General features: G+C 68.4%; 48 protein-coding genes and 2 pseudogenes (1 of these 50 cut by a window edge). 19 read left to right on the top strand and 31 right to left on the bottom strand.

Going from position 1 to position 56,224, the window contains the following annotated elements:
* The 3 genes from ASG72_RS17345 to ASG72_RS17335 all read left to right on the top strand — a co-directional run.
* On the top strand, positions 1-643 hold the 3' portion of the coding sequence (locus ASG72_RS17345; RefSeq protein ID WP_056715061.1) for an ABC transporter ATP-binding protein. It extends 56 nt beyond the left edge of the window; the window shows 643 of its 699 coding nt (coding positions 57-699); the start codon falls outside the window, past its left edge; its stop codon occupies positions 641-643.
* Positions 644-659: 16 nt separating this feature from the next.
* Positions 660-1,130, top strand: a complete 471-nt coding sequence (locus ASG72_RS17340) for a cupin domain-containing protein (protein ID WP_056715059.1) — start codon at positions 660-662, stop codon at positions 1,128-1,130.
* 79 nt (positions 1,131-1,209) lie between these two features.
* On the top strand, positions 1,210-1,521 hold the full coding sequence (locus tag ASG72_RS17335) for a PilZ domain-containing protein (protein WP_056715056.1): 312 nt from the start codon (positions 1,210-1,212) through the stop codon (positions 1,519-1,521).
* A gap of 315 nt (positions 1,522-1,836) precedes the next feature.
* Here the strand turns inward: ASG72_RS17335 and ASG72_RS17330 are convergent, their stop codons facing one another.
* A complete protein-coding gene (locus tag ASG72_RS17330; protein WP_056715052.1) occupies positions 1,837-3,078 on the bottom strand; it encodes a flavin-dependent oxidoreductase in 1,242 nt (413 codons plus the stop codon).
* A 273-nt stretch (positions 3,079-3,351) separates the two neighbouring features.
* Here ASG72_RS17330 and ASG72_RS17325 point away from each other — a divergent pair, with 273 nt between their 5' ends.
* The 3 genes from ASG72_RS17325 to ASG72_RS17315 all read left to right on the top strand — a co-directional run bounded on the left by ASG72_RS17325 (position 3,352) and on the right by ASG72_RS17315 (position 5,531).
* Entirely contained in the window at positions 3,352-3,624 is a 273-nt protein-coding gene (locus tag ASG72_RS17325) for an HU family DNA-binding protein (protein WP_056715049.1), read from the top strand.
* A gap of 75 nt (positions 3,625-3,699) precedes the next feature.
* Positions 3,700-4,875, top strand: a complete 1,176-nt coding sequence (locus ASG72_RS17320) for a VWA domain-containing protein (RefSeq protein WP_056715047.1) — start codon at positions 3,700-3,702, stop codon at positions 4,873-4,875.
* A 59-nt stretch (positions 4,876-4,934) separates the two neighbouring features.
* Positions 4,935-5,531 carry a hypothetical protein gene (locus tag ASG72_RS17315; protein WP_056715044.1) on the top strand — a complete coding sequence of 199 codons (597 nt, stop codon included), beginning with the start codon at positions 4,935-4,937 and terminating at the stop codon, positions 5,529-5,531.
* A 31-nt stretch (positions 5,532-5,562) separates the two neighbouring features.
* Here the strand turns inward: ASG72_RS17315 and ASG72_RS17310 are convergent, their stop codons facing one another.
* Positions 5,563-5,985 carry a universal stress protein gene (locus ASG72_RS17310; RefSeq protein WP_056715040.1) on the bottom strand — a complete coding sequence of 141 codons (423 nt, stop codon included), beginning with the start codon at positions 5,983-5,985 and terminating at the stop codon, positions 5,563-5,565.
* Between the two features lie 209 nt (positions 5,986-6,194).
* On the opposite strand from ASG72_RS17310, the gene ASG72_RS17305 reads away from it, so the two are divergent.
* Complete coding sequence (locus tag ASG72_RS17305; RefSeq protein ID WP_056715035.1) at positions 6,195-7,430, top strand: MFS transporter; 1,236 nt, start codon at positions 6,195-6,197, stop codon at positions 7,428-7,430.
* 94 nt (positions 7,431-7,524) lie between these two features.
* Here the strand turns inward: ASG72_RS17305 and ASG72_RS17300 are convergent, their stop codons facing one another.
* Positions 7,525-7,845 (bottom strand): 2Fe-2S iron-sulfur cluster-binding protein, encoded by a 321-nt coding sequence (locus ASG72_RS17300; protein WP_056715032.1) that lies wholly within the window; start codon positions 7,843-7,845, stop codon positions 7,525-7,527.
* Between the two features lie 74 nt (positions 7,846-7,919).
* Positions 7,920-8,258 (bottom strand): Hpt domain-containing protein, encoded by a 339-nt coding sequence (locus ASG72_RS17295; RefSeq protein WP_056715029.1) that lies wholly within the window; start codon positions 8,256-8,258, stop codon positions 7,920-7,922.
* 261 nt (positions 8,259-8,519) lie between these two features.
* Between ASG72_RS17295 and ASG72_RS17290 the strand changes: the two genes are divergently transcribed.
* Complete coding sequence (locus ASG72_RS17290) at positions 8,520-14,225, top strand: hypothetical protein (protein ID WP_056715026.1); 5,706 nt, start codon at positions 8,520-8,522, stop codon at positions 14,223-14,225.
* Positions 14,226-14,370: 145 nt separating this feature from the next.
* Here ASG72_RS17290 and ASG72_RS17285 read toward each other — a convergent pair whose 3' ends face one another.
* Genes ASG72_RS17285 through ASG72_RS17265 form a run of 5 tightly spaced genes read right to left on the bottom strand, consistent with a single transcriptional unit; the run spans position 14,371 to position 19,381 of the window.
* Positions 14,371-14,973: an ABC-type transport auxiliary lipoprotein family protein gene (locus tag ASG72_RS17285; RefSeq protein ID WP_244488857.1), complete on the bottom strand. Its 603-nt coding sequence runs from the start codon at positions 14,971-14,973 to the stop codon at positions 14,371-14,373.
* 4 nt (positions 14,974-14,977) lie between these two features.
* Positions 14,978-16,120 carry an MlaD family protein gene (locus ASG72_RS17280; protein WP_056715023.1) on the bottom strand — a complete coding sequence of 381 codons (1,143 nt, stop codon included), beginning with the start codon at positions 16,118-16,120 and terminating at the stop codon, positions 14,978-14,980.
* A gap of 10 nt (positions 16,121-16,130) precedes the next feature.
* The gene (locus ASG72_RS17275) at positions 16,131-16,961 is read right to left on the bottom strand and encodes an ATP-binding cassette domain-containing protein (RefSeq protein WP_082540444.1); all 831 of its coding nucleotides are present in this window, start codon (positions 16,959-16,961) and stop codon (positions 16,131-16,133) included.
* Positions 16,962-16,977: 16 nt separating this feature from the next.
* Positions 16,978-18,120 (bottom strand): ABC transporter permease, encoded by a 1,143-nt coding sequence (locus ASG72_RS17270; protein WP_244488856.1) that lies wholly within the window; start codon positions 18,118-18,120, stop codon positions 16,978-16,980.
* Between the two features lie 4 nt (positions 18,121-18,124).
* A complete protein-coding gene (locus ASG72_RS17265) occupies positions 18,125-19,381 on the bottom strand; it encodes an MFS transporter (RefSeq protein WP_056715016.1) in 1,257 nt (418 codons plus the stop codon).
* A 126-nt stretch (positions 19,382-19,507) separates the two neighbouring features.
* Here ASG72_RS17265 and ASG72_RS17260 point away from each other — a divergent pair, with 126 nt between their 5' ends.
* Positions 19,508-20,470, top strand: a complete 963-nt coding sequence (locus ASG72_RS17260; protein WP_056715013.1) for a hypothetical protein — start codon at positions 19,508-19,510, stop codon at positions 20,468-20,470.
* On the opposite strand, the gene ASG72_RS17255 is transcribed toward ASG72_RS17260, so the two are convergent.
* From ASG72_RS17255 to ASG72_RS17240, 4 genes are all read right to left on the bottom strand, one after another.
* Positions 20,458-21,849: an FAD-binding oxidoreductase gene (locus tag ASG72_RS17255; RefSeq protein WP_082540443.1), complete on the bottom strand. Its 1,392-nt coding sequence runs from the start codon at positions 21,847-21,849 to the stop codon at positions 20,458-20,460. The genes ASG72_RS17260 and ASG72_RS17255 overlap by 13 nt on opposite strands.
* Position 21,850: 1 nt before the next feature.
* The gene (locus ASG72_RS17250) at positions 21,851-22,759 is read right to left on the bottom strand and encodes an ABC transporter permease (RefSeq protein ID WP_082540442.1); all 909 of its coding nucleotides are present in this window, start codon (positions 22,757-22,759) and stop codon (positions 21,851-21,853) included.
* Positions 22,756-23,571, bottom strand: a complete 816-nt coding sequence (locus tag ASG72_RS17245) for an ABC transporter ATP-binding protein (protein ID WP_056715012.1) — start codon at positions 23,569-23,571, stop codon at positions 22,756-22,758. Before ASG72_RS17245 ends, ASG72_RS17250 begins: the two co-directional genes overlap by 4 nt.
* Positions 23,572-23,660: 89 nt before the next feature.
* Positions 23,661-24,689: an ABC transporter substrate-binding protein gene (locus ASG72_RS17240; protein ID WP_056715008.1), complete on the bottom strand. Its 1,029-nt coding sequence runs from the start codon at positions 24,687-24,689 to the stop codon at positions 23,661-23,663.
* A 231-nt stretch (positions 24,690-24,920) separates the two neighbouring features.
* Between ASG72_RS17240 and ASG72_RS17235 the strand changes: the two genes are divergently transcribed.
* From ASG72_RS17235 to ASG72_RS17225, 4 genes and pseudogenes are all read left to right on the top strand, one after another.
* Positions 24,921-26,312 carry an FAD-binding oxidoreductase gene (locus ASG72_RS17235; RefSeq protein WP_056715006.1) on the top strand — a complete coding sequence of 464 codons (1,392 nt, stop codon included), beginning with the start codon at positions 24,921-24,923 and terminating at the stop codon, positions 26,310-26,312.
* Between the two features lie 47 nt (positions 26,313-26,359).
* Positions 26,360-26,945 (top strand): annotated as a pseudogene (locus tag ASG72_RS17230) (creatininase family protein); the annotation flags it as partial.
* 1 nt (position 26,946) lies between these two features.
* Positions 26,947-27,140: pseudogene (locus ASG72_RS21340) on the top strand (creatininase family protein); the annotation flags it as partial.
* A 269-nt stretch (positions 27,141-27,409) separates the two neighbouring features.
* A complete protein-coding gene (locus tag ASG72_RS17225) occupies positions 27,410-27,691 on the top strand; it encodes a BrnA antitoxin family protein (RefSeq protein WP_056715002.1) in 282 nt (93 codons plus the stop codon).
* A gap of 153 nt (positions 27,692-27,844) precedes the next feature.
* Here ASG72_RS17225 and ASG72_RS17220 read toward each other — a convergent pair whose 3' ends face one another.
* The 5 genes from ASG72_RS17220 to otnK all read right to left on the bottom strand — a co-directional run bounded on the left by ASG72_RS17220 (position 27,845) and on the right by otnK (position 32,933).
* Positions 27,845-28,126, bottom strand: a complete 282-nt coding sequence (locus ASG72_RS17220) for a BrnA antitoxin family protein (RefSeq protein WP_056715000.1) — start codon at positions 28,124-28,126, stop codon at positions 27,845-27,847.
* Positions 28,107-28,394, bottom strand: a complete 288-nt coding sequence (locus ASG72_RS17215) for a BrnT family toxin (RefSeq protein WP_056714998.1) — start codon at positions 28,392-28,394, stop codon at positions 28,107-28,109. Before ASG72_RS17215 ends, ASG72_RS17220 begins: the two co-directional genes overlap by 20 nt.
* A 126-nt stretch (positions 28,395-28,520) precedes the next feature.
* Entirely contained in the window at positions 28,521-30,065 is a 1,545-nt protein-coding gene (locus ASG72_RS17210) for a malonyl-CoA synthase (RefSeq protein ID WP_056714995.1), read from the bottom strand.
* A 151-nt stretch (positions 30,066-30,216) separates the two neighbouring features.
* The gene (locus ASG72_RS17205; RefSeq protein WP_056714992.1) at positions 30,217-31,548 is read right to left on the bottom strand and encodes a malonyl-CoA decarboxylase; all 1,332 of its coding nucleotides are present in this window, start codon (positions 31,546-31,548) and stop codon (positions 30,217-30,219) included.
* 119 nt (positions 31,549-31,667) lie between these two features.
* On the bottom strand, positions 31,668-32,933 hold the full coding sequence (gene otnK / locus ASG72_RS17200) for a 3-oxo-tetronate kinase (RefSeq protein ID WP_056714989.1): 1,266 nt from the start codon (positions 32,931-32,933) through the stop codon (positions 31,668-31,670).
* Between the two features lie 327 nt (positions 32,934-33,260).
* Between otnK and ASG72_RS17195 the strand changes: the two genes are divergently transcribed.
* From ASG72_RS17195 to ASG72_RS17175, 5 genes are all read left to right on the top strand, one after another.
* A complete protein-coding gene (locus ASG72_RS17195; RefSeq protein WP_056714986.1) occupies positions 33,261-34,766 on the top strand; it encodes an ABC transporter substrate-binding protein in 1,506 nt (501 codons plus the stop codon).
* A 46-nt stretch (positions 34,767-34,812) separates the two neighbouring features.
* Positions 34,813-35,757, top strand: a complete 945-nt coding sequence (locus ASG72_RS17190) for an ABC transporter permease (RefSeq protein WP_056714985.1) — start codon at positions 34,813-34,815, stop codon at positions 35,755-35,757.
* Positions 35,757-36,647, top strand: a complete 891-nt coding sequence (locus ASG72_RS17185; RefSeq protein ID WP_082540440.1) for an ABC transporter permease — start codon at positions 35,757-35,759, stop codon at positions 36,645-36,647. The genes ASG72_RS17190 and ASG72_RS17185 overlap by 1 nt, the downstream gene beginning before the upstream one ends.
* A 69-nt stretch (positions 36,648-36,716) precedes the next feature.
* The gene (locus tag ASG72_RS17180) at positions 36,717-38,516 is read left to right on the top strand and encodes a gamma-glutamyltransferase family protein (RefSeq protein ID WP_056714982.1); all 1,800 of its coding nucleotides are present in this window, start codon (positions 36,717-36,719) and stop codon (positions 38,514-38,516) included.
* Between the two features lie 63 nt (positions 38,517-38,579).
* Complete coding sequence (locus ASG72_RS17175) at positions 38,580-39,305, top strand: DUF1028 domain-containing protein (protein ID WP_056714981.1); 726 nt, start codon at positions 38,580-38,582, stop codon at positions 39,303-39,305.
* A gap of 51 nt (positions 39,306-39,356) precedes the next feature.
* Here the strand turns inward: ASG72_RS17175 and ASG72_RS17170 are convergent, their stop codons facing one another.
* From ASG72_RS17170 to ASG72_RS17110, 13 genes are all read right to left on the bottom strand, one after another.
* Positions 39,357-40,433, bottom strand: coding sequence for a D-TA family PLP-dependent enzyme (locus ASG72_RS17170; protein ID WP_056714978.1), 1,077 nt, complete (start codon positions 40,431-40,433; stop codon positions 39,357-39,359).
* Entirely contained in the window at positions 40,430-40,888 is a 459-nt protein-coding gene (locus ASG72_RS17165; RefSeq protein WP_056714975.1) for a RidA family protein, read from the bottom strand. The genes ASG72_RS17170 and ASG72_RS17165 overlap by 4 nt, the downstream gene beginning before the upstream one ends.
* A gap of 162 nt (positions 40,889-41,050) precedes the next feature.
* Positions 41,051-42,211 carry an amidohydrolase/deacetylase family metallohydrolase gene (locus ASG72_RS17160; protein ID WP_056714971.1) on the bottom strand — a complete coding sequence of 387 codons (1,161 nt, stop codon included), beginning with the start codon at positions 42,209-42,211 and terminating at the stop codon, positions 41,051-41,053.
* A 141-nt stretch (positions 42,212-42,352) separates the two neighbouring features.
* The gene (locus tag ASG72_RS17155) at positions 42,353-43,288 is read right to left on the bottom strand and encodes an N-carbamoyl-D-amino-acid hydrolase (protein WP_056714967.1); all 936 of its coding nucleotides are present in this window, start codon (positions 43,286-43,288) and stop codon (positions 42,353-42,355) included.
* Positions 43,285-44,418 carry a diaminopropionate ammonia-lyase gene (locus ASG72_RS17150; protein WP_056714964.1) on the bottom strand — a complete coding sequence of 378 codons (1,134 nt, stop codon included), beginning with the start codon at positions 44,416-44,418 and terminating at the stop codon, positions 43,285-43,287. Before ASG72_RS17150 ends, ASG72_RS17155 begins: the two co-directional genes overlap by 4 nt.
* A gap of 30 nt (positions 44,419-44,448) precedes the next feature.
* Positions 44,449-45,480, bottom strand: a complete 1,032-nt coding sequence (locus ASG72_RS17145; RefSeq protein WP_056715521.1) for a dipeptide ABC transporter ATP-binding protein — start codon at positions 45,478-45,480, stop codon at positions 44,449-44,451.
* Positions 45,481-45,527: 47 nt separating this feature from the next.
* A complete protein-coding gene (locus ASG72_RS17140) occupies positions 45,528-46,517 on the bottom strand; it encodes an ABC transporter ATP-binding protein (RefSeq protein ID WP_056714961.1) in 990 nt (329 codons plus the stop codon).
* A gap of 49 nt (positions 46,518-46,566) precedes the next feature.
* Positions 46,567-47,478: an ABC transporter permease gene (locus ASG72_RS17135; RefSeq protein WP_244488855.1), complete on the bottom strand. Its 912-nt coding sequence runs from the start codon at positions 47,476-47,478 to the stop codon at positions 46,567-46,569.
* A 2-nt stretch (positions 47,479-47,480) separates the two neighbouring features.
* On the bottom strand, positions 47,481-48,422 hold the full coding sequence (locus ASG72_RS17130; protein WP_056714956.1) for an ABC transporter permease: 942 nt from the start codon (positions 48,420-48,422) through the stop codon (positions 47,481-47,483).
* A gap of 179 nt (positions 48,423-48,601) precedes the next feature.
* On the bottom strand, positions 48,602-50,200 hold the full coding sequence (locus tag ASG72_RS17125; RefSeq protein WP_056714953.1) for an ABC transporter substrate-binding protein: 1,599 nt from the start codon (positions 50,198-50,200) through the stop codon (positions 48,602-48,604).
* Between the two features lie 208 nt (positions 50,201-50,408).
* Complete coding sequence (locus ASG72_RS17120) at positions 50,409-51,830, bottom strand: amidase (RefSeq protein ID WP_056714949.1); 1,422 nt, start codon at positions 51,828-51,830, stop codon at positions 50,409-50,411.
* 94 nt (positions 51,831-51,924) lie between these two features.
* Positions 51,925-53,154: a Zn-dependent hydrolase gene (locus tag ASG72_RS17115; RefSeq protein WP_056714946.1), complete on the bottom strand. Its 1,230-nt coding sequence runs from the start codon at positions 53,152-53,154 to the stop codon at positions 51,925-51,927.
* Between the two features lie 16 nt (positions 53,155-53,170).
* On the bottom strand, positions 53,171-54,631 hold the full coding sequence (locus tag ASG72_RS17110; RefSeq protein ID WP_056714944.1) for an amidase: 1,461 nt from the start codon (positions 54,629-54,631) through the stop codon (positions 53,171-53,173).
* A gap of 161 nt (positions 54,632-54,792) precedes the next feature.
* Between ASG72_RS17110 and ASG72_RS17105 the strand changes: the two genes are divergently transcribed.
* Positions 54,793-56,184 carry an MATE family efflux transporter gene (locus tag ASG72_RS17105; protein ID WP_056714942.1) on the top strand — a complete coding sequence of 464 codons (1,392 nt, stop codon included), beginning with the start codon at positions 54,793-54,795 and terminating at the stop codon, positions 56,182-56,184.
* The last annotated feature ends 40 nt before the right edge of the window (positions 56,185-56,224 follow it).

Raw genomic sequence — 56,224 nt, 5'->3', positions numbered from 1 at the left:
GGTCGATCTGTCCATCGGCGACGGCGAGGTGGTGACGCTGCTCGGCCGCAACGGCATGGGCAAGACCACGACGGTGCGGGCGATCATGGGGCTGATCCCGGCCAAGGCCGGCCGGATCAGCGTCGATGGCCGCGATCTGACGGGCGCGCCGCCCTTCCGCATCGCCCAGGCGGGCATCGGGCTGGTGCCGGAGGGGCGCCAGATCTTCCCGACGCTGAGCGTGGAGGAGAACCTGATCGCCACCGCCGCCAGCCGCTTCGGCAAGCCGCGCTGGGACATGGAGAGGATCTACGCCTTCTTCCCCCGCCTGAGGGAAAGACGGGCCAATCGCGGCAACCAGCTCTCGGGCGGCGAGCAGCAGATGCTGGCGATCGGCCGGGCCCTGATGACCAATCCGCGGTTGATCATCCTGGACGAGGCGACGGAGGGGCTCGCCCCGCTGATCCGCCAGGAGATCTGGGCCTGTCTCGCGGCGCTGAAGAACGAGGGCGAATCCATCCTGGTCATCGACAAGAACGTCGATGCGCTGGCGCGGATCGCCGACCGGCATGTCGTATTGGAAAAGGGCCGCGTCGTCTGGCGCGGCAGCAGCGACGATCTGCGCAGCGACGCCGCGGTCAAGGACCGCTTCCTGCACTTCTAGCCAAAGGAGAACACCGATGAAGCCGCTGACAGCAGGCGTGACCCGCGCCAATGAGGGGCTGGACGCCATCTCCTGGAACATCCTGGGCCAGACCTATGTGCCGAAGACGCTGACGCCGGAGAGCTTCTCCTGGCACGCCACCTTCCCGCCCGGGACCTTCGTGCCGCCGCATATCCACCCGACCCAGGACGAGTTCATCTACATGCTGGAGGGCCGGCTCGACCTCGTGCTGGACGGGCAGGAGAGCACCGCGGGCCCCGGCGACCTGATCCGCCTGCCCCGCAACGTGCCGCACGGGCTGTTCAACAAGAGCGACGCCACGGTGAAATGCCTGTTCTGGGTCTCGCCCACGGCGCGGCTCTACGATCTGTTCTGGGCCATTCATTCGATGGCCGAGCAGAACCCCGCCGAGGTGGTGGCGCTGTCGGCCAAGCACGAGGTCGATTTCCTGCCACCGCCGCCGGACGGCGCCGATCCTGCCGCTTAAGGTTAAGCGCAAGCCGAAGCTGCGCGGGCGGCGGATCTGCGGCAGAACCTTTGGACGGGGCCGACGCCGGAGAGATCGCATGACCGCCAATCGCCGACAGCACCGCCGCGAGCGGGTCTACGAAGCGGCGCGGCTGACCTTCAACGGCGAGCAGTCGGTCTTCGCCTGCACCATCCGCAACGTCTCCGAGACGGGCGCGCTGGTGCGGCTGGCCGATTGGACCGAGCTGCCGCAGCATTTTGCCCTGGCCCGCGCCGGAGCGGCTCCCGTGCGGGTGAAACAGTGCTGGCGACGCGGTGACGATGTCGGCTTGGCCTATCTCGACCCGGCAGATGACCAGGTCGGCGCGCCGGTTGACCTGTCATCGTGGCGTGCGGCCCGTCAGCGCTAGGTGCGGCTCGCAATCCAGAACCGCACCAGATGATTGCAATTAGAGATTGCAAGCACACCTTTTAGTTGTATTCTTAACTGGCAACAGGGGGATACAATCATGCAGCTTTCGTCTTATCTGCCGCTTCTCGCCGGGCTGTTCCTCTCGACCCAGATCCTCTCGGCCCAAGCCGCCCTACCCGGATCGCCGGAGCGCCCGGCCGGTGTCAGCGAGCGCGCCGCCCCGATCCTGGAAGCCCGGGGCGGCTGCGGCTCCCGCGGCGGACCCGGCTACCGCAAAGCGAACGGCCAATGCGCTGGGTGGAAAGGCTGAGACTCAGCGCTTCGCCAGTTGCTCGACGGCGAAACCCGCTTTCCCGGCATAGGATTTCACGATCGCCTCGCGCTTGGCATAGCCCAGCACGCGCTCGACATCGTCGAAGCCGTTGGGTGCCAGCGCCTCGACCGCATCGATGACCCGCTCCGGCCCGCCGACCCGGTTCATCGCCACCACCTCCGCCGTCGCCGGCAGGCGGATCGCCTCATAGGCCGCCAGCGCATGGCGCGGATGCTCGGCCTTGACCAGCCAATCCGCGAGGCAGCGCGCGTCCAGAATCGCCTGCGAGGCGCCGTTCGAGCCGACCGGATACATCGGATGGGCGGCGTCCCCGAGCAGCGTCACCCGGCCATGGGTCCATCGCGGCAGCGGATCGCGGTCGCACATCGGATAGTCCCAGAAGCCCGGCGTCGCTTCGATCAGCGCCAGGATGTCGACGCCCGGAATGGTGAAGCGCCGGGCGAAGGGCAGCACGTCCTCGAGCCGGCCGGGTTTCGACCAGGCCTCCTTCGGCGGCGGCTTGGCGGGATCGCCGGTGCGGATGTTGACGACCCAGTTGGTCAGCCGCGTGCCGGGCGTCTTGCCGGGCGCGATCGGGTAGAGCACCAGCTTGCCCTTCATGCCGCCGGCGATGATCATGCTCTCGCCGTCGAGGAAGACCGGCCAGTCGCAGGCGCCGCGCCACATCTGCACGCCGTTCCAGCGCGGCGGACCCTGATCCGGGAAGAAATGGCTGCGCACGGTGGAATGGATGCCGTCGGCCGCGATCAGCAGATCGGCACGGGCCGTCTCGCCGCTCTCGCCGCGGCGTGCATCGACGAAATGCGCCGTGACGCCGCCTTCATCCTGGACGAAGCCCTGCAGGCGGCGCCCGGTCTTCAGCGCCTGCGGGCCCATCCGCTCCAGCACCGCGTCGCGGATCACCCCCTGCAGCCGGCCGCGATGGATCGAGAATTGCGGCACCGGCGCCCCGGCATGGATGCCGCGCAACTCACGCCAGACGGTCTGGCCGAAACGGTTCATGTACAGGAGCTCGCGGGTGCGGATCGCGACCGCGTCGAGCGCCGGAAGCAGCCCGAGCTGGGCGAGTTCGCCGATCGCATGCGGCAGGGTGTTGATGCCGACGCCGACCTCGCGGATCTCGCCGGATTGCTCGTAGACCGTAGCGGCGATGCCGCGGGCCTGGAGCATCAGCGCCAGCGTCAAACCGCCAATCCCGCCCCCGACGATGATGACTTTCATGCCCGCCCCCGTAATTATTTTAAGTTTGAAATATCGCCGCCGAGCTTGTCAATCGCCTCGCGGCCGGGAGACCGCGCTCGGATTACCGTCAAATCCGGCGGAACGAACCGGTTTTCTGTGCGTATCTAGCGCCATGGCTGTCGCCAAGACGTGATTCGCGTGTCAAGTGGCAGCCCGTGCAGAGCGTACCGATGCATTTTGCATCACCTCGCCTGCACCAGGGGCGGCTCCGGCAAGAGCGCGCTGGCCTGAATTTTCAAAAGGAGGGTTTTCATGACCAAGAACGAACTGATCGCTGCGATCGCCGAAGAGACCGGCAAGCCGAAGACGGACGTCTCCGCCATCCTCGCTTCGCTCGGCGCGATCGTCGCCAAGACGCTGAAGGCCGGCGACGACGTCACGCTCGGCGGCGTCGGCAAGCTGTCCTCCGCCAAGCGCGAAGCCCGCGAGGCCCGCAACCCTTCGACGGGCGCCATGATCAAGGTCCCGGCCAAGACGGTCGTGAAGTTCAAGGTCACCAAGGATCTCGCCGACGCCGTCGCGTGAGTCCGAGCTCGGTCAGGCAGGGCCGGCATGGCCGGCACTGCTTGACCCGCTCGCATAAGCCCGCACAGTAGCGGCATGTTTCTCCGCCTCTTCACCGATCTGCGCGCCGCGAAGATCCCCGTCACGCTGCGGGAGTATCTGGCGCTGCTGGAGGCGGTAGATGCCGATCTCGCCGCCTATCGGGTCGATGATTTCTATTATCTCGCCCGCACCTGCCTGGTGAAGGACGAGCGCCATCTCGATCGTTTCGACATGGTCTTCGCCGCGGTCTTCAAGGGAATGGAGACGCTGCAGCAGGCGCTGGAGCAGGCCGCCATTCCCGAGGAATGGCTGCGCAAGCTCGCGGAAAAATACCTGACGGACGCGGAAAAGGCCGAGCTCGAAGCCTTGGGCTGGGACAAGCTGTTCGAGACGCTGAAGCAGCGGCTGGAGGAGCAGAAGGGCCGCCACCAGGGCGGCTCGAAATGGATCGGCACCGCCGGCACGTCGCCCTATGGCGCCTATGGCTACAATCCCGAAGGCGTGCGCATCGGCCAGGACGGCAACCGCAATTTCCGGGCGGTGAAGGTCTGGGACAAGCGGGAATTCAAGGATTTCGACGATACGCGCGAGCTCGGCGTCCGCAATCTGCGCATCGCGCTGCGCCGCCTGCGCCGCTTCGCCCGCACCGGCGCGGCGGAGGAGCTCGATCTCGACAGCACCATCAGCGAAACCGCCCGCCATGGATATCTCGACGTGAAGTTGCGGCCCGAGCGGCGCAATGCGGTGAAGGTGCTGCTGTTCCTCGATGTCGGCGGCTCGATGGATTGGCATGTCGAGCTGGCGGAGGAGCTGTTCTCGGCGGCCCGCGCCGAGTTCAAGCATTTCGAGCATTTCTACTTCCACAACTGCCCCTATGAACGCGTCTGGCGCGAGAACCGCCGCCGCCACGACCAGACCATCGCGACCTTCGACATCCTGCGGACCTATCCGGCGGATTACCGGCTGGTCTTCGTCGGCGACGCCTCGATGAGCCCCTATGAGATCGCCATGCCCGGCGGTTCGGTGGAGCATTGGAACGAGGAGGCCGGCGCGGTGTGGATGGAGCGGCTGACGGGCAAATTCGCCAAATCGGTCTGGCTCAATCCGGTGCAGCAGCATCTCTGGAGCTATACGCAGTCGATCCGCCAGATCGGCGGGCTGATGGGCGGACGCATGTTCCCGCTGACGCTGGACGGGCTGGACGGGGCGATGAAGGTGCTGGCGCGCTAGCGGGGACTGCCGAGACGCCGGCGCGAGACAAGTCGTCGCGAAGCGGCTATGGCACGGCCATGCAGAACGATCCCGACGCCCCTCCCCCGCATTGGCGCCAGCGCCCCAAGCCGATCGGCTTCGAGATCAGCTATCGCATCGAGGGCGACGCGCTGGTGATCGATTCCACCCGCAAGATCGACAGGGTCGCGCTGGGCGCCGTCGAGCAGGTCCGCTTCATCTATGCCCCGAGCAATGTCACCTCGAAGGCCTACAGAACGCAGCTGCGGCTGAGCGACGGCAAGTCGATCACCTTCGGCAATCTGTCCTGGCGCTCCCTCACCGATATCGAGCGCGACGATGCGCGCTACCACGCCTTCGTGACGGCGCTGTCGGCGGCCATCGCCGCGGCCAATCCGCGGGCGCGCTTCGTCGCCGGCAAGCCGCACTTCATGTGGCTCGCCCTCGCCGTGGTCGGCGGGCTGTCCCTGCTGATGCTCGGCTATTTCAGCCTGCGCGCCTTCCAGCAGGGCGCCACGGCGGCCGGCTTCCTCGGCATCGGGCTCGCGGCCGCCTCCTTCTGGCAGGTCTGGCCGATGGTGACGCTGAACCGGCCGCTCGAACTGGCGACCGGCGAGGTTCCCCGGCATCTCGTGCCGGGCGGTCCGGCGGATTGACCCCCTCGGGGCCCGAGCGCCGGCGTCTTCCCTAGCGCACCACCAGCACCGAGCATTTGGCCCGGCGCACGATGGTGGAGGCGTTGGAGCCGAGTACATAGGCCAGCATGCCGGGCTCATGCGAGCCGATCACGATGAGATCGACACCCGCCGCCTCCGCCTCCGCCAGCACCTCGCCATGCACCGAGCCGACGAGGACCTTGGCCGAGACCTGCTCGGGCGGCAGCGGCACCTTGGCGGCGATGGCGGCGAGCTTGGCCTCGGCGTCGCTCTGCTGCTCGGCATCGAAATCGGCGGGCACGAATTCCATATAGGTGATCGGCACCAGGGAGCGGACATAGACCAGGCGCACCGTGCCGCCCGAGGTTTCGGCGAAGGAGACCGCGGCGCGGATCGCCGGCTCCGACAGATCGGCTTCGGCGAGGTCGATCGGGACGAGGATGGATTTGTACATCGCGCTCTCCTGTTGGCTGCCGTATCATCCGCCGGTCCCGCCTGCGCCGACCATGATCCAGCGCAATCGCGCGCATGCATGTCATGCCCTGGCCAGAATTGACGCATCGACCGGCGGGTTTAAGAGTATCCCTCCATTCAGCGACGACTGTGAAGCCCTGCCCGAGGCAGCTTCCGGCCTCGCCCTTCGTGCCAGATGCCGGATCGCTCATGACCGACGCCACCGCCCCGCGAGGCCTGAAGGCGCTGCAGCATTCGCCGGCGGTCTTCCTGATGGTGCTGGCCTTCGTCAACTGGCTCGGCTTCGCCAGCTGGACGGCGCTGCTCAATAATTTCGCCAAGGAGGCGGCCGGATTCAGCGGCCAGGACATCGGCATCCTGCAATCGGTGCGGGAGATCCCCGGCTTCCTCGCCTTCACCGCGATCGTGCTGTTCTGGTTCATGCGCGAGCAGATCCTGGCCTATCTCAGCCTGCTGGCGCTGGGCGTCGGCGTCGCCATCACCGGCTTCTATCCGAGCCTGGGCGGGCTGCTGCTCACCACGACGATCATGTCGCTCGGCTTCCATTACTATGAGACGTCCCAGCAATCGCTGCAGCTGCAGCTGCTGCCGAAGGCGCAGGCGCCTCGGCTGCTCGGCCGCATCGCCGGCGCCTCGGCCCTGGCGCAATTGCTGGCCTTCGGCTCGATCGCGGTGATCTGGCGCGTGTTCCAGCCCGGCTTCGTCAGCGTTTTCCTCACCGCGGGGCTGCTGACGATCGCGCTGACCCTGGCGACCTGGCTGGCGTTTCCGCGGTTCCAGGGCGCCGTCCCGCAGAACAAGGGCTTCGTGCTGCGGCGGCGCTACTGGCTCTATTACGCGCTGACCTTCATGTCCGGCGCGCGCCGCCAGATCTTCATGGCCTTCGGCGGTTTCCTGCTGGTCGAGCGCTTCGGCTACGACGTCTCGGCGACGGCGACGCTGCTGCTCGCCACCTATGGCATCAACACCTTCATGGGGCCGGTGCTGGGCGGGCTGGTCGGGCGGCTCGGCGAGCGCGCGACGATCCGCATCGAGAACATCTCGCTGATCGCCGTCTTCGTCGGCTACGCGCTGGCCAGCCACGGCCATTTCGCGGGCTGGGGCGTGGCGGTGGCCGGGGCGCTGTTCGTTGTGGACGGCGTGTTCTTCACGCTGACCCTGGCGCAGCGCACCTATTTCCAGAAGATCGCCGATCCCGCCGACATCGCGCCGACCTCGGCGGTCGCCTTCACCATCAACCACATCGCGGCGGTGTTCCTGCCGGTGACCTTCGGCCTGCTGTGGATCAAGGACCCGGCGATCGTCTTCTATATCGGGGCCGGGATCGCAACGATTTCGCTGGCGCTGGCCTTTTTGGTGCCGCGCCACCCGGCGCCGGGCGCCGAGACGGTGCTCCAGCCGCTCCTGCCCGCACCCGCCGAATAGGCCGGGCCGGACAGAGGCGCCGCACGCTCGCTCAGCCCTGGCGCGCGGGCGCTCAGGCTTGGTGCGCCGGCGCTCAGGCTTGGTGCGCGGGTGCTCAGCCTTGGCGCGCCGGGGTGCGCACGACCAGCCCGTCGAGCTCGTCCCTCACCCGGATCTGGCAGGAGAGCCGCGAGGTGGGGCGGACGTCGAAGGCGAAGTCCAGCATGTCCTCTTCCATGGATTCCGGCGTGCCGGTCTTGTCCGCCCAGGCCTCGTCCACATAGACATGGCAGGTCGCGCAGGCGCAGGCGCCGCCGCATTCCGCCTCGATCCCCGGGACGCCGTTGCGGACGGCCGTCTCCATCACGGTCGAACCGGCTTCGCCCTCGACGGTGCGGCTCTCGCCATGGGAATCGATGAAGGTGATCTTGGGCATCTCTTGCTCCGCAGGCCTGCGCTTTTCATCCGGCTTAGAATATTTCGAAGCGGATGGGAAAGCGCTATTGCGCCTCACGCCGCGGCGTCGAAGCGCGAGATCGCAGCACGCGCCTCGGCCGCGGCCAGAGCGAGCGCGTCCATCTCGACTTCGGCGACGCGCGCGCCGCGGCCTAGCAGGCGCTGCTCGATGCGCGCCGCAGCTTCGGCCACCTGCCAGGCGCCGATCGCCTGGGCAGCGCCCTTGAGCGTATGCGCCGCCTCCATGCGGGCGGTTTCATCGGCCCCGTTATGGATGGTGCGGAGGTGCCGCACGCATTGCTGCGAGAAGAGCGCGAGCAATTCGCGCTCCAGTGCGAGGTCGCCGCCGGTCTGGCGGGCGAGGTGGACGAGGTCGATCGCGGGCTGGGACATGGGATGCTCGGGAGCTGGAGTGCGGTCTGTCGCGGCTGCCTTGGCCCGGCGTTGAAGCGCCGACATGGTGAATGAGGCGTTAACGACGTTTGTGAATCGCGCACTCAAATGGGTTTCAATCGAGAGAACGCTCAACTACCCTTCGAATTGGTAAATGATGGGCGTCGTGTCCCCGCGCGATTCCGGGCCAGAGGCGGCTGCGGAACCGAGGCGGTGCACCAGGCAAGCGTTCGTCTTCAGTAGCGTAGCGAGGCGGCTAGCATGACCCGGCAAAATAAGCTTCAGGACCCGACCGAGGCCGCCATGTCGGCCATCGAGGAGGCTTTGAGGCTCGATCAGCCTCAGGGCGAAGGCAATGCCCCGGCCGACGGGCCCAAGCTGCCGGCGGCGACCGAGGCGGATCTGAAGTTCGACCTGCCGCGCGTCGAGACCCCGCCACCGCCGCCCGCGCCCGCTCCGGCGGCCAAGCCCGCGCCGGAGCCGCAGGCGGCCCGGCCGCTGATCGCGCCCGACACCACCCGCGTCGCCAATGACGACCGCCGCGATTCCAGCTCCCTCGTCCAGGCCTTCTCGGCGCGGCCTTCGCTGAAGCCCTATTGGTTCGCGGCGCTGGGCTCGGTCGCCTGGCTGGCCGGCGTCGCCTTCGTCCTGGTCAGCCGCTACGGCTCGTTCTCCGGCGGCGTGCCGGAATCGCTGGCCGGTCTCGGCATCGGCGAATGGACCCTGCTCGCCCTCGCCGCCGGCGCGCCGGTGGTCTTCTTCTTCGTGCTCGCCGCGCTCTACCGGCGCACGCAGGAAATGCGGCTGGTCTCGCGGGCGATGACCGAAGTCGCGCTGCGCCTCGCCGAGCCGGAGGTGGTCGGAGCCGATTCGATCCTCTCCCTGAGCCAGACCATCCGCCGCGAAGTCGCGGCCATGGGTGACGGGATCGAGCGCGCCGTGGCGCGCGCCGGAGAGCTCGAGACGATCGTCCGCGGCGAGATCGCGACGCTCGAGCGCGCCTATGCCGACAACGAGATCCGCCTGCGCTCGCTGATCGACGAGCTGGTCACCCAGCGCGAGGCCGTGGTCGGCAATGCCGAGCGCGTGAAATTCGCGATCAGCGGCGCCCATGAAGGGCTGTCGAAGGATCTCGACAATGCCAGCCGCCTCATCGCCGAGGCGGTGTCGCAAGCCGGCGACCGGGTGTCCGGCTCGCTGGGCGAGAAGGGCGACCAGATCACCATCGCTCTCGGCCGCGCCGGCGAGCGCATGGTCGAGGAGATCAGCGGCCGCGGCAACGAGCTGGTGGAGCGCCTGCAGCTGACCTCCGGCGAGGTCAGCGAGCGGCTGGCCGGCGCCAGCGACCAGCTCTCGACGCTGCTCGACGGCCGTGCGCGCGAGATTTCCGCCTCGCTCGAACGCACCGGCGCGGCGCTGACCGAGGAATTGAGCGCGGGAGCGCGTGACGTCACGCGCGCCATCTCCGAAACCGGCAGCCAGGTCGCCGACACGCTGTCGCAGCGTGTGGAAGCGGTGAACGACGCTCTGCGCGCCACGGGCGAGAGCCTGACCAGCGAGATCGCGCAGCGCGGTGCGGATGTCACAGAGCGCCTGCAGAGCTCCAGCCGTTCGATCGTCGCGCTGATCGAGGGGCAGACCGACGCCGTCGGCCAGCGCCTGACCGAGACCGGCGAGAGCCTGCGCAGCCTGCTCGCCCAGGAAGGCGAGAGCGTCACTACCCGGCTCGCCGAGGTCGGGCGCGGCGTGAACGGCCTTTTGAACCGGCAGAACGAGGCGATCGCCACGCGGCTCCAGCAGGTCGGGGATTCCGTCAACACGCTCATCGGCAGCCAGGGCGAGACCCTCGTCGCGCGGCTGAACGAGACCGCCCGCACGGTCGACGACGTGCTGCGCGAGCGCAGCGACTCCATCGTCCTGCGCGTGGACGAGGCCGGCAGGACGCTGGCCAGCACGGTCGAAAACCATGGCGCGGATCTGACCGCACGCCTCACCGAGGTGGGAGCCACCGTCCACGGGCTGTTCAGCGAACAGGGCGGCGATCTGGTGAAGCGCCTGTCGGAGACCGGCGAGACCGTCCACAGCCTTCTCGACCAACAGTCCGGCGCTCTGGTCAGCCGTGTCACCGGCGCGGCCCAGGAGGCCGCGGGCCTGCTCGAGGATCGCAGCTCCGCCGTGGTCGCGCGCGTCTCCGGCGCGGCCCAGGAGGCCGCCGAGATCCTGGACAGCCAGAGCACCGCGGTCGTCGCCCGGGTGTCGGGCGTCGGCACCGAGGTCGGCGATCTGCTCGATGCCCGCAGCCAGGCGCTGGTCAACCGCGTCAATGGCGCCGGCGAGCAGCTGGTCACCCGCGTCAGCCATGCCGGCGAGGAGGCCGCGCGCCTGCTCGACGCCAATAGCGAGGCGCTCGCGAGCCGGGTCTCCTCGGTCGCTGCGCAGGTCGGTGCGACGCTCGACGGGCGCACCGAGACGCTGGTGTCGCGCCTGGACGAGGCCGGGCAGCAGATCGACGCGCTCGTCCTGCGGCAGAGCGACACGCTGGTCGCCCGGGTGCAGGATGCCGGCGAGCAGTTGCAGGGGCTGATCGGCTCGCAGCGCGAGGCGCTGCTCAGCGGCCTCAGCGAGACCGGCAACCGCGTCAGCTCGCTGCTCGACGAGCAGGCGGGCGCGATGACCGTCAAGGTTTCGCAGGCGGGGCTCGATCTCAAGGACCTGCTCGGCGACCAGAGCCAGGTGCTGGCATCCCGCATCGCCGATGTCGGCCGCTCCGTGCACGGCGTGCTGGCCGAGCGCAGCGGCGCGCTGATCACCCGTCTCGCCGAGACCGGCGAGACGCTGAACCGGCAGATCGACGCGCAGGCCGAAACCCTCACCGCCCGCGTCACGCAGGCGGCGGAAGGCGCGCGCCTCGCCCTCGCCGCGCAGCAGGACGGGCTGATCGCGGGCCTCTCCGAAACCGGAGACCGGGTCGGCAGCATGCTCGGCAGCCAGCGCGAGGCGCTGGTGCGCGATCTCACGGCGGCGGGGCAGGAAGTCCACGGCCTGCTCGGCGAGCAGAGCGAAGAGCTGGCACGGCGTATGGCGGAGGCCAGCCGCTCCCTCACCGAAACCATCAATGTCGACGGGCGCCATGTGGCCGACCGCGTCATCGAGGCGACGGACGGGCTGCGCCAGACCTTCACCACCCATGCCGACGAGGCCCGCACGCTGCTGGCCGGCACCGGCCGCGAGATCGTGCTGGCGCTCACCCAGCAGGGCGGACGCGTCAACGAGGCGCTGTCGGCCAATGCGGAATCGATGCTGCGCTCGGTCGAGGCCCGTTCGCAGGCGCTCAACGAAGCGCTGGCCGGCCGGCATGACGCGCTGGTCAGGCTGTTCGACACGCAGGGCCGCGAGATCGAGACCGGGCTCGGCGAGAGACTGGCCGCCTTCGAGGAGATCATCGTCAACAGGGGTGGCGACCTCGCCTCGCGCGTCGCAGCCGATACCCGCTCCTTCACCGAGACGGTGACCGGCCGCCTGGCCGAGCTCGAGCGCCTGCTGGCGCATGAGGGCCAGGAGCTGGCGGAGAAGGTCGGGGCTCGCTCCAACGAGGCCGCCGAGATCCTGGCGCGCCGCACGGCCGAGGCCGCCGCGGCCATGGAAGCGCAGATCAAGGTGTTCGAGGAGCGCTCCAGCGCCAAGAGCGCCGAGATCGGCCAGTCGCTGGACGGTCTCATCGCCCGCATCGACGGCAATCTCGGCTCCCGCGCCACGGCGCTCAACGAGGCGCTGGTCGAGCGCACGGTCGATATCGCCCGCGTGCTGGCGGAGGGCGGCCGCGAGGTCACCCGCGCGCTGGCGGCCAAGGCCGACGAGATCGGCGAGGCGGTCACCTCCAAGAGCGAATCCCTCACGCGGACGCTCAGCGACAAGGCCGACGCGATCAATTCGACGCTGGGCGGGCGCGCCCTGCAGATCGCCGATACGCTCGACCAGAGCGTCGCGCGCTTCGAGGAGCGCGTCGTCAACCGGCTCGACCTCGTCTCCGGCGTGCTCGATTCCCGCGGCCAGGAGCTCGCGGATACGCTGCAGCAGCGTTCGGATGCGCTGGCCACCAGCTTCGACAGCCGCACCGACGAGCTGCGCAACCTCTTCGACGACAGGGGCATCACCCTCATCGGCGAGTTCGGGTCGCGCGGCCAGGCGATCGCCGACCAGGTCTCGACCATCGGCGACACGGTCGTCCGCGCGATCGAGAGCCGCGGCACCGCCATCGTGGAGCGCCTGCGCGAGCGCAGCGCCGACATCACCGCGGCACTGGAGACCTCCAGCGCCGCCCTGCGCGAGACGCTGGAGAGCGGCTCGCAGCACTCGGTCGAGGCGCTGGTCGCGACCAATGAGAAGCTGCGCGGCGAGCTCGGCGGGATGCTGAGCCGTCTCGGCGAAGCCAACCAGCTGATGCAGCAGATCGTCACCGGGGCGAACAAGAACCTCGCCGCGGTCGAGAGCGGGCTGTCGAACCGCGTCGGCGAGCTGCAGTCGGTGATCGCCAGCGTGATGGACGAGACCGGCAAGGCCTCCCAGCAGGTGGCCGAGCAGGTCAACCAGCTCAAAGCCTTCTCGGAGGGGGCGCTGCGGGAGACGACGGCGCTGGTCGGCCAGCTCGACGACAAGAGCGCCACGCTCGGCGCCGCCACGCAGGAGAGCGCCGCCGCGCTGAACGCCGTCGCCTCGCGCCTCGAGCAGGTCGAGGCGCGGGTCGGCAAGGCCCTGGCGGATCGCAAATCGACGCTGGAAGAGCTGCATGGGCTGATCGCGAGCCGGACCGACGATGTCGAATCGGTCACCCGCTCCTTCGCCGCGCTGATCGACGATTCGCTCGCGGCGGCCGAAGGGCGTGCCCGCCAGATCGGCGGCGTGCTCAGCGAATCCGCCGAGACCACCACGGCGGCGCTGTCCGAGCAGTTCGAGCAGATCCGGGCCGCCACGGCCAAGGAGCGCGAGCGCACCGCCAACGCCCTGCGCGCCGCCTATGAGCAGGTAACGCGCGAGGTCGGCGGCGAGCTCGCCAAGGTCACCGAGCGCTTCCAGACGGCGGCGCAGGACATGCGCAGCGTCACGGCCGAGGTCCAGCGCGAGCTGGAGGCGACCCGCGCCGAGCTGAAGCGCGGCGTGCTCGACCTGCCGCGCGAGACGCAGGAATCGACCGCGGCCATGCGCCGTGTGGTGGCCGAGCAGATCAAGGCGCTCAACGAGCTGACCGAGATCGTCACCAAATCCGGCCGCCGCAGCGATGTGGCGCTCCCGGCCGAGGCGCAGCCCCGCCGGGCGGCGGCACCCTCCCCCTCGCTGCCGAGCCCCGCTTACACCACCGTGACGCAGGCGCGGATGCCGTCGGTGCAGGAGCCGCTGCTGCGGCCTTCGCTCGACCCGGTGATCCAGGAGGCGCCGCGCCAGGAGCCGCGCGTCGAGGCCGCGCCGATCGCCAAGCCGGCCGCCCCGCGCCCGGCCGTGCCGGCCGAGGTGTCCCGCCGCGCGCCGGAGCCGCAGCCGCAGCCGGCCAAGGCCGGCTGGCTCTCGGATCTCCTGAACCGGGCGTCGCGCGAGGACAGGCCGGCGGAGATCAGCCGTCCGACCACCCATTCGATCGAGCGGCTGGATTCGCTGTCGGTCGACATCGCCCGGATGATCGACCATGAGGCGGCGGTGGAGCTGTGGGACCGCTACAAGAGCGGTGAGCGCAACGTCTTCACCCGCCGGCTCTACACCTTGCAGGGGCAGCAGACCTTCGACGAGATCCGCCGCAAATATCGCCGCGATCCGGAGTTCAAGGAGACGGTCGACCGCTATATCGAGGAGTTCGAGCGGCTGCTCGGCGAGGCGGCCAAGGACGACCGCGATTCGATGGTGACCAAGACCTACCTGACCTCCGAGACGGGCAAGGTCTACACCATGCTCGCCCATGCGAGCGGGCGCTTCGAATAGGCGCCGCCCCATCGATCATGAAAAAGGCCGCCGGAACCGGCGGCCTTTTTCATTGTCCGGACCAGGGAGCGGTCAGGCGCGGGAACCTGTTCGCGTCGGGCGAAGCGCGCGCGATCCGTGAGGGACCGGCGAGCCTCCGCGACGCTCAGCGCGCCCAGCGGACGATCTGGATCAGCACCTGGGACAGCGCGCGGTCGAGCGCCTGCGCGGCGGCGGCGCCATCCCCGGCCGAGGCCGGGACGCTCGCGGTGAAGATCCTGGCGCGCTGGACCTGCCCGTTGCGGTCGCCGACCAGCTTGGCGGTGATCTCGACCACGGCCGCGCCGCTGGCGGTCTCGATGGTGAAGCGGCGAATATCGGTGATCAGCTGCACGTCGGGCGTGATCCGGTCGCCCGGGCGCGAGACGGAGGCGATGCGGCTGGCATTCTCGAAGGTCTGCACCAGCCGCGTCTGCACCAGCTTGGGCACCCGGTCGGACCATTGCGCACCGCCGAGGAAGGACAGCGCGCCGGTGGAATCCCTGACGATGATCCGGTCGGAATCCAGCGCCTGCACCGTCGTCGGCTCTGCGATGACCAGCGCGGCGCGCGAGCCGCCGACCCGGCCGAAATCGGACGGTGCCGAGAGATCGAAGGTCGTGGGGGTGGCGCCGCCGCCGCAGCCGGAGAGCAGCAGCATGGCGGAGAGGGCTGCGGGCGCGAGGCGCGCGGGAGTGGCCCGGAAACGCATGGATACGAACATGGACATGAGGTTAGCGCGATCCGCCATATTGAGGAAGCGGCGGCTTGCCGCCGAAAATGAACTGCTGAGGGTTGCGCTCGATATTGCGCAGGGTGCGGTTGAGGTCGGTCAGGGTGCGCTTGCCGTCGGTCGCCAGCGATTCGATCTCGCGCAGGCCGGGGCCGGTGAAGCGGCTGATGCCGGCGGTGATCTCGGCGGTGCGCTTGTCGAGATTATCGGCCAGCACCCGGATCGATTTGGCGGCGTCGGCGACCTCCTGGAAGGCGCTGCGCCCTTCAGTCCCCGACGCGGTGTTGAGGAAGGTCTGCGCCGCCTTCAGCACGCCCTCGACCTGGTCGGCCGCACGGTTCAGCTTGTCGGTGATGGAGGCGACGTCCTTCACGGCCTTGCCGACATCGCCGCTGGAGCTGCCGAGCGCGGCGGTGAAGCGATCGACATTGTCGACGATGGCGCTGACCTTCTTCTGGTCGACCGACTGGACGATCTCGGTGAGCTCCTCGCTGAGCACGCCGAGCTTCTGCGCCAGCGGGTTGATCGTCTCGGCGATGGTACCGAAGCTCTGCATCAGCTTGTCGATGCCGTCGGAATTCTCGGCCAGGGCGGCCGAGAACTTCTCGACATTGCGGACGGTATTGCCGATCGGCCCGGAGTTTTCCTTGACCAGCGTCTCGACGCTGCCGAGCATCTCGTCGGCGCGCTTGGCGATGGTGCGGACGGTCTCGAGAATGTCCTGGAACTCCGAGCGCTCGGCCACGATGGTCGGCATGCTCTGGCCCTGGGCGGGCTTCAGCACGTCGGCGCCGGGCTCGCCGCCGAGCAGCTGGACCGCGACGACACCGGCGAGGCCCTGCGCCTCGATGCGGGCGCGGGTGTCGACGCGCAGCGGCGTCGAGCTGTCGACCTGGACGACCGCATAGATCCGGCGCGGATCGTCCGGCTGCAGCTCGATGCGTGTGACCTCGCCGACGCGCAGGCCGTTGAACAGCACGCTGGAGCCGCGGCCGAGCCCGGTCACCGTGCCGCTGAAGATGATGCGGACATCCTGCCGGCGCCCTGCCCCGCCGCTGTTGAACCAGTAGACGAAGCCGAACAGGGCAGCGAGCACAGCGATCGTGAACAGCCCGACCAGCGCATAATTTGCACGCGATTCCATCGTGTAGTGCTTATCCCTGCGCCGTGCCGGGCAGGCGCGCCTGTGCGCGCTCGCCGCCGAAATATGATTTGATCCACGGATGGTCCGCCGCCAGCATCGTCGCCAGCGGGCCGACCGCGACCACCCGCTTATCCGCCAGCGCGGCAATCCTGTCACAGGACGAATAGAGGCTGTCGAGGTCGTGGGTTACCATGAACACGGTCAGCCCCAAAGTCTGCTTCAGGGTCACGATCAAGGCATCGAATTCCGCGGCGCCGATCGGATCCAGCCCCGAGGTCGGCTCGTCCAGGAACACGATCTCCGGATCCAGGGCCAGGGCCCGCGCCAGGGCGGCGCGCTTGATCATGCCGCCGGAGAGTTCGGAGGGCGCCTTGTCCGCCGCATCCGCGGGCAGGCCGACCAGAGCGAGCTTCACCATCGCCATCTCGTCGAGCAGCGAGGGCGACAGCTTGAGATACTCGCGCATCGGCACCTGGATGTTCTGCTTCACCGTCAGCGCCGAGAACAGGGCGCCGTGCTGGAACATCACGCCGAAGCGGCGCTCCAGGGCCCGGCGCTGCGTGGCGTCGAGCGTATCGACATCCTGCCCGAAGACCTCGATCGTGCCGCGCGCCTTGGAGACGAGGCCGAGGATGGTGCGGGTCAGCACGGATTTGCCCTGGCCGGAGCCGCCGACGAAGCCGAGGATCTCGCCGGCCATCACGTCGAGATCGAGCCCGTCCATGATCACCTTGTCGCCGAACGCCACCTTGAGGTCGCGCACGCGGATGGCCGGCTCCGACGCGGGCGGAGCGGCGTGCGGGCCCGACTCTCTGGCTGCTGCGCTGATCACGTCGCTCATCTGGCGGTTACGGTCCTCAAAAGGCGATGGATGCAAAGAACATGGCGAAGAGCCCGTCGACGACGATGACCATGAAGATCGCCTTGACGACGGAGGCCGTGACCTGGCGGCCGAGCGATTCCGCCGAGCCCTTCACCGCCAGCCCCTCGATCGAGGCGATCAGCCCGATGACGAAGGCCATGAACGGCGCCTTGATCAGGCCGACGGCGAAATGCTTCCAGGTGATGACCGATTGCAGCCGCGCCAGGAAGGTGTCGATGCCGATGCCGCCATAGAGCCAGGAGACCAGCGCCGCGCCGGTGAGCCCCGACATCGAGGAGATGAAAGCGAGGATCGGCAGGGAGATCACCAGGGCCAGGATGCGCGGCACGACCAGCACCTCGATCGGGTCGAGGCCCATCACCCGCAGCGCGTCGATCTCCTCGCGCATCTTCATCGAGCCGATCTCGGCGGTGAAGGCCGAGCCGGAGCGCCCCGCGATCATGATCGCCGTGAGCAGCACGCCGAGCTCGCGCAGGATCAGGATGCCGGTGAGGTTGACGACGAAGGCGGTGGCGCCGAACTGCTGCAGCTGAAAGATGCCCTGCTGGGCGACGATGCAGCCGACCAGGAACGAGATCAGCATGATGATCGGCGCGCCGTTGAAGGCGATCAGCTCGATCTGGTTGACGAGGGACGGCCCGCGGAACTTCGACGGCTTGACGATGACGCGGCCCAGGCCGACCACCACCTCGCCCAGAAACACCGAGCCGCCGACCAGATCGCGCCCGAAACGGATGATGGCGGCGCCGATATTGACGAGGACGCTGACGACGCCGAACTCGCCGGGCGGGGCGATGGTCGCATGGTCTTGGACCGCCACCTCCTCCAGCAGGATCGCATGTTCGCGCCGGTCGCTGACGATGTCGATCTCGGTGCCTTGGGGATTTTGCGCCTTCAGCCGGTTGACGACATAGGCGCCCAGCGTATCGAGCCGCCCGACGGCGGAGAGATCGACCCGCGCGCGCTTGGCCGCGGCGATGCGCCCGCCGATCTCCGCCACCAGAGCCTCGACGCGCGGCGCCCGGTCGGCGCTCCACGAGCCCGACAGGATGACCGCCAGCGTGCCGGCTTCATCGCGGAAGAGTGCCTGGGGCTCGGCGGGGTCGAGGGTCGCCATGGTGCTAAGTGACATCCTTCGCCCGAGCCTGCGCGGTCTCACGACCTGCCCGTGGCGCCTGTCCGATCGGTCCTGATCCACCCCAGCCATCTCTATCGCCGGGCAGGTGGCGCATTGCAAGGGCGACGCAGCAAAGACCTGTGATCGCAAGCGGAATCATCGACAGGAAGACGAGTTCGGCATGGCGCCGGTAGAGGTAGCCGGAGAGGATGGTCATGCCGGCGCTGGCCACGGCACTGACGGCGACGAGGCGGCCCTGCGCCGCCGCGCGGCGGCCCGCCGGCGCGAGCGCCGAGACGGCGGCCATCGCGCCGAGATGCATGGCGCCGAAGCTCAGCCCATGCAGGAGTTGCAGGAGGGCCGTGGCGAGGTACCCGGGATCCAGCGCCATCGCGCCGAAGCGCAGCAGCGCGGCGCAACCGGCCATGGCGATCCAGGCGAGCCCGGGCGCCGCGCCTCTCGCCACGACGCCGCCGCCCCACAGAAACAGCGCGATCTCCGCCGCGACGCCGACGGCCCAGAGCAGGCCGATGGCCGGGTCGCCGAAGCCGCGGCTGCGCCAATGCAGCGAGCCGAAGCCGTACAACGCCGCATGGGTGGCGTTGACGCAAGCCGCCGCCGCCACCGCGTACCAGAAGGCCCGGCAAAAGCGCGGCGCCGCCTCGCCGGCCGCGGCGGAGGGCGGCACCTCGACGGGCGGCGCCGGAGCCGCCAGCGCCGCCAGCGTGGCGAAGGCCGAGCCCAACGACAGGGCGAGCGGCACCACGCCCGGGCCGAAGGCCGCGATCAGCCAGCCGCCGCCGATATTCGCGGCGAGGAAGCTGACCGAGCCCCAGAGGCGGACGCGGCCGTAATTCACCGCCGGATGGATGCGGCTCTGCGCCGTGGTCAGCAGATCGGCCAGCGGCACGACGCCCGACAGCGCCACGGCGTTCAGCGCCATCACCAGCCCGATGACGAGGCCGCTCTCGGCCGGCAGCAGCGCGAGATAGGACAGGCTGACGGTGCCGTTCAGCAGCGCCAGCAGCGTCACCGGCGAGATCAGCCGGTCGCCCAGCCCGGTCAGCCAGGAGGCGGCGGCAATGCGCACCATGATCGGGATGGTGAGGAGATAGCCGATGGCGACCTCGTCCATCCCCCGCGCCGCCAGCCAGATCGGAAAGAACGGCAGGTAGATCCCGACGCCGAGGAAGTTGAGCGCCTGCAACAGCCCGAGCCGGGCCGCAGCGGCGCGCGGCGGGTTCGGCGGCTCAGCCAGCATAGGCAAGTCGTTTCTCGCCGAAGACCATGGGGCGGCAGCACTTCCTTAACGGCTTGTAGAACAGGCTCCAGCCACATCTCGACTGACGGACCCTGATTCGGCCAGTCCAGCACGAACAGGTTGGCCATGAGCGAAGCGCGTTCGCTGACTCCGCTGAGCGAAAAGGACTATGAGGCGATCGCGACCGCCGTCATGGAAACGGCGCGCGGCCGCTGGTTCATGGCGGAATTCGCCAAGCGCAACCGCCAGGCCGATACGGCGCAGGTCCTCTCGGCGATCCAGCGGCTCGAGCGGGTGATGGGCGTGGCGCCGCATCCGCAGCCGACGGAGCGGGACAATGGCGAGGTGGCGGCGCTGATCGCCGATCTGCGCCTCGATCTGGAGCGGATCAGCGGGCGCGACAGCACGGTGTCGTCGGGGCTCGCCGGCCGGATCGAAGCCGCCGCTTCGGCCATCGTCACGGCGACGGAAAGCATTCAGGAAGCGTCCTGGAGCCTGCGCGAAGCCGGCGCGAACGAGGCGCTGTGCGACCAGCTCGACCGGCGCGCCACCGAGATCTACTCCGCCAGCGGGCAGGTCGAGGGTACGGCGCAGCAGATCACCAAGATCTCCGACACGATCGCCATGCTCGACAGCAGCCTGCGGGCGCTCTGCGACAAGGCCGACGACACCCCCGCCCCGGCCGGGCGCTACGCCTCCGCCTTCCTGGGCGACGGCGCGCCGCTCGGCCATTACGACGACATCGAGATCGTCGAGATCGATGCCGGCCCGGTTTCCGTGCTGGCGGAATCGCGCTCGGTCTCCCCCCGCCCCGCCTCGGAGCTGAAGCTGCACTCGCAGTCGCTGGTCAGCGACGACATCGTCTTCGAGGAGATCGACGAGGAGGCGAACGCGCTGCGCGAGGCCGCCCTGTCCGCGACGAGCCGCGACGCCGCGCCGCCGGACGATCATCCGGCTGCTGAAGCGGCCGCCGGGAGCGGGGAAGCCGAGGGGCTCGCCTTGGCGGGCCTCGCCCTCGCCACCTCCGAGCATGCCCTGCGCGAGCTCGACGAGATGGCTGCGGAGCGCAAGCTCGCCTATTTCGCCTGATCGGCGGCGACGAAACTGTCCATCTTGCCCGGGTTCAGCAGCCCGTGCGGATCGACCTCATGCTTGAAGCCGAGCTGATCGGCATCGGCGCGCTTGTGCCGGCTGCCGGCCTCCAGCGAGACGACATGGGGATTGGCGATCATCACGCCCGCTTCCTCATGCTCGGCGATGATCCGGTTCAGCCGCTCCGCATCGGTGAAGCGCAGCACGGGCAGCGCGCTGGCGGTGACGCGCCCGCCGAAGCGGATGAATTCGTGATGCGCCAGAACCTCGTCGGGGAAGCGCGCGATCATCTCCCGGGCGCTCTCGACCAGCCGGTCATGCGGGAAGAGGCATTGGAGATAGGTGACCGAGCGGTCGCTCTTCAGCCATTGCAGCGTGGTGTGGTTCCAGCAATATTCGTAGAGCGGGACGGTTCCCGGGCCTTCCTGTGACGGCGCCTCGTAGGTGACGGTGCCGCGCCCGCCGATCAGCGCCTTGAAGGGCCCGAGCGAGGCCTCGGCGATCATGCAGATCAGGATGCTCTTGCCCTCCGGGCAATGCTGTTTCAGCGCGCCGAAATAGCCCGGGATCGGCCAGGCGATCGGTGTCACCAGCTTCTTGACCACGCCATCGGCCAAGGCGACGTCATAACCCGCCTGGAACGCCTCCATATAATCGTCGAACACCGTGATGACGTCGATCCAGGGCCAGGCCGGCGCGAGCGGCATCTCCAGCGCCGTGATGATGCCGGTGGTGCCATAGGCGCGATTGACCTTCTGGGCGGCGTCGTCGCGCAGCTCCAGGATGCGCGGCTGCTCTTCCACCGTGACGATGCGTGCCGCCAGGATGTTGCCCGGTTCGCGCAGCCCGCCATAGGTCACGGACCCGACGCCGCCCGAGCCGCCGGCGATGAAGCCGCCGAGCGTCGCCGAGCGCTTGGTCGACGGGTGCATGCGCAGCTCGAAGCCGTGCTCGCGCGTCGCCATGTCGAGATCGAGCAGGCGCGTGCCGGCGGCGGCCCGGACCGCGCCGGGCTTCTGCCACTCCACGCCGGCGAGAGCCGTGATGTCGAGCAGCACGCCACCCTCGAGCGGCACCGCCTGGCCGTAATTGCCGGTGCCCGCCGCGCGCACCGTCAGCGGGATGCGGCGCCTGGCGCAGGCGGCGGCGATGCGGACCACCTCCGCCTCGTCCTTCGGCACCGCGATGATATCGGCCGATTTCTCGGCGAGCTCGCGGTTCAGGATCGGCGAATACCAGAAGAAATCCCGCGAGCGCTTGCGCACCACCTGCGGCTCGTCGATCAGCTCGATGCCGGCGACCTCGCTCGTGAAGCCGGCGATGTCGTAGCGCGAGGGCTGCTGTGGCCGCGGCCTGCGCTCGGGGATGGCGCTCATCTCAATTCTCCCGCTTCAGCGCGCTTTCATGCCAGCGCCGCAGCGCCAGATGCGAGATCCAGCTGGTCACCAGGAAGATCGCGATACCGGAGACCGAGATCATGATCAGCGCCGCGAAGACGCGCGGGATCTTGAGCTGGTAGCCGGATTCCAGGATGCGATAGGCCAGGCCGGAGGCGCTGCCGCCGGTGCCGGCGACGAATTCCGCCACCACAGCGCCGATCAGCGCCAGGCCGCCGGAAATCTTCAGCCCGGCCAGGAAATAGGGCAGCGCGGCCGGCAGCTTGAGATAGCGCAGCGTCTGCCAGCGTGTCGCGCCATAGAGCTGGAACAGGTTGATCAGATTGTGATCGGCCGAGTTGAGCCCGAGGATGGTGTTCGACAGGATCGGGAAGAACGCGACGATCCAGGCGCAGATCAGCAGCGACAGGTTGATGTCGCCGGCCCAGATGATGATCAGCGGGGCGATCGCGACGATCGGCGTGACCTGCAGGATCACCGCATAGGGCAGCAGCGACATTTCCAGCCATTTCGACTGGGTGAACAGCACCGCGAGCGTGACGCCGACGATCACCGCCGCGGCCAGCGCCATGAAGGTGATCCGCAACGTGATCCAGAGCGAGCCGGAGAGCGTGCCCCAATCCGCCACCAGCGTCTGGCCGATCAGCAGCGGCCCGGGCAGGACATAGGAGGGAATGCCATTGGCGCGGACGGCGAACTCCCAGAGGCCGAGCGCCAGCATGCCGATGATCAGCGGCGCAAGGATGCGCGGCCAGGTGCTGGCCGGCAGGCCGAGCACCCGCGCCTCGGCGGCGAAGACGGGCAGCGCCTGCGCATCGGTGCCGTCATGCGCGGGGGCGATGCCCAGCGCGACCGGTTCCCCCGCCTGGATGGAGCGAGACGCGCTCATGAGCCGATCGCCTCCTTGAGCTTGCCGGAGACGACGCGGCAGAGATGGGCGTAATCGGCCGAGGTCCGGAACAATTCGTCGCGCGGATAGGGGGCGTCGACGTCGAGATCGGCCATCACACGGCCGGGACGCGCCGCCATCACCACGATGCGCTTCGAGAGATAGACCGATTCGAAGACGGAATGGGTGACGAACACCGCGGTGAAGCGCTCCTTCCACCAGAGCTCGAGCAAATCGTCGTTGAGGCGGTGGCGGGTGATCTCGTCGAGCGCCGCGAAGGGCTCGTCCATCAGCAGGATCTTCGGCCGCAGCACGAGCCCCCGCGCGATCGAGACGCGCATCTTCATGCCGCCGGACAGCTCGCGCGGATAGGATTTTTCAAAACCCTTCAGCCCGACCAGCGCCAGCATCTCGGCGGCCCGCGCCTCCGCCTCGCGCCTGCGCACGCCCTTCAGCGTCAGCGGCATCATCACATTGCCGAGCGCCGTCGCCCAGGGCATCAGCGTCGGGTCCTGGAAGACGAAGCCGAGATCGCGCTCGGGCCTGCCCGCCGCGTCATGGCTGGTGCGAGGCCAGTCGATCGTGCCGGAGGACGGCGAGCCGAGACCGGCGATCATCCGCAGCAAGGTGGATTTGCCGCAGCCGGAGGGGCCGAGCAGGCTGATGAACTGCCCCGAGCCGAGATCGAGATCGACGTCGCGCACGGCCAGCGTGCCGTTGGCGAATTGCTTGGAGACGTGCCTGATCGAGACCAGGGGTTTCTCGACGTCGATATGGGGTCTGGCCGCCGTGCTCAGAGAGGCTGTGTCCAAAGCCTGAAATCCGCTGCTCGTGGAACTCGTCGCAGGCGCCGGCGGTGCGATTTCCGGCGGCGCCTGCCCTGTCGATCGCGGGCGAAGGCTCAGGCCTTGCCGACGCCCTTGTTGATGAATTCGAGGCTGTAGGCCTTCTTGACGTCGATGCCGGCCGGGAAGACGCCGACATCGGTCATCGTCTTGTAGAAGCTGGCCCAGCGCGCATCGGTCATCGCGCCGATGCCGAGGGTGAGCGCGTCGCCGGAGGTGACGATGCCCTTCTCGTTCATCACCTTCAGCGCGTAATTGATCTTCTCCTGATCCATGTCGGGGTTGTCCTTCAGGATCTGGGCGTCGGCGGCGGCATTGCCCGGGCCGGCCTTCATATATTCCGCCCAGCCTTCCAGCGTGGCGGTGACGAAGCGCTGGACGAGGTCCTTCTTCTCGTCGACCATCTTCCGGGAGATGTTGATGGTGGTGTTGTAGTTCTCGAAGCCGGCATCGGCGATCAGGTGCACGACCGGGTTCACGCCCGCCTTCTGGATCGCGAAGGGCTCGGAGGAGAGGAAGCCCTGCTGCGAGATGGTCTTGTCGGCCAGGAACGGCGCCATGTTGAAGGTGTAGGGCCGGATCTGCTCGTCGGCATAGCCGAATTTCGCCTTCAGGAAGGGCCAATAGCTGCTGCGGCCGGCGGCTCCGATCAGGATCGGCTTGCCCTTCAGCGCGGCGAGCGAGTCATTGCCCTGGCCCGGATGCGAGATCAGCACCTGCGGGTCCTTCTGGAAGATCGACGCGATGCAGAGGAAGGGGATGTTCTCCTGCGCGTAGCGGATCGCCTCGAAGGAGTTCGACATGATCATGTCGACGCGCCCGCCGAGCAGGAGCTGGGACGGGTTCTGCTGCGGGCCGCCCGGGCGGATCTCGGCGTCGATGCCGTATTTCTTGTAGATGCCGTTGACCGCCGCGTAATAGAAGCCGCCATGCTCGGCCTGGGCGCGCCAATTGGTCTGGTAACTGACCTTGTCGAGGGTCTGGGCGTTCACCCGCGCGCCGGGGACGGGCACGAGAACCGAGGCGGCCGATCCGCCCAGCAGGCCCAGCGCCGCGCGCCGGCTGATGCGATACTTCATGGTCATGATGGCAACCTCCCTGGAATGCACGGCCGATGGCGGCTTCGGACGCGGGCGAGCAACATGTATGCCATGCCGAAGCCAGGACTGAAAATGCACGATAGCGCGCTTTCGCACAGAGAACGCGCAGATGCTCAATTTCCAGGCAGGCTGAAATCTGAAGGGGCGCATTCCAGACTGGCGCTTCCCTCGCCCGGCCGGCGCGCTAAGGTGGAGCGCCTCTGATCCAGGACCCGCATGACCCACCCTGCCCTCGCGGCGCTGCGCGCCGAGCTCGCCGACCTGACCCTCTATGACGATGCGCCGTCTTTGCGCATGCATAGCCGCGACTTCTTCTGGTTCTCGCCGGTGCTGAAGCCGGATCTCGAAGGGAAGCAGGCGGAGCTGGTGGTTCTGCCGCGCGACAAGGCGGAGCTGCGGCGCGTCGCTTCGGCCTGCGCCCGGCATCGCGTCCCGGTGACGGTGCGCGGCGGCGGCACAGGCAATTACGGCCAGGCCGTGCCGCTGGAGGGCGGCGTCGTGCTGAACATGACGCGGCTGAACCGCATTGTCTCGACCCGCCTGGGCGCCGGGCGTTTCGAGGCCGGCGCCAATATGCTCGACATCGACAAGGCCGTGGCACCGCTGGGCCAGGAGCTGCGCATGCACCCCTCGACGCGGGCGCAGGCGACGATCGGCGGCTTCGTCGCCGGCGGCGCCGCCGGTGCGGGCTCCTGCACCTGGGGGCAGATCGACAATTTGGGCGCGGTGATCGCGGTGGAGGTGATGACCGTGGAGCCGGAGCCGCGGCTGATCGAATTGCGCGGCCCAGACATCCTCAAGGTGATGCATGCCTATGGCGTCAACGGCATCATCACCGAGGTCGAGGTGCCGCTCGCGCCGGCGCATGACTGGGCTGAGCGGATCGCGATCTTCGACACTCTGCAGAAGGCTGCGGAATTCGGCCAGGCCTTCACCGAATGCGACGGCATCGCCAAGAAGCTGGTCAGCATCCACGATCCGCGGATCGCGCCCTATCTGCGCCGGCTCGCGCCCTGGCTCGGCGAGAACAAGGCCTTCGCGATCCTGATGGTGTCGGAGCCGCAGGGCGACGAGCTGGATCGGCTCGTCGCACAGATGGGCGGCACCGTCACCTTCGCACGCGGCGCGGCGGAGGCGCGCGCCGCGGCCTTCGGCGAACATCGCGAGAAGGGCGCGCCGGGGCCGCTCTACGAATACACCTGGAACCACACCACGCTGCACGCGCTCAAGGTCGATCCGAGCATCACCTATCTGCAGCTGCGGTTCCCGCCGCTGCGCAATCTCGAATTGCTGGCCTGGGCGGAGCGGCATTTCCACGAGGATGTGCTGTTCCACATCGAGTTCCAGCGCCGGCAGGGCAAGGTCTATCATTCCAGCCTGCCGCTGGTGCGCTTCACGACGGCCGAGCGCCTGCACGAGATCATGGCGCAGGCCGATGCCGCCGGGATCCAGGTCTCGAATCCGCATAGCTGGGTGCTGAACAATGCCGGCTGGAAGCAGATCGACGCGCCGCAGCCGGAGTTCAAGCGGCTGGCGGACCCGCTCGGGCTGATGAACCCGGGCAAGCTGCTGGGCTGGGAAGCCAGCCTGGACGCGGCCGCGGAATAGGCTCGACCCGAGCTCACCGACAGATCGAGAGACGAGGACAGGATTCCATGACGGCGCGCTTCTGGGGCGATCTCAAGACCACCGATTTCGAAGGGCTTGTGGCGGATAGGACGGTGGCGGTGCTGCCGCTCGCCGCGACCGAGCAGCACGGCCCGCATCTGCCCGTCGCCGTCGATACCGTGATCATGAACGCCATGCTGGCGGAGGCGATGGCGCATGTCCCGGCGGAGCTCGACGTGCTGGTGCTGCCGACGCTGGCGATCTGCAAGTCGAACGAGCATCTGCATTCGCCGGGGACGCTGACCCTGGGCTGGGAGACGGCGACGCGGGGCTGGATCGAGATCGGCGAAAGCGTCAGGCGCGCCGGCCTGCGCAAGCTGGTCATCGTCACCTCCCATGGCGGCAATATCGACCCGATGAAGGTGGTCGCGCGCGAATTGCGCGTCAGCCACGGCATGATGGCGGTGACCACCTCCTGGCGCAGCTTCGGCCTGCCCGACGGCGTCTATGACGAGCTCGACGCCAATCACGGCATCCATGCCGGCGATATCGAGACGTCGCTGATGCTGCATTTCCGCCCCGACCTCGTCGCCATGGACAAGGCGGGCCGTTTCGAGCCGGTAACGGTCGCGANGGCTGCGGCCGACCGGGCTGCACGCCATGGCCTGGATGGCGCAGGACGTCCACGCCTCCGGCGCCGCCGGCGATGCCAGCCTCGCCACGGCAGCCAAGGGCAAGGCCACGGCCGAGCTGCAGGCAAGGCGCTTCGTCGAATTGCTCGCGGATGTGGCGAAATTCCCGCTGGCGAGCCTTCACGTGGCGGAGTGACTGGCCAAGGCTCATTTATGTTGTTACATTAAATAGCCATGCTGATCGAGTTCGATCCTGCGAAACGTCGATGCGACGCTCGCGGAACGCGGATTGGACTTCGCCGACGCAGTCGAGGTTTTCGCCGGCCGGCATCGTCCGTCGTCGATGATCGTATCGCCTATGGCAATGTGCGCTGGATTACGATCGGCACGATCGGCAGGAGGCTGGTCGTCTTGGTCTGGACGCAGCGGGGGCAGGCCAGACGCATCATCAGTTGAGGAAAGCCAATGACCGCGAGAGAGCGATCTATCTCCCCCTCCTCCTTGGAGATCGATGACGCGCCCGATCTGTCGCTGCCTGGCTGGCGGGACAAATTCGCAGCCGCCGACCTCAGGCAAGGTGACCGGGTTCTCAAGCGAGGCAGGCCGGTCGTCGACCGCCCGAAGATCTCGACGACGATCCGCCTCTCGGCCGATGTCGTCGAGCATTTCAGGGCGGGCGGAAAGGGCTGGCAGAGCCGGATCGACGAGGCGCTGAGCGACTGGATCGCCGGCCAGGCCAAACGCTAGGTCGCTGGACCTCAGGGCCCCGCCTTCNNNNGGCTGCGGCCGACCGGGCTGCACGCCATGGCCTGGATGGCGCAGGACGTCCACGCCTCCGGCGATGCCGGCCGCTGGCGAGCCTGCACGTGGCGCAGTGACTGGCCGCCGGCGGCGCGCCGCTCAGCCAGCCTTCCTCTGCGCTTCCATGAAGCGCCGCAGGACCGCGTTCATTCGTGTCTGATACCCCCGGCCGCTGGCCTTGAACCAGGCGACGACATCGGCATCGAATTTCGCGTTGACCGGGGTTTTGCGCGGCGGCAGCGCCACGCTCGTGCGCGCCCATTCCTCGCTCGAAACAGCGGGATTATCCGCATCCGTGGCTGCGATCGCCTCGATCTCGGCTTCGGGGGTGGCGCGCAGTTTCGCCCAATCCGTGCGCGCTTCAGCGTTTGGCTTCGGCATAGATCTCCCTCTCCTTCCTGTTCGCGATGCGCGCCGAGATCAGATGGTACCGACCGGCACGCGGCGTGAACGTAATGTTCAGGACAACTCCGAACTCGCGAGCGAGCATGTTGAAGCGCTGCTCGCCATAATCCCGCCTGTCATCCAGCCGGACGATCGCCTGGCTGTCGCAGAAAAACGCCTCCAGATCCGCAAAATCGATCCCGCGGGACCGAAAGACGATTTCGCGCTTCTCGTCATGCCATGAACAGGTGGCGTTCTGTCCCATCGGCCAAATCTACATCATGATGTAGATAACGGCAATGCATCCGCCACGGGGACGGCTTCGGCCAGACACTGCGGCGCGCTGGCAATGGCCGACCGCCGGCCAGCCCAAGCGCTAGCTCGCCGAACCTCAGGCCCCCGCCTTCTGCCGGGCGTAGACATCCTTGTAGGTCTCGCGCAGCAGGTTCTTCTGCACCTTGCCCATCGTGTTGCGCGGCAGGTCGTCGACGATGAAGACCTGCTTGGGCAGCTTGAACTTGGCCAGCCGCTGCTCGAGCGTCTGCGCGATCGTCGCCGCGGTGATGCTGGCGCCGGGCTTCACCACCACGACGGCGGTGACGCCCTCGCCGAAATCGGGATGGGGGCAGCCGATGACCGCGCTCTCGATCACGCCCGGCATCTCGTCGATCTCGGTCTCGACCTCCTTGGGATAGACATTGTAGCCGCCGGTGATGATCAGGTCCTTGCCGCGGCCGACGATGTGGACATAGCCCGCCGCATCGATCTTGCCGAGATCGCCGGTGATGAAGAAGCCGTCGGGACGGAACTCGGCGGCCGTCTTCTCCGGATTGCGCCAATAGCCCTTGAAGACGTTGGGGCCCTTCACCTCGATCATGCCGATCTCGTCGGCCCCGAGCGGATGACCGGTCTCGGGGTCGGTGACCCGGGCGCTGACGCCGGGCAGCGGGAAGCCCACCGTGCCGGCGACGCGCTCGCCCTCATAGGGGTTGGAGGTGTTCATATTGGTCTCGGTCATGCCGTAGCGCTCGAGAATGGCGTGGCCGGTGCGCTCGCGCCATTCGCGATGCGTCTCGGCCAGAAGCGGCGCCGAGCCGGAGACGAAGAGGCGCATATGGGCGGTGGCCTCCCGGGTCAGCCTCTGATCCTGCAGCAGGCGGACATAGAAGGTGGGCACGCCCATCATGCAGCTCGCCCGCGGCAGATGCTTCATCACCTGGTCGGGATCGAATTTCGGCAGCAGGATCATCGACGCGCCGGAGAACAGCACGACATTGGTGGCGACGAAGAGGCCATGGGTGTGGAAGATCGGCAAGGCGTGCAGTAGCACGTCCTGCCGGGTGAACCGCCAGTAATCGACCAGAGCGAGCGCGTTCGAGGATAAATTGTCATGGCTCAGCATGGCGCCCTTCGAACGCCCGGTGGTGCCGGAGGTGTAGAGGATCGCCGCGAGATCATCGGCCCCGCGCGCCACGTCGACGAACTCCGTCGGCGCCGCCAGCGCCTTGTCCGACAGGCTGCCGGCCGAGATCTCGGGCGAGCGCCAGACGCCGAGGGTCTCGAGCCTGGCGCCGGCTTTGTCGGCGAAGGGGCGCATCGCCTCGGCCCTGGCGGGGTCGCAGACGAAGACCGCCGGCTCGGCATCCCCGAGGAAATACTCGATCTCGGCCGGGGTGTAGGCGGTGTTGAGCGGCAGGAAGATCGCGCCGGCGCGGACGGCGCCGAGATACAGCATCAGCGCCTCGATGCTCTTCTCGACCTGGACCGCGACCCGGTCGCCCGGCTTCACGCCGAGCGCCACCAGGGCGTTGGCGAAGCGGCCGGAGACATCGACCATATCGGCGTAGGAATAGCGGCGACCATCATCCATCACGGCGAAGGGCGCGTCCGCAGCCGGCATGCGGGCGCGGATGAGGTCGAACAGATGGTTGCCCATGATGGCTTTCCCTTCAGGCGCTGGTCGTGCGGTCTCGAATTTCGTCCGACGGACGCTCCCGCAGGCGCTGGAGCAGCCCTCGAGACGCAGCCTGAAGGCTGCTCCTCAGGACGAGAGGTTGGTCTTCAATTGGCTTGACGAAAGCCGCGGGTCAACTCGCGGCGGGGCGCAGCAGCCGGCGCGCCGCATTCGAGGCGACGACGGTGTTGCGCGTGGCGAAGGCCTCGTGGTTCACCTCGATATCGTCGAGATCATAGCGGTAATTGACCATCACCCCATGGGATTCCCGCAAGCCCCTCGCCGAGAGATTGCCCCCGACATTGATGCGTTCGAGCCTGGCGCCATTGCCGAGATGGAAGCGCGCCACGGGATCGATGACCCGGCCCGACGCCGTGCGGGCGCGCAGCAGGTAATGCGCCGCCATCTGGCCGAGCAGCCTGTCGCGCCGGGCGCGGTCCTGCTCGTCCAGCGAGATCGTCTCGCCGGTCGGGCGCGCCAGCTCGGTGCGCTCCTCCGGCGACAGGCGAAGCTCGGAATCGTCGACCGCGGTGGAGAGCCAGCGGGCGAAACCCGGCAGCGGCGACAGCGTGACGAAGATGTCGAGCCCGGGCAATTCGCGCTTCAGATCCTCCGCGACCTGCTTGATCAGGAAATTGCCGAAGGAGATGCCGCGCAGCCCTTCCTGGCAGTTCGAGATCGAATAGAACACCGCCGTCGTCGCATCCGCCGCCGGCAGGATCTGGCGGCTGTCGGCCAGCACCTCGCCGATGCTGCGCGGGATCTCGCTGGTCAGCGCGACCTCGACGAAGATCAGCGGGTCGTCGATCAGTTGCGGGTGGAAGAAGGCGAAGCAGCGCCGGTCGGTGGGCTCCAGCCGGCGGCGCAGATCGTCCCAGCCCTGGATCTCGTGGACCGCCTCGTAGCGGATGATCTTGTCCAGCACATTGGCCGGGGTGCGCCAGTCGATCCGCCGCAGCACCAGGAAACCGCGGTTGAACCAGGAGCTGAAGAGATGGCGGAAATCGCTGTCGACCGCCTTCAGCTCCGGCGCACGCTCCATCGCCTCGAACAGCGCCTCGCGCATCCGGACCAGCACATGCGTCCCGCCCGGGGCGAGGTTGAGGCGGCGCAGGAGCTCCTGCCGGCGCGGCTCGGAGGCGAGATGCAGCGCCTCCAGCGTCGCGGCGTCGGGCGCGGCGCGATAGGCGTCGATGGCGGCGTCCAGCCGCTCGGTTTCCGGGCCGAAGCGCTCGAGCAGCATCGCGAAGAAGGCCTGGCGGCCGTCCTTGTCCAGGCGCTCCCAGGCCTCCAGCACCGCCTGCGCCAGGGCCATGCCGGACGCCTCGCCCCGCCCGGAGAGCAGATCGTCGCAGAGCCGGTCGATGGCCCGCGCCCGCCCCAGTCCCAGGCGCTCGAATTTGATCAGCGCCCGGCCGCGATCGGCCACGCTGGTCAGGAGATCGCCGAGAAACGCCATATCCATGGGGGCTCCGTCAGTAGGCGCATGATCCTATACGAGATCGCGATGTTTCAAAGATGCGGTCACCCAGGCGCCACGATGATCTCGGCCGGCCTGTCCGTCGCCGAGGCGCGGGCTTGCCCTCAGTCGAGCAGGCGCCACGCCTTCACGAAGAAATCCGGCGCGCCGAAATTGCCCGATTTCAGAGCCACGACCATCTCCGGCCCGTCGACGACCCGGGTCCAGGGCACGCCGGGGTCGATTTCCGGGCCGATTTCCAGTGTCCGGACCGCCAGCCCCTGCACCACCGCGCCCGAGGTCTCGCCGCCGGCGACCAGCAGCCGGGTCAGCCCGGCCTCGGACAGGCGGCGGGCGATGGCGGCGAAGGCCTCCTCGACCAGGGCGCCGGCCTTCTCCCGGCCGAGCCGATCCTGGATTGCCGCGACTTCGGCGGGATCATCGCTGGAATAGAGCAGGAACGGCGTCTCGTCCGGCTGCCGCAGCGCCCAGCCGACGACCTCCTCGACCGGCTGCCCGCCTGCCGCCAGCGCCAGCGGATCGAGCTTCAGGGCGGGGTATCCGGCGGCGATCGCCGCCTTGATCTGGCCACGGGTGGCGCTGGAGCAGCTGCCCGAGAGAATGCCGGCCCGGCCCGGCGGGGCGTGCAAAGTCTCGGGCGCCGCCCGTTCGCCGAGCAGGCCCGCCTGCCGGAAATTTTGCGGGAGGCCCATGGCGATGCCGGAGCCGCCGGTCAGCAGCACGTGATCGGCGACGCTGGCGCCCAGGACCATGAGATCGGCATTGGTCAGCGCGTCGGTCACGACATAGCGCACGCCCTCGCCGGCCAGCGCCTGATAGCGCGCTTGCACGGCCTCGGGCCCCGCCAGCACCGTGGCGTAATCGACCAGGCCGACCGGCGCCTCGGTCTGCGCGCCCATCAGCCGCATCAGGTTGGAGTCGCGCATCGGCGTCAGCGGATGGTCCTTCATCGAGCTCTCATGCAGCGGCATCGGCCCGACGAAGAGATAGCCCTGGTAGATCGAGCGGCCATTGGCCGGAAAAGCCGGGCAGATGATGGCGATGCGCGCATCCAGCCGCTGCATCAGCGCATCGGCCACCGGGCCGATATTGCCCTGCGCGGTGGAATCGAAGGTCGAGCAGTATTTGAACAGGATCTGCCTCGCGCCCGCCGCCAGAAGCGCCTCGCAGGCGCGCAGCGAGTCCGCGACCGCCTCGGCGACCGGGCAGGTGCGAGATTTCAGCGCCACCACCACCGCATCGGCCTCCGGCAGTGCCGCCCCCTGCGCCGGCGCGCCGATTACCTGGACCGTGCGCATTCCGGCGCGGTTCAGCATCAGCGCGACATCCGTCGCACCCGTCATGTCGTCGGCGATCACACCCAGCAGCATGGCGTCCCCTGTCTCGTCTCGCGCCGATCCTCGCCGGCTCCGCAGCCGTTGTTAGCAGCTATCGCCCCGGCCGAAACAGGGCGAGCCGCATGACCCGCATCACGCAGCCGGACGCGCGGCGCCGGCCTTTGGCAGCCAATTTGCTTGCCGGCCTCGCAAGTGGGCGAAGAAGTGACCCAACGTCAAGGGTTTAGGCCATCGACGCCGGCAAAAATCTGGACCAGATTGGTGCCGGGTGGAACAATTATTGCGGGCCGCGTGGCGGCGGGGATTGACCTCTGCCCAGCCCGCTACAGATGCCGCGACAATCACAACAGGGGAAAGAAAATGAAGCTCCTCACCATCCTGGCCTCGGCCAGCCTGCTGGCCTTCACCACCCTGCCCGGACTGGCGCAGGCGCCGTCCACGCTGCGCATCGGGCTGCAGGAAGATCCCGACGTGCTCGATCCGCACAAGGCGAGGACCTTCGTCGGCCGCATCGTCTTCAAGGGGCTGTGCGACAAGCTGCTCGACATCACGCCGGACCTGACCATCATCCCGCGGCTGGCGACCTCCTGGAGCTTCTCCGAGGATGGCCTGACGCTGACGATGAAGCTGCGCAGCGACGCCAAATTCCACGATGGCGAGACGCTCGACGCCAATGCGGCCAAGGCCAATCTGGAGCGCGCCCGGACCCTGCCGGATTCCCTGCGCAAATCCGAGCTCGCCTCCGTCGACACGATCGAGGCTCCAGATGCTGGGACGCTGGTGTTCAAGCTCAAGCGCAAGGACGCGACGCTGCTCGCCCAGCTCACCGACCGCGCCGGCATGATGCTCTCGCCCAAGAGCCTGTCCGGGGATGTCGGCGCAAAGCCGATCTGCTCCGGCCCGTATAAATTCGTCGAGCGCGTGCAGAACGACCGCATCGTGCTGGAGAAGTTCAAGGAGCATTGGGAGGCGGCGAATTACCATTTCGACCGGGTCGTCTATCGCGCCATCCCCGACACCACGGTGCGCCTGGCCAATCTCCGCGCCGGCGAGCTCGACATGCTGGAGCGGCTCGCCCCGACCGACGTGAAATCGGCCCAGGCCGACAAGGCGCTCACCGTCGCGAGCATCGCCAATCTCGGCTATCAGGGCATCACCATCAACACCGCCCATGGCGAGGCGGCCAACCAGCCGATGGCCAAGGACAAGCGCGTGCGCCAGGCGCTCTCGCTCTCGATCGACCGCAAGGTGCTGAGCCAGGTGGTGTTCGAGGGGCTCTATGCGCCGATGATCCAGCCCTTCAACCCGGGCAACCCCTATGAGAGCGCCGATTTCCCGGTGCCGGCGCGCGACGTCGCCAAGGCCAAGGCGCTGCTGAAGGAGGCCGGCCTGTCCAAGGTCACAGTCGAGCTCTTCGTCACCAACAACCCGGTGGACGCCCAGCTCGGCCAGGTCATCCAGGCCATGGCGGCGGAGGCCGGCATCGATATCCAGCTGCGCTCGACCGAATTCGCCAGCCAGCTGCGCGACCAGCAGCAGGGCAAGTTCCAGATGAGCCGTATCGGCTGGTCCGGCCGCATCGATCCGGACGGCAATCTCCACCAGTTCGTCACCAGCAAGGGCAGCCAGAACGATGGCCGCTACGCCAATGCCGAGGTCGACAGGCTGCTGGACGAGGCGCGCACGGTCTATGACGTGGCCGAGCGGAAGAAGCGCTACAACGCCGCGCAGAAGATCCTGCAGGACGAGCTGCCGATCGTCTATCTCTACAACCAGACGGTCTTCTTCGCGATGCGCTCGACGATCGAGGGCTTCACCATCAACCCCGACGGCATGATCCGCCTCGCGGGGCTGAAGCGGAAGTGATGGCGCCGCTCGAGCGCCCTCGGACGGCGAAGCGGGCCCCGCGGCCATGCTGACGCTGATCGCCCGCCGCGTGCTGATCGCGATCCCGACGCTGTTTCTGGTGTCGCTCTTCGTGTTCGCGCTGCAGCGCGCTCTCCCCGGCGACCCGTTCCTGGTCATGGCCGGGGAGGAGCGCGACCCCGAGGTGATCGCGCGGCTGCGCGCGATCTACCGCATGGACGACCCGATCGTCGTCCAGTTCTTCGCCTGGCTTGGACAGGTGGTGCAGGGCGATTTCGGCCGCTCGCTGCGGACCGGCGAGCCTGTGCTGGGGCTGATCCTGCAGAAGCTGCCGGTCACGATCCAGCTCGCCACCGCCTCGATTCTGGTGGCGCTGGTGATCGGCATTCCCGCCGGCATCCTCGCGGCGCGGCGCAAGGGCAGCTATGTCGACTATTCCACCAGCGCCCTGGCGCTGACGGGGCTGTCGATCCCGAATTTCTGGCTCGGGATCATGCTGATCCTGGTGGTTTCGGTCGAGCTGAAATGGCTGCCGGCCTCCGGCTACGAATCGATCTTCGTCGATCCCAAGGCGGCGATCGAGCGGCTGATCATGCCGGCCTTCGTCCTCGGCGGCGGCCTCGCCGCCTTCATCATGCGCCATACCCGCTCGGCCATGCTCGAGGTGCTGCGGTCGGATTATGTCCGCACCGCGCGCGCCAAGGGGCTGGACGAGGATACGGTCATCCATCGCCATGCGCTGCGCAACGCGCTGATGCCGATCATCACGCTCTCGACGCTGCTGTTCGGCGAGCTGCTCGCCGGCGCGGTGCTGACCGAACAGGTCTTCACCATTCCCGGCTTCGGCAAGCTGATCGTCGACGCCGTGTTCAACCGCGATTACGGCGTTGTGCAGGGGGTGGTGCTGTGCACCGCGATCGGCTTCATCCTGATGAACCTGCTGGCCGATGTGCTGTATGTGCTGGTCAATCCGCGACTGAGGACAGGCTGATGACGCAGGCCGTGCTCGACAGCCCCGCCCCGCTCAACCCCGGCGAGCCGGCGCTGAAGCCGCGTCGCGGCGCCTTCGGCAAGCTGATCCGCAACCGCTCCGCCCTGATCGGCGGCACGATCGTGCTGATCTTCGTGCTGATGGCGCTGCTCGCCCCGCTGCTGCCGCTGGCCGACCCGCTGAAGTCGAATTTCCTCGCCATCCGCAAGCCGCCCTCGGAGCTCTACTGGTTCGGTACGGACGAGCTGGGGCGCGACCAGGTGGCGCGGCTGTTCTTCGGGGCGCAGACCTCGCTGCTCGCGGGCATCGTCTCGGTGATGATCGCGCTCGCCATCGGGATCCCGTTCGGGCTGCTGGCCGGCTGGTATGGCGGCTGGATCGACATCGTCATCTCGCGGGTCACCGAAGCGCTGCTGGCCTGCCCCTTCCTGATCCTGGCCATCGCCTTCGCCGCCATTCTGGGGCCGTCTCTGACCAATGCGATGATCGCCATCGGGCTGTCGGCGGTGCCGATCTTCATCCGGCTGGTGCGCGGCCAGGTGATGAGCGTCAAGGCAGAGGATTTCGTCGAGGGTGCGCGCTCGGTCGGCGCGCGCGATCTGCGCATCATGTGCGTGCATGTGCTGCCGAACACGCTGTCGCCGATCGTGGTCCAGTCGACACTGTTCATGGCGCAGGCCATCATTCTGGAGGCCTCGCTCTCCTTCCTCGGGCTGGGCCAGCAGCCGCCGGCGCCCTCCTGGGGCCAGATGCTCAACGTCGCCAAGAACTTCATGGAGCAGGCGCCGTGGATGTCGATCGCCCCCGGCATCGCGATCTTCGTCGCCGTGCTCGGCTTCAACCTGCTGGGGGACGGGCTGCGCGACGCGCTCGATCCGAAGGACGGCTGACGGCCCGCGCATCGCTACCCGGGCCGGCCGGCTGATTTCACACGTCAAGAAACCGCACTGGAAACGTTCATGTTCACGACCCGCCCTGAAATCCTCGGCACGTTCGGTGTCGTCACCTCGACGCATTGGCTGGCCACGGCCTCGGGCATGGCGATGCTGGAGAAGGGCGGCAACGCCTTCGATGCCTGCGCCGCCGCCGCCTTCGTGCTGCAGGTGGTCGAGCCGCATCTGGTCGGTCCCGCCGGCGACATGCCCGCCGTGTTCTATTCCGCCAGGACGAAGAAGGTCGAGGTGATGTGCGCGCAGGGCCCCGCGCCGCAGGCCGCGACCATCGCCGCCTTCAAGGAGCTCGGGCTCGATCTCATTCCCGGCTCGGGCCTGCTCGCCACCGTCGTGCCCGGGGCCTTCGGCGGCTGGATGGCGCTGCTGCGCGACCATGGGCTCCTGACGCTGCGCGAGGTCCTGGAACCCGCCATCGGCTATTTCGAGAACGGCCACCCGATGCTGCCGCGCGTCTCGGACACGATCGCCGGGCTCACCGATCTGTTCACCGGGGAATGGAAGACCTCCGGCGAGGTCTATCTGCCCGGCGGCCAGGTGCCGGCGCCGCGCAAACTGTTCCAGAACAGGGCGGCGGCCGAGACCTACAAGCGCATCCTGAGCGAGGCGGAAGCCGCCTCCTCCGACCGCCAGCAGCAGATCCAGGCCGGCTACGACGCCTGGTACAAGGGCTTCGTGGCGGAGGCGATGGACACATTCTGCCGCAGCACCGAGGCAATGGATTCCTCCGGTCGGCGCCATAAGGGTCTGCTCACCGCCGACGACATGGCGCGCTGGCAGCCGAGCTACGAGGCGCCGGCCAGCGTCACCTATCATGATTGGGAGGTCTTCAAGATCGGCGCCTGGGGCCAGGGTCCGGTCTTCCTGCAGACGCTGAAGATCCTGGAGGGCATCGATCTCGCCGCGATGGGGCCGGCGAGCCCGGCCTTCGTCCACCATGTCATGGAGGCGATGAAGCTCGCCTTCGCCGATCGCGAGGCCTATTACGGCGATCCGGATTTCGTGAAGGTGCCGCTGACGACGCTGCTCTCGGATGATTACGCCCGCGGCCGCCGCAACCTGATCGGCGAGGAGGCCTCGCACGAGCTGCGGCCCGGGATGATCCCCGGTTTCGAGGATCAGGTGCAGCGCATGCTGGCGGGCGTGCGGATCGCCGGGCAGTCCGGCAAGGGCGGCGCGACGGTGGGCGAGCCGACCATGGCCTCGATGGTCGCGGCCGGGCGGCGGGGCGACACCGTCCATATCGACGTCATCGACAAATGGGGCAACATGATCGCCGCGACGCCGTCGGGCGGCTGGCTGCAATCCTCCCCGGTCATTCCCGAGCTCGGCTTCCCGCTGAATTCGCGGGCCCAGATGTTCTGGCTGGAGGACGGGCTGCCGGCCTCGCTCGCGCCGTTCAAGCGGCCGCGCACGACGCTGACTCCGACGATCGCCTTCGAGAACGGCGAGCCGCGCCTGGCCTTCGGCACCCCCGGCGGGGACCAGCAGGAGCAATGGCAGATGGGGATGTTCCTGCGCCGCGTGCATCATGGGCTGAATCTGCAGGAGGCGATCGACCTGCCGCTGTTCCACACCCAGCACTTCCCCTCCTCCTTCTATCCCCGCGAGGCGCGGCCCGGCCATCTGATGGTCGAGGAGAGCCTCGGCACGGCGTCGCTCGACGAGCTGCGGCGGCGCGGCCATGCGGTGGAGGTCGCGCCGGAATGGACGGTGGGCCGGCTCACCGCCGCCGAAAAAAGCGCGGACGGGCTGTTGCGCGCCGCCGCCACTCCGCGTCTCATGCAGGCCTATGCGGCGGGGCGCTGACTCGCGCCATCGAACCGGGCGGCGACGCCCGGTGCCGCCGACAGCTGCAAGGGATGGGATTGCATGACCTGGTCCATCGTCGCCCGCGACGCCGCCACCGGCGCCTATGGCGTCGCGGTCTCCACCTGCGCCTTCGCCGTGGGCTCGCGCGTGCCCTTCGGCGGGGGCCGCATCGGCGCGATCGCGACGCAGGCCTTCGTCAACCCGCTCTATGGGGTGGACGGGCTGCGGCTGCTGCAGGAGGGACGCTCGGCGGTCGAGATCATCGCGACCCTGACCGCCGCGGATGAGGGGCGGGCCCATCGCCAGCTGCACGTCATCGATCGCGACGGCAGGATCGCCGCCTATACCGGCTCGTCCTGCATCGACTGGTGCGGCGCCGTCGACGGACCGCAGGTCTCGGTGGCCGGCAACATGCTGGCGGGGCCGGCGGTGATCGAGGAGACGCTGAAGGCCTATATCGCGGGCTCGGCGCTAGATTTCGACGAGCGCCTGCTGGTGGCGCTGGAGGCCGGCGAAGCCGCCGGCGGCGACAAGCGCGGCCGGCAATCCGCCGCGATCCGGATCTGGGCCAACGACCCGATGCCGAGTTTCGACATCCGCGTCGACGACCATGCCGATCCGCTCGCCGAGCTGCGCCGGCTCTGGCGGACCGCGCATCAGCGCTACGTGCCGTTCCAGGCCGCCTCGCCCTCGCGCGCCCGCCCCGCCGGGGTCACCGACCGGGCCGAGCTCGATCGGCTGTGCAGCGAATATGCGGCGGCCTGGAACGCACGCCATCCGCAATAGCGGCGCGGCGTCGGAGCCGCGTCGCGAGACCGGGCCTGAGCGGCCCGCGCCTCAGACCAGCTTGCCGCGCGCCGCCACCGGCAATTCCCCGACCAGCCTGTCGCCACGCACGGTCACCAGACGGTCGACCATGTTGACGACGACGCAGACATGGTTGGGGATCACGCGCACCACCTCGCCGACATTCGGGCGCTCATTGCTGGCGGCGAGGTCGAGGAAGCCGTGCTCCTCGGCGAAGCGCGCGATGCGTGCGGCCGGATATTCCAGGATGTGGCCATGCCCGTCCAAGCCGCCGCTGTCGCTGGTCAGCGTCTTCGAGCCGGAATCGAGAATGCCCCGCTCCGGCCCGGCCCGGCTGACGACGGTCGCATAGACCGTCAGCGCGCAATCCTCGAGCGTGGCGACCCCGGCCGCCACCTGCATGCGGTCGTTGAAGATCGAGGTGCCGGCGCGGTGCTCGGTCGCGCCCGCGAGCTTGCCGATGTTGGGAATGTTGGGCGAGCCGCCGGTCGAGACCATGCCTGCTTCGAGACCCGCCTCGCGCAGCCCCTGATTGGCCGTGTCGAGGAAGATCTGCGTGCGCTCCCAGCCATCCTCCGGCGGGTACATCAGGAAGCCGGCGAAGCGCAGCCCGGGCGAGGCCGCGATCATCTTGGCGAGCTCCACCGCCTCGCCCGGCGTCTCGACGCCGGCGCGCTTGCGGCCGGTGTCGCATTCCACCACCACTTCGAGATCGCGACCTGCGATGGACGCGGCGGTCGGCAGCCCGGCGATGGTGACCGGGTTGTCGGCGGCGACGATCATCCGCACCCGTCGCTGCAGCGCGCCCAGCCGACCGAGCTTCTGCTCGCCGAGGATATTGTAGCTGATCAGGATGTCGTCGATGCCGCCATCCGCCATGACCTCGGCCTCGCCGAGCTTCTGGCAGGTGATGCCGCGCGCCCCGGCCTCGATCTGCAGCCGCGCCAGCTCGGGCGATTTATGCGTCTTGATATGCGGCCGGTTGGCGACGCCGGCGGCATCGCAGACCGCCTGCAGGCGCCTGATATTGGCCTCGACCTTGTCGAGGTCGATGACCACGGCGGGCGTGCCGTGGACGCGCGCGATCTCCTCCGCCAGCGCCGTCACGGCAGCACCTTGACGATGGCCTCGATCTCGACCGGCATGTTGCCCGGCAGCGAGCCCATGCCGACGGCCGACCTGGCATGGCGGCCCTTGTCGCCGAGCACCGCGACGAGCAGGTCCGAACAGCCATTGATGACTTTCGGCTGGTCGCCGAACTCAGGCACCGCGTTGACCATGCCGAGCAGCTTCACGACCTCGACCTTGTCCAGCGAGCCGGCCGCCTCCTTCATCGCCGCCAGCAGGCCGAGACCGGTATTCCGGGCGAAATCATAGCCCTGCTCGACGGTGAACTCCCGGCCGACCTTGCCGCTGGGGATCGATCCGTCGGGATTGCGGGGTCCCTGGCCGGACAGGAAGACGAGATCACCGACGCGCTTGAAGCGCACGTAATTGGCCATTGGCGGCGTCATGGCGGGCAGGCTGAGACCGAGTTCTGCGAGCTTGGCTTCGGCGGACATGTCTGGGGTTTCCTCTGTCGATCCTTGGGCCGGTTGGTCCGGCCGGGCTGCTGCTGTTCATCGTCTCCGGCCCTCACGCAAGAGGTCTCGGCGACTCCCTCGCTGCGACCCGCGGGCGGGCTCTCCGGGATCGCTGCCGGCGTGGCGGGCGGGGGCGGCCTCTCAGGCGATCTTCCTGAACCTGTTGGAGCGGCGCGGGTGCCACCAGGCGCCTTTCAGCACCACGCCCTCCGAGACGATCTTGCGGTCGCCGATCATGTGCTCGCCGGTGACGTCGGCATAGTCGAAGCGGCCTTCCTTGATCGTCAGGATGGTGGCGTCGCCCAGCGAACCGACGCGCAGCGAGCCGTATTCCGGCCGTTTCAGCGCCATGGCGGCGTTCACCGTCGAGGCGGCGATGACATTGTTCAGGCTCATCCCCATCAGCAGGAATTTCGACATGGTGGTGACCTGGTCATAGGCCGGGCCGTCGATGCAGAGCTTGTGCACGTCGGAGGAGATGACGTCGGGCTCGAAGCCGTTGGCCAGCATGGCGCGGGTGGTCTTGAAGGAGAACGAGCCCTTGCCATGGCCGATATCGAAGATGACGCCGCGCTTGCGGGCGGCCTGGACCTCGGGCTTCACCGTGCCCTGCGCCGTGCAGGGCGCGTTGGGGAAGGGGCGGAAGGCGTGGGTCAGCACGTCGCCCGGCCGCAGCATGTTCACCACCTCCTCATAGGATGGCGGCGGATGGTCGATATGGCACATCAGCGGCATGCCGACTTCCTCGGCGACCTGCAGCGCGATGTTCAGCGGCACGGTGCCGGAATTGCCCGAGGCGTGCAGCCCGACGCGGACCTTGATGCCGACGATCAGGTCGCGGTTCTTGTCGGCGACCTCGGCGCAGTCGATCGGGTTCATCATCCGCAGGTCGCCGCTCTCGCCGACCATGACGCGATGGTCGAAGCCGTAGATGCCGGCATGCGATACGTGGAGATAGGCCAGGATGCGGGCCTGGCTCTTCTCGATGACGTGCTTGCGGAAACCCGGCCAGTTGCCGGGCCCGGCCGAGCCGGTGTCGACGGAGGTGGTGACGCCGGAGACGCGGCAGAACTCGTCGGCGTCGATGCCGAGCGAGGTGCCGCCCCAATAGACATGGGTGTGCAGATCGATCAGCCCGGGCGTGACGATGTAGCCGGAGACGTCGCGGGTCTCCCTTGCGCCGCTCAGGTCCTTGCCGAAGCCGGAAACCCTGCCGTCGGTGAAGGCGACATCGCAGATGCCGTCATGCTTCTGGGAGGGGTCGATGACCCGCCCGCCCTTGAGAATGAGATCATGGCTCATATCGGTATCCTCGCTTCGGTCAGGCAGGCGATGAGGCCGGCGCCCTGGCGCCGGGCGTCGGGGCGTCGCGCCGACCGGGCAGCCGGTCTCGTCCGCGACGCGTATGGGTGACGGCGATCGGGCGCCGGCCGGAGGCCCGCATCAGCGCGGCCCCACCGCGCCCTTGCGCTGCACGATCAGCCCGTAATGCTCCGGCTCGCGATGGCGCTCGAAGGCGAAGGTCGAGGCCTTGTAGCTCTTGCCGAGATCGAGATCGCAGCGGGCGACCACGAGCTCGTCATCCTCGGTCACCGCCTGGGCCACCACCTCGCCGGTCGGCGCGATGATGCAGGAGCCGCCGATCTGGTCGACGCCGGCCTCCAGCCCCGCCTTGGCGACGCCGACGACCCAGGTGGCGTTCTGATAGGCGCCGGCCTGCATCACCAGCTGGTTGTGGAAATTGCCGAGCCGGTCGTGATCGGGCGCGGGCGGGTTGTGCTTGGGCGTATTGTAGCCGAGCACGATCATCTCGACATCCTGCAGCCCCATCACGCGATAGCTCTCCGGCCAGCGCCGGTCGTTGCAGATCATCATGCCGAGATTGGCGTCCATCGTCCGCCAGACCCTCCAGCCGAGATTGCCGGTCTCGAAATATCGTTTCTCGAGGTTCTGGAAGGCGTTCTGCGGCTTGTGGTCGGGATGTCCCGGCAGGTGGATCTTCCGGTACTTGCCGATGATGGTCCCGGTCTTGTCGACCAGGATCGCGGTGTTGAAGCGGCGCTTGCGGCCATCCTCGATCGCCAGCTCGCAATAGCCGAGATGGAAGCCGATGCCGAGGCGCTGCGCCTCCGCGAAGAGCGGCGCCGTCTCGTTGGAGGGCATCGCCGTTTCGAAATAGCCGTCGATCTCGTCCTCGTCCTCGATCCACCAATGCGGGAAGAAGGCCGTGAGGGCGGCTTCGGGATAGACGACGAGATCGCAGCCATGCGCCTTGGCCTGGCGCATCAGCGTCAGCATGCGCTGGACGGCGTCCGCGCGGCTATGCTCGCGCTGGATCGGCCCGAGCTGGGCGGCGGCGACTGTGAGGATGCGGCTCATGCTTCCACCTCCTCGGCCGTACGGCCGACGATGCTGCTGTAGACCTCTGGATCGGTGGCGCCTTCGGTGCCGTAGCATAGGACGCGGGAGGAGGCGTCGAGCTTCAGCGCCCGGCGCAGAACCGGATCGGCCGAGGCCTTGACCAGCCCCGCCAGCCCCGCGACCCCGGATTCGCCGCCGACCACGCCGAGCTGCGCCAGCAGGCGCATGACATCGGCCGCAGCCCGGTCGGCGATCGTCATGAAGGCGTCCGCCCCGGGATCCAGGATGCGCCAGGCCAGGACCGAGGGCTCGCCGCAGGCGAGCCCGGCCATGATCGTGTCCAGATCGCCGCCGACCGTGGTCAGCGTGCCGTTCCGGGCCGACTCGAACAGGCAGGCGGCGGTCTCCGGCTCGACCACGACCAGGATCGGCCGCTCGGCGCCGAGCTTCTCCCAGCGATAGGACAGCACGCCCGCGGCCAGCCCGCCGACCCCGCCCTGCACGAAGACATGGGTCGGGCGCGCGCCCTGCGCCTCCGCTTCCATGGCCAGCACCGCATAGCCCTGCATCACATCCTTCGGCACCTCCTCATAGCCCGGCCAGGAGGTGTCGGAGACGATCTGCCAGCCATGCCGCCGGGCGGCCTCGGCGCAGGCGCGCACGCTGTCGTCATAGGTGCGACCCTCGCGCACCACCTGCGCACCGAAGGCGCGGATCGCCTCCGCCCTGCCCTCGCTCACCGTCTCGTGCAGATAGATCACCGCCGGGACCCCGGCGCGGCGGGCGCCCCAGGCGACGGACCGGCCGTGATTGCCGTCGGTGGCGCAGGTGACCGTCAGCCCGTCCCGGCCGCGCGCCGCGACGATCCGATCCACTGCATAGGCGCCGCCCAGCGCCTTGAAGCTCTTCAGGCCGAAGCGCTTGCCCTCGTCCTTGTAGAGGAGCTGCGCGATGTCGAGCCGGTCGGCCAACGAGGGCAGATCGCGCAGGGGGGTGGGCGCATAGGCTTCCCAGCGCGAGATCGCGTCATGGGCCGCCTGCGCACCGGCCAAAGAGAGGATGCCACGCAGCTCCTCGCCATAGGGCCGCGCCCGGTCGAGATGCGGGTTCAGGATGAAGTCGCTGGAGTGTTCTGCAAGATCGGACATGAAAAAAGCCGGCTGCTCGCCGCCCTGAGGTCAGGCGCTCGCGAGCGCGGCTTCGGGATGTCTCAGCATCGGGTTTTCCGCCGCCGGCAGATCGTGCAGATGGCAGGCAGCGACATGGCCCTCCGCCATGACGCGCAGCGCCGGCTCGTCCGAGAAGCAGCGGGCGAAGGCATAGGGGCAGCGCGTGTTGAAGCGGCAGCCCTTCGGCGGATTGATCGGGCTCGGCACGTCGCCCTTGAGCAGGATGCGCTCGCGCTTCACCCGCGGATCGGGCACCGGCACGGCCGAGAGCAGCGCCTTGGTGTAGGGATGGCGCGGCGCGGCGAAGATCTGATGCTTGGTCCCCATCTCGACGATCTTGCCGAGATACATCACCGCGACGCGGTGCGTCATGTGCTCGACGATGGCGAGGTCATGGCTGATGAAGAGCAGCGCCAGGCCCAGCTCCTTCTGCAGATCGCCGAGCAAATTGACGATCTGCGCCTTGACCGAGACGTCGAGCGCCGACACCGCCTCGTCGCAGATGATCAGTTCCGGCTCGGCCGCCAGCGCGCGGGCGATGCCGATGCGCTGGCGCTGGCCGCCAGAGAATTCATGCGGCCAGCGATGCACGGCGTCGCGCGGCAGCCCGACCTTGTCCATCAGCCGCATCGTGCGTTCGGTGATCTCGTCCTTGCCGCTGGCGAGGCCGAAATTGGTGATCGGCTCGGCCAGGATGTCGCGCACGCGCATGCGCGGGTTGAGGCTGGAGAAGGGATCCTGGAACACCACCTGGACGCGGCGGCGCAGCGGCCGGAGCTTGCCTGTGGAGAGCTGGTCGATGCGCTGCCCGTCCAGAACCACCTGGCCCGCCGTGATCGGAAACAGGCGCAGGATCGCCTTGCCGACGGTCGACTTGCCGCAGCCGGATTCGCCGACCAGCGACAGGGTCTCACCCTTGTGGATGTGGAAGGAGATGCCATCGACGGCATAGACATTGGCGGTGACGCCGGAAAAGAAGCCGCCGCGGATCGGGTAGTGCTTCTTCAGGTCGTTGACCTGGAGGATCGGCTCGCCGGTCATGGCAACGGCTCTCATGCTCTCGCTCGCCGCGATCTGATGGGTCGAGATCATGCCGCCACCGCGTCTTTCGGGGCGAAATGACAGGCGGCGATGTGGTTGCGCCCCTTCGGCTCCAGCCCCGGCGCCAGCCTCAGGCAGACCTCCTGGACCATCGGGCAGCGCCCGGCGAAGACGCAGCCCTGGATCTTGCTCTTCAGGCTCGGCACCAGGCCGGGGATCTCGGCCAGCCGCTCGGTCGCGCCGGCCAGCGAGGAGCCGAGCTTGGGCACGGCCCCGAGCAGACCCTGCGTATAGGGGTGGCGCGGGCTGGCGAAGAGTTCGGCCACGGGAGCTTCCTCGACCTTGCGGCCGGCATACATCACCACGACCTGGTCGGCGACCTCGGCCACCACGCCGAGATCATGGGTGATCAGCATGATCGCGGCGCCGACGCGGTCCTTGAGGTCGCGCATCAGATCGAGGATCTGCGCCTGGATGGTGACGTCGAGCGCCGTGGTCGGCTCGTCCGCGATCAGCAGCTTCGGCGAGCAGGCGAGCGCGATGGCGATCATCACGCGCTGGCGCATCCCGCCCGAGAGCTGGTGCGGATATTCGGTGACGCGCCGCGCGGGCTCCGGGATCCCGACCAGCGTCAGCATCTCGACCGCCCTCGCCATGGCCTGGCCGGCGGACATGTTCTGGTGCAGGCGCAGCGTCTCGCCGATCTGGCGGCCTACGGTCAGCACCGGGTTGAGGCTGGTCATCGGCTCCTGGAAGATCATGCTGATCTCGTTGCCGCGGATCTGGCGCATCTCGGCGTCCGAGCAATCGAGCAGATTGCGGCCCTGGAAGCGGATCTGCCCCGCCATCTTGCCGGGCGGCTCGGGGATCAGCCGCAGGATCGACATGGCGGTGACCGATTTGCCGCAGCCGGATTCGCCCACCACGGCGAGCGTCTGGCCGGCCTCGATCTCGAAGGAGACCCCGTCGACGGCGCGGTTGATGCCGTCCGGCGTGCGGAAATGCGTCTGCAGCTGGTCGATTTCGAGCAGGGCCATCAGCGGATCTCCTGCAGGCGGGACGAGGTCAAGTTCGGCATGGGCTGCATCACAGGCTCTTGGCCATGCGGGGATCGAGCGCATCGCGCAGCCCGTCGCCCAGGAGGTTCACGGCCAGCACGGTCAGCGACAGGAAGATCGCCGGGAACAGGATGATGTGCGGGCGGACCTGCCAGAGCGCCCGGCCCTCCGCCATGATGTTGCCCCAGGACGGGGTCGCCGGCGGGATGCCGGCGCCGATGAAGGAGAGGATCGCCTCGACGATCATGGCGCTGGCGCAGATATAGGTGGCCTGCACGCTCATCGGCGCCATGGTGTTCGGCAGGATGTGGCGGAAAATGATCATCGGCGTGCGGGTGCCGGCGGCGATGGCGGCGTCGACATAGGGCTGCTCGCGCAGGCTCAGCACGACGCCGCGCACCAGGCGGGCGACGCGCGGGATCTCCGCGATGGTGATCGCGATGATGACGTTCTGGATCGAGCCGCGGGTCAGCGCCATCAGGGCGATGGCGAGCAGGATCGGCGGGATCGACATCATGCCGTCGATGACGCGCATGATGATGCCGTCGGCGACGCGCACGAAGCCCGAGAACAGCCCGATCGCCAGCCCCGCCACCGAGGCGAGCAGCGCCACGCTGAAGCCGACCATCAGCGAGACCCGCGCCCCGTAGACGACGCGGGAATAGATGTCGCGGCCCAGCATGTCGGTGCCGAACCAGTAGAGTTCGGAGGGGACGCGGGTGCGCCGCGCGGTCGAGATCGCCGTCGGGTCGACCGTCCAGAGCAAGGGCGCGAAGATCGCGATGAAGAACATGATGGCGAGCAGGATGCCGCCGATCGCGATGGACGGGTTCTTGCGCAGGAAACCGGTGAAGCCGGTCAGCTTCCTGCGCGGCGCCAGGACGTCCGGCAGATCCGGGGCGACGGCGAGATCGGCGGGCACGGGGAGCGGCTGTTGCACGGTCAATAGCGTATCCTCGGGTCGACGAGGGTGTAGATCAGGTCGATCACCAGGTTCACCAGCACGTAGACGAAGGAGAAGATCAGGACGACGCCCTGGATGACCGGGTAGTCGCGGCGCAGGATCGCATCGAGCGTCAGGCGGCCGAGGCCCGGAATGGCGAAGACGCTCTCGGTCACCACCGCCCCGCCGATCAGCAGCGCGACGCCGATGCCGATGATGGTGATGATCGGCACTGCCGCATTCTTGAGCGCGTGCACGAAGAGGATGCTGTTCTGCGCCACGCCCTTGGAGCGCGCGGTGCGGATGTAATCCTGCTGCAGCACATCCAGCATGGAGGCGCGGGTGATGCGGGCGATCAGCGCGATATAGACGAAGCCCAGCGTGATCGACGGCAGGATCAGGTTCTTGAACCAGGGCCAGACACCCTGCGACAGCGGCGTGTAGCCCTGCACCGGCACCCAATCGAGCTTCAGCGCGAAGGTGTAGGCGAGGAGATAGCCGACGACGAAGACCGGCACGGAGAAGCCGAAGACGGCGAAGGCGACGACGACCCGGTCGATCCAGGTCCCGGCCTTCCAGGCGGCGAGCACGCCGAGCGGCACCGCGATCGCGACGGCGAGGATCAGCGTCAGCACCATCAGCGAGACCGTCGGCTCGATGCGCTGGCCGATCAGCTGCGTCACCGGCAGCGAGGTGAAGATCGAGGTGCCGAGATCGCCCTGCAGGACGCGGAAGAACCATTCGCCGAAGCGCACGAGATAGGGCCGGTCGAGGCCGAGACTCTGGCGGATCTTCTCGACATCGGCCGGCGAAGCCTGGTCGCCGGCGATGACCGCGGCGGGATCGCCCGGCGCGATATAGAGCAGGGAGAAGACGAACAGCGCCACGAACGCCATCACCGGGATGGTCGTGATGATCCGTCTGACGATGAATGCGAACATTGTGAGCTAGCGGTCCAGGATGAGGTGTCGCGGAAGGCTCGCGCCCGCAAATTCGGCGCGCCGCCGGTGCTGCAGAGCTCGCATGCCGCGGCAGGCGCCGTCGCGGGGCCACTCGGGCCGGCCGGGAATGGCGAGGCCGGCGTGCGGGGAGCGAAGCGCCGCTCCCCGCCCCGTCGACATCACGCCTTGGCGACACCCCAGAAGAAGGGCAGCGGGCCGCTCTTCACGCCGGTGATGTTCTTCCGCCAGGCCTGATAGGCCAGATAGAAGCCGGTCGGCGCGAAGACGACATTGTCCATGGCGGCCTTGTTGAGCTTGGCCATGGCGGCCTTTTCCTCATCGAGGTTCTTCGCCTTGAACCAGGCCGTGACCTGGCTCTCGACATCCGGCACGTCCGGCCAGCCGAACCAGGCCTTGTCGCCATTGGCGCGGATCGCGGTGTAGGAGGCCGGGTTCACGCAGTCGGCGCCGGCATGCCAGGTGTGGAACATGCTCCAGCCGCCCTGTCCGGGAGCGGTCTTCTGCGCGCGGCGCGCACCGACCGTGCCCCAGTCGGTGGCGACGAAATCGACCTTCATGCCGATGCTCTTGAGCAGTTCGGAGGTGACGTCGCCCATCGCCTTGGTGGCGGCCATGTCCTGCGCGACGACGCAGATCACCGGTTCGCCCTTATAGCCGGATTCGGCCAGGAGCTTCTTGGCCTCGGCGACATTGCGCTTCTTCAGGACCTCGCCGCCATTCTCGGTGTAGAGCGGCGTGCCGGGGGTGAAGAAGCTCGGCAGCGCCTTCCAGAGCTTGTCGTCGTCGCCGACGATGGCGCGCATGTAGTCTTCCTGGTTCAGCGCCGTCATCACGGCCTGCCGCACCTTCGGATTGTTGAAGGGCGGGTGCAGGTGGTTCATGCGGAAGGCGCCGATATTGCCGAGCGGATCGCCGATATCGACGTTGATGTCCTTGTTGCCCTTGAGCACGGGCACGAGATCGGAGAGCGGCGTCTCGAGCCAGTCGACCTCGCCGTTCTGGAGCGCGGCCGCGGCCGTGGCGGCATCGGGCATGATCACCCATTCGATGCGGTCGACCAGCATCGTCTTGCCGCCGGAGAGCCAATCCGGCGGCTCGCTGCGCGGGATGTAGTCGGCGAACTTCTCGAACACCGCCTTGGCGCCCGGAACCCATTCGTTGCGCACGAACTTCATCGGGCCGGAGCCGATATATTCGGTGATCTGCTGGAAGGGATCGGTCTTGGCGATGCGCTCGGGCATGATGAAGGTGCAGGGCGCGTTGTTCTTGCCCAGCGCCAGCAGCATCTTGGGATAGGGCTCGGTCAGCACCCATTTCCAGCTGCTGTCGTCGATCGGGGCGAGCTCGGTCTGGATCGCCTTGATCATCAGGCCCATCGGGTCGCGGGCCTGCCAGCGCATCAGGCTCTGCACGACATCCTTCGAGGTGACCGGCGAGCCGTCATGGAATTTCAGGCCGGGACGCAGCTTGAAGGTCCAGGTCAGGCCGTCGGCGGAGACCGTTTCGCTCTCGACCATCTGGCGCTGCGGCACGAATTTGGAGTCGACGCCGTAGAGCGTATCCCAGACCAGCGCCGCGGCATTGCGCACCACATATTGCGTGCCCCAGATCGGGTCGAAATTGGCGAGATTGGCCTGCGGCACGAAGCGCAGAGTCTTGGCGCCCGCGGCCTGCGCCACGGCCTTGGTGGTCAGCGCGCCCGAGGCGGCCAGCACGGCCGTACTGGTGGCGGATTTCAGGAATGATCTGCGGTCCATCGATGCTCTCCCCATTTTTAGGCAACCTCTCTCGGGTGTCCTTGCCGCTACATTGGGCAGAAATTTCAGCCCTGACAACAACAACCCATGGAGCTAAATCGCGGAGCCTAGGCTTGCAGGGTTCGTGCCAGACGGAACCGGATTGCTCCCCCGCGGCGATTGTTCGCATCCGATGCGGCGGATCGGGATAGCTTGGCAGATGATTGCGTCAGGCCTCTCCGGATGCAGCGCGTGGCGCGTCGAGGGTCTGGAACGGGCGGGCAGCCTCGAAGGCCGCGGCCGCGCGCAGCACCAGCGCATCCTGCCCGAAGGGCCCGACGATCTGCAGCCCGGCCGGCAGCCCCCGGCGCGTCAGCCCGCAGGGCAGCGAGATCGCCGGCGCCTGGGTGATGTTGAACGGGTAGGTGAAGGGCGTCCAGCGCGTCCAATCCTCGCCATAGGCGCCATGCGCCGGCGTATTGCGCCCCACCGCGAAGGCCGGGAGAGGCAGCGTCGGCGTCAGCAGCAGGTCGAAGCGCTCGTGGAAGCGGGCCATGCACAAAGCCAGCGCATTGCGCTGGTTGAGCAGGGCGTCGACATAGCTCGCGCCCGGCACCGCCTCTCCGGCTTCCGCCACCGCCACCAGCCCGGGGTCCATGCGCCGGCGTTCTTCCGCACCGGCGCTGCGCAGAGCCAGCGCGGCACCGGCCGACCAGATCGTCATCAGCGTCGCGATCGGATCGGCGAAGCCCGGATCGACCTCCTCCACCGTCGCGCCGAGATCGCGAAAGGCCAGGGCCGCCGCTTCCGTCAGCGCCGCGATCTCGGGATCGACCGTGACGTCGCCGCCCAGCCGCGGCGACCAGGCGAGGCGCAGTCCCTTCACCCCGCCGGCCAGCCCCGCCACGAAATCAGGCGGCGGCTCGATCATCGCGGTCATGTCGCGGCTGTCGGGCCGGCCGATGACGCTCATGGCGAGGGCCGTGTCGGTGACCGTGCGCGTCAGCGGGCCGAGATGGGCGAGAAATCCCATGGTCGAGACCGGATAGGCCGGCACGCGGCCATAGCTCGGCTTCAGCCCGACGACGCCGGTGAAGGCCGCGGGAATCCGCACCGACCCGGCGCCGTCGGTGCCTATATGGATGCAGCCGAGATTGAGCGCGGCGCAGGAGGCCGCGCCGGCCGAGGAGCCGCCCGGCCCGGTCGCGATGTCCCAGGGGTTGCGGGTGATGCCGGAGAGGGGCGAGTCGCCGACACCCTTCCAGCCATATTCCGGCATGGTGGTCTTGCCGAGGAAGACGCAGCCGGCCTCGCGCAGCCGGGCCGCGGCCGGGGCGTCCTCCGGCCAGGCCGCGGCGGAGGCGACCGCCGAACCCCGCCGCATCGGCCAGCCGGCCACGCCGATATTGTCCTTGATGGTCACCGGCACACCGTCGAGCGGGCCGCGCGCCGCCTTGGCCCGGTGGCGGGCCTCGGCCGCCTCGGCCATGGCCAATGTGGCGGCCGCGTCGCGATGCACGAAAGCGTTGATCTGCGGCTCGAAGCGCTCGATCCGCTCCAGTGCGTCCTTCGCCACATCGACCGGGGACAGCGCGCCGGAGGCGAAGAGCGGGCCGAGATCGGCGGCGGAGAGCAAGGCGATATCGGTCATGGGCAGATCCTCACGGGACTGTCGGACAGGGGCGGACGAGACACCGGCGCGGCACCCCGGGGCCGGGGAGCCGGATCGGACGGGATGGAGCGTCTCAGCCATTGGCGAGGCGCCAGGCGGCCCCGAGCAGGACGTTGGCTCCCGCGATCATGTCCGCGTCGCGGCTGAGCTCGGCGGGATTATGCGAGAGCCCGCCGACCGACTGGATGAAGAGCATCGCGGTGGGGCAGAGGCGCGCCATCATCTGCGCATCATGGCCGGCGCCGGAGATCATGCGCCGGATCGGCAGCCCGTGCTTGGCAGCGCTGCGCTCGACCTCGGCGATCAGGCTCTCGGTGAAGGGCGTGGCGGGGAAGCGGGCGAGATCGCGGCTGGCGATGGCGATGCCGTCTTGGGCGGTGATCTCGCTGCAGAGGCTGCGTATCGCCGCTTCGGCCCGTGCCAGGCCGGCATCGTCCGGATTGCGCAGGTCGAGCGTCATCACCACGCGCTCCGGCACGACATTGACATTGCCCGGCTCGACCCTGAGCACCCCGACATTGGCCAGCTGGCCGGGGATCTCCCGCGTCAACTCGTTCGCGCGCAGCGTGATGCGCGCGGCGGCGAGGCCGGGATCCAGGCGATAGGCCATCGGCGTCGTGCCGGCATGGCTCGGCCGACCCGACAGGGTCAGTTCCAGCCAGGTGATGCCCTGCACGCCGGTCACGGCGCCGAGCCCGCCGCCCTCGCTCTCCAGCACCGGCCCCTGCTCGATATGCAGCTCGAGATAGGCATGCGCCTCGAGGAAGCCGGGTGTCTCCGGCCCGGCATAGCCGATCCGGTCCAGCGCCTCGCCGAGCGCCGACCCTTCCGCGTCGAGCCCGGCCCTGGCCTCTTCAACGGCGAGCCCGCCGGCCCAGACCAGCGAGCCCAGCATGTCCGGGTGGAAACGCGCGCCCTCTTCATTGGTGAAGGCGATCACGGCCAGCGGTCGTTTCGGCACCAGCCCCGCCTCGCGCAGCGAGGCCAGGATCTCCACCCCCGCCACGACGCCGAGCGCGCCGTCGAAGCGCCCGCCGGTGGCGACGGTGTCGATATGCGAGCCGATGATCACGGCCGGCCCCTGCTCCTGCCCGGGCAGGACGCCGACGATGTTGCCGATCGCGTCGACATGGGTCGCGAGCCCGATCTCCCGCAATTGCGCCACGAGCCAGTCGCGCCCCTCTCGATCCTCGTCGGAGAGCGCCAGGCGCCGGCAACCACCTTCCGGCGTGGCGCCGATCCGGGCCAGCGCCGCCAGGCGCGCGATCAACCTGTCGCCGTCGATCCTGAGATTGCCGCTCATGGCCCGCGCGCCGCCGTCAGGACAGCGCCGGGGGATGGCGATCCACCCAGCCGGTCGCGTCCTCATAGGCCTGGCCGATCTCCAGCAGCAAGCGCTCCGATTGGTTGGGTCCCCAGAGCTGCAGGCCCATCGGCAGGCCCTGCCGGTTGAAGCCGGCGGGCACGTTCAGCGCCGGGCAGCCCGACATGGTCACCGGGATCACCGTCTCCATCCAGCGGTGATAGGTATCCATCGGCCGCCCGGCGATCTCCTTCGGCCAATGCGTCTCGGCAAGGAAGGGGAAGACCTGGGCGCTCGGCAGCACCAAAATATCGTAATGCGCGAACAGGCCGCGGATGTGCTGGTAGAATTGCGAGCGGATGCCGGAGGCCTGCATCACCTCGAAGGCGCTGAGGGCGAGCCCCTGCTCGACCTCCCAGCGCGCTTCCGGCTTCAGCCTGTCGCGGCGGGCGGGGTCGCGGTAGATCGGGAGCAGCCCGGCGCCGACCTGCCAGGAGCGCAGCTTCGTCCAGCTCTTCCAGACCAGTTCGGGATCGAAGCCGAGGCTGGCGTCGCTGACCAGCGCACCCAGCCCTTCGAAAGCCCGCAGGGCCTCCCGGCAGAGCGCGAGAACCCCCTCCTCCATCGGCAGATGGCCGCCGAGATCGCCGAGCCAGCCGATGCGCAGGCCTTTCAGATCGCGCTGGAGCGGTCCGAGAAAGGCCGACGGCTCCTGCCGCACCGAGAGAGGGACGCGCGGATCATGGCCGGATTGCACGGCGAGGAGCGCCGCGAGATCCCGCGTCTTGCGCGCCATCGGCCCGGCCACGCCCATTTGCGGGATGAACACCTCCTCGGTGGCGGAGGGCACGCGGCCATAGGCCGGGCGCAGGCCAAGCACGTTGTTGAAGGCGGCGGGGTTGCGCAGCGAGCCGGCATGGTCGCTGCCATCCGCCACCGGCAGCAGGCGCAGCGCCAGCGCCACGGCCGCGCCGCCGCTCGAGCCACCGGCGGTGCGGCTCTGGTCATAGGCGTTGCGGGTGATCCCGAAGACCGGGTTGAAGGTCTGCGAGCCCAGGCCGAATTCGGGCGTGTTGGTCTTGCCGATGATGATCGAGCCCGCCTCGCGCATCCGCGCGACGAAGATGGCGTCGGCCTGCGCGATCTCGTCCTTGAACAGCGGCGAGCCCTGGGTGGTGGCGAAGCCTTTCGCCGCGGCGAGATCCTTGATGGCCTGCGGAAAACCATGCATCCAGCCGCGCGAATGGCCGCCCGCCAGCTCCCGGTCGAGCGCCGCGGCCTCCTTCAGGCAGTCGGAGCGCTCGCGCAGCGAGACGATGGCGTTGACGATCGGGTTGAGCCGCTCGATCCGGTCGAGATAGGCCTCCATCACCGCGACGCAGGATAAGGTGCGGGCATGGATCGCCTGCGACAGCGCGACGGCGTCGAGGGCGGTCACATCGTCGTCATGCCTGGTGCGCAGTGCTCGATCAGCCATCGCTCTCTCTCTTCAGCCTGAGCCGCGATCATGGCGGGATGCCGCGGCCGCCGCCAGCGCCGTTTCGGATGGGGGCCGCCTGCGGGACGCGCATTGCGCAGCCCCGCACGGCGGCAGCCAGGCTGTCGCGGCGCCGGCAAGCCCGCTAGAAGCGACGCCCCATGTCCGAGATCGCGCTCAAGACCCGCCCGCCCCGCCTCTGGCTCACCGAGGCCGGCGCCATGCTGCAGCTCAGCTGGCCGCTGGTGCTGACCAATCTCGCCCAGACCGCGATGACCGCGACGGATGTGCTGATGATGGGCCAGCTCGGGCCGGATGCGCTGGGAGCCGGCGCGCTCGGCTCGAATCTCTACATGGCGGTGCTGATCTTCGGCATCGGCGTGATGGCGGCGGTGGCGCCGATGCTGTCGATCGAGCTCGGCCGCAACCGGCATGCCGTGCGCGAGATCCGGCGCACCGTCAGGCAGGGCTTCTGGGCGGCCGTGACCCTGGTCGGGCCGATGTGGCTGTTCCTCTGGCAGGCCGAGGCGATCCTCGCCGCGATGGGGCAGGATGCCGGGCTGTCGGCCGCCGCCGGCTCCTATGTCCGGACGCTGCAATGGAGCCTCCTGCCCTTCTTCTTCTATCTCGTGCTGCGCGGCTTCCTCGCCGCGCTGCAGCGACCTTTCGCGGCCTTCGTCGTGGTGCTGCTCGCGGTCGGCTTCAACGGCTTCGCCAATTGGTGCCTGATGTTCGGCAATCTCGGCTTTCCGGCGCTGGGGCTGCCGGGCTCCGGCATCGCCACCAGCCTGTCTTCGACGCTGATGGTCGCGGGGCTGGCGGCGATCGTCAGCCTGGACCGGCGCTTCCGGCGCTTTCGCCTGTTCGGGCGGTTCTGGGTGGCGGATTGGCCGCGCTACCGCGCCTTCTGGCGGCTCGGCCTGCCGATCGGGGCGACGCTCGCCTTCGAAGTCATCATCTTCAACGGCGCCGCCTTCCTGATGGGGCTGATCGGACCGGCCTCGCTCGCCGCCCATGCGATCGCGATCCAGATCGCGTCGCTGACCTTCATGGTGCCGATGGGCGTCGGCCAGGCGGCGACGGTCAGGGTCGGGCGGGCCTTCGGAGCCGGAGACGAGGACGGCATCGCGCGCGCCGGCACCGTCGCGATCGGGCTCGGCGTCGGCTTCATGGCGATGACGGCGCTGGTGATGTGGCTGTCGCCGCAAGTGCTGGTCCGGCCGTTTCTGGACCTGTCGAAGCCCGGCGCGGGCGAGGTGGCGGCGTTGGCTATGAGTTTCCTGCTCTATGCCGCGATCTTCCAGATCGTCGACGGCGCGCAGGTCGTCGGATCCTGCCTGCTGCGCGGGCTGGGCGACACCCGCATCCCCATGATCTATGCCGGGCTGGGCTATTGGGCGATCGGCCTGCCGCTCTCGATCATGCTCGGCTTCTGGACGCCGCTGCGCGGCATCGGCATCTGGATCGGCCTCGCCGTCGCGCTCGCCATCGTCGCGGCGCTGATGCTCTGGCGCTGGTGGCGGCGCGAGGCTCTCGGCCTGGTCAGGAGATAATCGGCGGGAGGGGCTTTGCGCCCCGCCCCCGCCGGTGCTC

The sequence above is a fragment of the Allobosea sp. Leaf344 genome, assembly GCF_001426225.1.
In the GTDB taxonomy this organism is placed as follows: Bacteria; Pseudomonadota; Alphaproteobacteria; order Rhizobiales; family Beijerinckiaceae; genus Allobosea.
The sequence above is the reverse complement of the archived record's forward strand: the minus strand, read 5'-3'. Positions and strand labels throughout refer to the sequence as shown.

Bases quoted from the DNA above. Each gene is read 5' to 3' on its own strand.
- ASG72_RS17320 (WP_056715047.1), top strand. From the start codon at position 3,700: ATGTTTCTCCGCCTCTTCACCGATCTGCGCGCCGCGAAGATCCCCGTC.
- ASG72_RS17190 (WP_056714985.1), top strand. From the start codon at position 34,813: ATGCTGACGCTGATCGCCCGCCGCGTGCTGATCGCGATCCCGACGCTG.
- ASG72_RS17110 (WP_056714944.1), bottom strand. From the start codon at position 54,631: ATGGCTGATCGAGCACTGCGCACCAGGCATGACGACGATGTGACCGCC.
- ASG72_RS17140 (WP_056714961.1), bottom strand. From the start codon at position 46,517: ATGGCCCTGCTCGAAATCGACCAGCTGCAGACGCATTTCCGCACGCCG.
- ASG72_RS17330 (WP_056715052.1), bottom strand. From the start codon at position 3,078: ATGAAAGTCATCATCGTCGGGGGCGGGATTGGCGGTTTGACGCTGGCG.
- ASG72_RS17225 (WP_056715002.1), top strand. From the start codon at position 27,410: ATGACCGCGAGAGAGCGATCTATCTCCCCCTCCTCCTTGGAGATCGAT.
- ASG72_RS17260 (WP_056715013.1), top strand. From the start codon at position 19,508: ATGAGCGAAGCGCGTTCGCTGACTCCGCTGAGCGAAAAGGACTATGAG.
- ASG72_RS17175 (WP_056714981.1), top strand. From the start codon at position 38,580: ATGACCTGGTCCATCGTCGCCCGCGACGCCGCCACCGGCGCCTATGGC.
- ASG72_RS17165 (WP_056714975.1), bottom strand. From the start codon at position 40,888: ATGTCCGCCGAAGCCAAGCTCGCAGAACTCGGTCTCAGCCTGCCCGCC.
- ASG72_RS17205 (WP_056714992.1), bottom strand. From the start codon at position 31,548: ATGGATATGGCGTTTCTCGGCGATCTCCTGACCAGCGTGGCCGATCGC.
- ASG72_RS17220 (WP_056715000.1), bottom strand. From the start codon at position 28,126: ATGCCGAAGCCAAACGCTGAAGCGCGCACGGATTGGGCGAAACTGCGC.
- ASG72_RS17265 (WP_056715016.1), bottom strand. From the start codon at position 19,381: ATGCTGGCTGAGCCGCCGAACCCGCCGCGCGCCGCTGCGGCCCGGCTC.
- ASG72_RS17325 (WP_056715049.1), top strand. From the start codon at position 3,352: ATGACCAAGAACGAACTGATCGCTGCGATCGCCGAAGAGACCGGCAAG.
- ASG72_RS17235 (WP_056715006.1), top strand. From the start codon at position 24,921: ATGACCCACCCTGCCCTCGCGGCGCTGCGCGCCGAGCTCGCCGACCTG.
- otnK (WP_056714989.1), bottom strand. From the start codon at position 32,933: ATGCTGCTGGGTGTGATCGCCGACGACATGACGGGTGCGACGGATGTC.
- ASG72_RS17240 (WP_056715008.1), bottom strand. From the start codon at position 24,689: ATGACCATGAAGTATCGCATCAGCCGGCGCGCGGCGCTGGGCCTGCTG.
- ASG72_RS17340 (WP_056715059.1), top strand. From the start codon at position 660: ATGAAGCCGCTGACAGCAGGCGTGACCCGCGCCAATGAGGGGCTGGAC.
- ASG72_RS17180 (WP_056714982.1), top strand. From the start codon at position 36,717: ATGTTCACGACCCGCCCTGAAATCCTCGGCACGTTCGGTGTCGTCACC.
- ASG72_RS17105 (WP_056714942.1), top strand. From the start codon at position 54,793: ATGTCCGAGATCGCGCTCAAGACCCGCCCGCCCCGCCTCTGGCTCACC.
- ASG72_RS17295 (WP_056715029.1), bottom strand. From the start codon at position 8,258: ATGTCCCAGCCCGCGATCGACCTCGTCCACCTCGCCCGCCAGACCGGC.
- ASG72_RS17155 (WP_056714967.1), bottom strand. From the start codon at position 43,288: ATGAGCCGCATCCTCACAGTCGCCGCCGCCCAGCTCGGGCCGATCCAG.
- ASG72_RS17275 (WP_082540444.1), bottom strand. From the start codon at position 16,961: ATGAGCGACGTGATCAGCGCAGCAGCCAGAGAGTCGGGCCCGCACGCC.
- ASG72_RS17115 (WP_056714946.1), bottom strand. From the start codon at position 53,154: ATGAGCGGCAATCTCAGGATCGACGGCGACAGGTTGATCGCGCGCCTG.
- ASG72_RS17130 (WP_056714956.1), bottom strand. From the start codon at position 48,422: ATGTTCGCATTCATCGTCAGACGGATCATCACGACCATCCCGGTGATG.
- ASG72_RS17285 (WP_244488857.1), bottom strand. From the start codon at position 14,973: ATGTCCATGTTCGTATCCATGCGTTTCCGGGCCACTCCCGCGCGCCTC.
- ASG72_RS17215 (WP_056714998.1), bottom strand. From the start codon at position 28,394: ATGGGACAGAACGCCACCTGTTCATGGCATGACGAGAAGCGCGAAATC.
- ASG72_RS17195 (WP_056714986.1), top strand. From the start codon at position 33,261: ATGAAGCTCCTCACCATCCTGGCCTCGGCCAGCCTGCTGGCCTTCACC.
- ASG72_RS17255 (WP_082540443.1), bottom strand. From the start codon at position 21,849: ATGAGCGCCATCCCCGAGCGCAGGCCGCGGCCACAGCAGCCCTCGCGC.
- ASG72_RS17335 (WP_056715056.1), top strand. From the start codon at position 1,210: ATGACCGCCAATCGCCGACAGCACCGCCGCGAGCGGGTCTACGAAGCG.
- ASG72_RS17290 (WP_056715026.1), top strand. From the start codon at position 8,520: ATGACCCGGCAAAATAAGCTTCAGGACCCGACCGAGGCCGCCATGTCG.
- ASG72_RS17250 (WP_082540442.1), bottom strand. From the start codon at position 22,759: ATGAGCGCGTCTCGCTCCATCCAGGCGGGGGAACCGGTCGCGCTGGGC.
- ASG72_RS17315 (WP_056715044.1), top strand. From the start codon at position 4,935: ATGCAGAACGATCCCGACGCCCCTCCCCCGCATTGGCGCCAGCGCCCC.
- ASG72_RS17160 (WP_056714971.1), bottom strand. From the start codon at position 42,211: ATGAGCCATGATCTCATTCTCAAGGGCGGGCGGGTCATCGACCCCTCC.
- ASG72_RS17145 (WP_056715521.1), bottom strand. From the start codon at position 45,480: ATGACCGGCGAGCCGATCCTCCAGGTCAACGACCTGAAGAAGCACTAC.
- ASG72_RS17125 (WP_056714953.1), bottom strand. From the start codon at position 50,200: ATGGACCGCAGATCATTCCTGAAATCCGCCACCAGTACGGCCGTGCTG.
- ASG72_RS17185 (WP_082540440.1), top strand. From the start codon at position 35,757: ATGACGCAGGCCGTGCTCGACAGCCCCGCCCCGCTCAACCCCGGCGAG.
- ASG72_RS17305 (WP_056715035.1), top strand. From the start codon at position 6,195: ATGACCGACGCCACCGCCCCGCGAGGCCTGAAGGCGCTGCAGCATTCG.
- ASG72_RS17120 (WP_056714949.1), bottom strand. From the start codon at position 51,830: ATGACCGATATCGCCTTGCTCTCCGCCGCCGATCTCGGCCCGCTCTTC.
- ASG72_RS17150 (WP_056714964.1), bottom strand. From the start codon at position 44,418: ATGTCCGATCTTGCAGAACACTCCAGCGACTTCATCCTGAACCCGCAT.
- ASG72_RS17280 (WP_056715023.1), bottom strand. From the start codon at position 16,120: ATGGAATCGCGTGCAAATTATGCGCTGGTCGGGCTGTTCACGATCGCT.
- ASG72_RS17310 (WP_056715040.1), bottom strand. From the start codon at position 5,985: ATGTACAAATCCATCCTCGTCCCGATCGACCTCGCCGAAGCCGATCTG.
- ASG72_RS17270 (WP_244488856.1), bottom strand. From the start codon at position 18,120: ATGGCGACCCTCGACCCCGCCGAGCCCCAGGCACTCTTCCGCGATGAA.
- ASG72_RS17300 (WP_056715032.1), bottom strand. From the start codon at position 7,845: ATGCCCAAGATCACCTTCATCGATTCCCATGGCGAGAGCCGCACCGTC.
- ASG72_RS17210 (WP_056714995.1), bottom strand. From the start codon at position 30,065: ATGGGCAACCATCTGTTCGACCTCATCCGCGCCCGCATGCCGGCTGCG.